Origin of the sequence: Pseudomonas sp. CH235, from assembly GCF_004368175.1 — a bacterium.
Lineage (GTDB): Bacteria > Pseudomonadota > Gammaproteobacteria > Pseudomonadales > Pseudomonadaceae > Aquipseudomonas > Aquipseudomonas paraglycinae.
The window spans coordinates 57,672-115,342 of sequence record NZ_RRZJ01000015.1 but is presented as its reverse complement, the minus strand read 5'-3'; the positions used below and the strand labels follow the sequence as shown (position 1 = coordinate 115,342).

Here is a 57,671-nt window from a genome sequence, read left to right as displayed (position 1 = left end):
CGACAGCAGCGGAGCCGAAGATGAATAGCCCATCGCTTGCGAAATACCGCGCCGGTTGGCAGCGCTTCAATACCCAGTTGCAGGCCCGTTGGCAGCCGTTGGCCTTGCGGGAAAAACGTATGGTCGGCGGGATGGCGGCGCTGTTGTTGGGGCTGTTTGTGTGGGTGGCGTTGGTTCAACCGCCGCTGAAGAAGATCGCCACCTCACAAGTCGAAACGCCGAAACTGCGCGCCCAGGCCGAAGCGCTGGAAGTGCTGTTGCGCGACGTCAGCGTGCGCCCCGACGGGCAAAACCTGGAGCAGTCGCTGCAACAGACCTTGCAGGCCAGCGGACTGGGCGGCCATTACCAATTGGCGGCCGCGTCCGCCGGCTGGCAGTTGACCTTCGACGCGGCACCCGCCGACTCCGTGCTCGACTGGCTGCTGAGCCAACCCCGGAATTTTTCACTGCAAGTGGTCGAGGCTCGTTTGCAACGCGCAGACGACGCCGCGACCAATGACACCGCCGGCACTCTGTCGGGCACCGTACGCATGGATCAGGCGCTGGGCGCTAAGGAAGCTTCATGAAGGGGTCAGGATCCAAACGCATGGCGTTGCCGATGCTGTTGATGGCATTGAGCGCGTGCAGCAACACCACACCACCGAATCAACCGCCGCTGCTGGTGGACAGCGAACTCGGTCGGCCGTTGGCCAACACTCAGCGCAGCGGCGACGCGGTGCTCGACCGCGAGCGTGCGCAGGCACAGGTAAAACCGGCGCCAAAGCAGTTGCACAACATCACCGAACGCGCCCGCAGTGGCGGTTCGGCACGGGGCACAACGTTGCCGGCTAATCCGTTGGGCGATCAACCGGTGACGCTGAATTTTGTCGATGCGGATATTCAAGCGGTGGTGCGGGCGTTGTCGCGCTCCACCGGCCAGCAGTTTCTGGTGGATCCACGGGTCAAGGGCAATCTGACGCTGGTCTCCGAAGGCCAGGTGCCGGCGCATCAGGCCTACGACATGCTGCTGGCGGCGCTGCGCATGCAGGGCTTCAGCGTGGTGGATGTCGGCGGTGTGGCGCAGGTGGTGCCGGAGGCCGACGCCAAGTTGCTCGGCGGGCCGATCTACAGCGCCGACAAACCGGCCGGCAACGGCATGCTCACCCGCACGTTCCGCCTGCAATACGAGAACGCGGTGAACCTGATTCCGGTGCTGCGCCCGATCGTGTCGCCGAACAACCCGATCAACGCCTATCCGGGTAACAACACCATCGTCGTCACCGATTACGCCGAGAACCTGACGCGGGTCGCGCAACTGATTCAGGGCATCGACACCCCGAGCGCCATCGACACTGACGTGGTGCAGATCCAGAACGGTATCGCCGCCGACATCGCGCCGATGGTTGCCGACCTGCTTGATGCACCGGGCAATGATCCGACGCAGAAAATCGCGGTGATCGGCGACCCGCGCTCCAACACCATCATCATCCGCGCCGGTAGCCCCGAGCGCACGGAGCTGGCGCGCAACCTGATCTACAAACTCGACAACGCGCAAAGCAATCCGAGCAACCTGCACGTGGTGTATCTGCGCAACGCCCAGGCCGGCAAACTGGCCCAGGCGCTGCGCGGATTGCTCACCGGCGAGAGCGACAGCGGCACCAGCGACAATGCGCGCTCGGTGCTCAGCAACATGGGCAGCTCCACCAACTCGGGCGGCGGGCAGAACGGCCAGAGCGGTACGCAAACCAACGGCAGCACCTCGACCACCACCAGCGGCAGCACCGGCGGCAGTTACGCTCAGGGCAGCAGCGGCACCAGCGGCAGCGGCAATGCGCAGAACAGCGAACAGAACGTTGCCTTCAGCGCCGGCGGCGTGACCATTCAGGCCGATGCGACCACTAACACCTTGCTGATTTCCGCGCCGGAGCCGCTGTACCGCAACCTGCGCGAAGTGATTGACCTGCTCGATCAGCGCCGCGCGCAAGTGGTGATCGAAAGCCTGATTGTCGAAGTCGGCGAGGACGACGCCAGTGAATTCGGCGTGCAATGGCAGACCGGCAACCTCGGCGGCAAAGGCGTGATTGGCGGCGCCAACCTCGGCGGCTCGGGGATCAACGTCAACGGCAAGACCAGCCTCGATGTGCTGCCACAAGGCCTGAACCTCGGCTACGTCAACGGCACCGTCGACATCCCCGGCATCGGCAAGATCCTCGACCTGAAAGTGCTGGCCCGGGCGTTGAAGAGCAAGGGCGGCACCAACGTGCTGTCGACGCCGAACCTGCTGACCCTGGACAACGAAGCGGCGAGCATTTTCGTCGGCCAGACCATCCCGTTTGTCAGCGGCAGTTACGTCACCGGCGGCGGGGGCACCAGCAACAACCCGTTCCAGACCGTGACCCGCGAAGAGGTCGGTTTGAAGCTCAACGTGCGGCCGCAGATTTCCGAGGGCGGCACGGTGAAGCTCGACATCTATCAGGAAGTCAGCAGCATCGACGAACGCGCCTCGGCGGCGGCCAATTCGGCGGGGATCGTCACCAGCAAACGCGCGCTCGACACCAGCATCCTGCTCGATGACGGGCAGATCATGGTGCTCGGCGGTCTGCTGCAGGACGGCTACAGCCAGAGCAATGACGCGGTGCCATGGCTGTCGAGCATTCCGGGGCTGGGCGCGCTGTTTCGCAACGAACGCCGCTCGATCACCAAGACCAACCTGATGGTGTTCCTGCGCCCGTACATCATCCGCGACAGCGCGGCGGGGCGCAGCATCACGCTGAACCGTTACGACTTCATGCGCCGCGCCCAGGGCGGTCTGCAACCGGAGCGTAGCTGGGCGATGCCGGACATGCAGGCGCCGCAGTTGCCGGCCACTGCCCAAGGCGTGCCGGCACCGGTGTCCGGCCCCCGCGCGACGATCAAAGCGGTGCCGCTGCAATGAGCGCATTGCCTTACGCCTGGGCCAAGGCGCAGCGGATTCTGCTGCGCGACGGCGTGCTGACGGTGTGCCCGTCGACGCCGGGCTGGTCGATCAGCGAGGTGCGTCGACAGTTCGGCGCGGCCAGGCTTGAGCGGGTGCGCGATGACGAACTCGACGGTTTGCTCGCCACGGCCTACGCCGACACCGGCAGCGCGGCGGCGGTGGTCGGCGCGGCGGAAAACGAAGTCGACCTCGACCGCCTGATGCAGGACATGCCGGAAATCACCGACCTGCTCGACACCCAGGACGGCGCGCCGGTGATCCGCATGATCAACGCCTTGCTCACGCAAGCGGCGCGGGACGAGGCCAGCGACATTCACATCGAACCGTTCGAAACCCATTCGGTGGTGCGCTACCGGGTCGACGGCACCCTGCGCGACGTGGTCTCGCCGCGCAAGGCATTGCACGGTGCGCTGGTGTCGCGGATCAAAATCATGGCCCAGCTCGACATCGCGGAAAAACGCCTGCCACAGGACGGCCGCATTGCGTTGCGCGTAGCAGGGCGGCCGATCGACATTCGTGTTTCCACCGTGCCCACCGGTCATGGCGAGCGGGTGGTGATGCGTCTGTTGGACAAGCAGGCCGGGCGTTTGCATCTGGAAACCCTGGGCATGGATGCGCAGGTGCTGGCCAAGCTCGATCACCTGATCCGCCAGCCCCACGGCATCGTGCTGGTCACCGGCCCGACCGGTAGCGGCAAGACCACCAGCCTCTACGCGGCACTGGCGCGGCTGGATGCGAGCACCAGCAACATCCTCACCGTAGAAGACCCGGTGGAATACGACTTGCCGGGCATCAGCCAGATTCAGGTCAACGCCAAGATCGACATGACGTTTGCCCTGGCATTGCGGGCGATTCTGCGGCAAGACCCGGACATCATCATGATCGGCGAAATCCGTGACCTCGAAACCGCGCAGATCGCGGTGCAGGCTTCGCTGACCGGTCACCTGGTGCTCGCGACTCTGCACACCAACGATGCGGTGTCGGCGGTCAACCGCTTGGTCGACATGGGCGTCGAGCCGTTTCTGTTGGCCTCGTCGATGCTCGGCGTGTTGGCTCAGCGCCTGGTGCGGCGGCTGTGCAATCAGTGCAAACAGGAAGACCCGGCCACGCCCGGCACCTGGCGCCCGGTCGGTTGTGCGGCGTGCAATCACACCGGTTACAGCGGCCGGACCGGCATTCATGAGTTGTTCTGCATCGACGACGACATCCGCACCCTGATTCACCAAGGCGCAGGGGAGCAGGCGTTGCGCGCGGCGGCGAGCAAGGCCGGGATGTTCAGCCTGCGCGAGGACGGCGAGCGCTGGATTCGCAGCGGTGCCACGGCCCCTGAAGAAATCCTTCGTGTGACACGGGACGCCTGATGAATCGCTATCGTTTTGAAGCCGCCGATGCCAGCGGCAAGATCGAGTCCGGGCATCTGGAGGCGGACAGTCAGGGCGCTGCGTTTGGCGTGCTGCGCGGGCGTGGTTTGACGGCGTTGTCGGTGGAGAAGGAAAGCAATGTCTCCCAACATGGCGGCGGTGGAATGTTCAGCGCCAGAATGTCGGACAACGATCTGGCGTGGGCCACGCGGCAACTGTCGAGCCTGCTTGGCGCCAGTCTGCCGCTGGAGGCGGCGCTGAGCGCCACGGTCGAACAGGCCGAGAAAAAACACATCGCTCACACACTCAGCGCCGTACGTGCCGACGTGCGCAGCGGCATGCGCCTGGCCGAAGCGCTGGCGGCGCGACCACGGGATTTTCCGGAGATTTACCGGGCGCTGATCGCGGCGGGCGAGGAGTCCGGTGATCTGGCGCAGGTGATGGAGCGGCTGGCGGATTACATCGAGGAGCGCAACAACCTGCGCGGCAAGATTCTCACCGCGTTCATCTATCCGGGCGTGGTCGGGCTGGTGTCGATCGGCATCGTGATTTTCCTGCTCAGCTACGTGGTGCCGCAGGTGGTCAGCGCGTTTTCCCAGGCGCGGCAGGATCTGCCGGGGCTGACTTTGGCGATGCTCAATGCCAGTGATTTCATCCGGGCGTGGGGCTGGTTGTGCGCAGGCGTCATGGCCGGTGCGTTCTGGAGCTGGCGCCTGTATTTACGCAATCCGGCGGCGCGTTTGAGTTGGCATCATCGGGTGCTGAAATTGCCGCTGATCGGGCGTTTCGTACTGGGGCTGAACACTGCACGGTTTGCCTCGACGCTGGCGATTCTCGGCGGTGCGGGGGTGCCGTTGTTGCGAGCGCTGGAAGCGGCGCGGCAGACCTTGTCCAATGATCGTCTGAGCCTGAGCGTCAATGAGGCCACCGCCAAAGTGCGCGAGGGCGTCAACCTGGCGGCTGCGCTGAAAGTGGAGAACGTGTTTCCCCCAGTGCTGATTCACCTGATCGCCAGCGGCGAGAAAACCGGTGCGCTGCCGCCGATGCTCGAACGTGCTGCGCAAACCCTGTCCCGCGATATCGAGCGCCGGGCGATGGGCATGACCGCTCTGCTTGAGCCACTAATGATCGTGGTGATGGGCGGGGTAGTGCTGGTGATTGTGATGGCGGTGCTGTTGCCGATCATTGAGATCAACCAGTTGGTGCAGTAGTAGTGTGTCTGTTGGTTGGATGTTGTCTGTGCGGGCGCTATCGCTGGCAAGCCAGCTCCCACAGATTTTTTGTGTTGGGAAGAAAATTACATTAACAACACCGACCACTGTGGGAGCTGGCTTGCCAGCGATAGGGCCAGTCAGAGCAATAAATAATTCAGCATTTTTGCAAAGGATTCTCCATCACCCGAGCCTCGATCCAGCCATCCTCGGGTTCTCCTTTCTGTCATCTGCAACGGCCCTACAAGGGCTGTGGCCGATTCCCCCGAAAAGCTTGCCGTAGACACTCCGCATAACCCTGAAAACACCCGAGAAAATCCCTCGAAAATCAGCCTGCACCTCCCGAGGTTTTTTCCTTTATCTGTCACCGGAAACTGCGAATTTCTCAGTGCGACTTAACCACGGACCCCGCTTGCGAAGGTCGGCGGTGAGTCTTCCCAGTGTCATGCAAGACCCCTGAAAACCTGTGTTCACAACCAACGTTGAAAAGGAGATTCTTCATGTTCAAGCGCACTCTGATCGCAGCTTCCCTGACCGTCGCTGCCCTGGCTTCCGCCCAGGCCATGGCTGCCAACGTAACCGGTGGTGGCGCGACTCTGCCTGCCGCTCTGTACAAAGGTTCTGCCAACAGCATCTTGCCAGCCAACTTCAGCTACCTGGGTACCGGTAGCGGCACCGGCAAGACCGCTTTCCTGACCAACAACTCGGCACTGTTCAACACCACCGGTTCGGTTCACTTCGCCGGTAGCGACTCGATCCTCAGCGCTTCGGAAATCAGCACCTACAACACCAACTTCGGCGCTTCGTACGGCCCGCTGATTCAACTGCCTTCGGTGGCTACTTCGGTTGCCATTCCGTACAAAAAATCCGGTCAGACCGCTCTGAACCTGACCAGCGCTCAGCTGTGCGACGCCTTCTCCGGCGCCAAAACCACTTGGGGTGATCTGCTGGGCACTTCCGACACCACGCCGATCCGCGTTGTTTATCGCAACGTTTCCAGCGGCACCACGGAAATCCTGACCCGTCACCTGAACTCGATCTGCCCGACCAAGTTCGCCACCAACTCCACCTTCGCCAGCGCTCGTCTGCCAGCCGGTTCGACCCTGCCTTCGACCTGGGTAGGCGTTGCCGGTACTGCTGACGTGGCCACTCAAGTCAACGCCGTTGACGGCTCTATCGGTTACGTTGGTCCGGACGGTGTGAACGCCGCCAGCAACGCCGTGGTTGCTCGCGTCAACGGCGTACAGCCAACCACCGCCAACGTTTCGCTGGCTCTGGGTTCGGCGACTCTGCCAACCGCGCCTTCGAACCCTGCCCAGTGGGTACCGGTCGTTCCTAACCCAGCCAGCGGTTACCCGATCGTGGCTTACACCAACTTCATCTTCGGCCAGTGCTACAAGGACGCCACCGTGGCCGCTGATGTCAAAGCTTTCCTGACCACCCACTACAGCAACCCGGGCAACAACGCTGCCACCATCGCTCACAGCTTCACTCCGGTTCCAACCAACTGGAAAGCGGCTGTGACTGCCAACTTCGTCACCAACACCTCGGGCAACAACCTGGACATCAACAACGCCAGCGTCTGCAACGCTGTCGGCCGTCCTTTGTAAGCCTCGCTTCACGGCAATGAAATGGCAGCAGCCTTCGGGCTGCTGCCATTTTTTTTGGCCGATCTACACCTCGTTCATGAAGTTTGTGTGACATCCGTTCGGTCGCGGCCCCCGCCAACCGCCTATGTCGTAACAGCAGGGGCAAGCCGACCTGCGGCCTCATGTGGCAAACAAAAAGGATCTCGTAGTGATGCTCGCTCGCCCATCCCGTCGCAGTACCCGTGTTCAGCCTCAGCAGCGCATGGCCGCCGATCCGGCGCTGTGGTTGCTCAAGCCCCTGGCGCAGGCGATTGCCTTGTGTCTGGTGGCAGGCAGTGCCGAGGCGGCGACTGCGTTCAGTTCGGGATGGTTCGCCGCCAAGGGCGCGGCGCAACAGGCCGCCGCAGCGCGCCCGAGCGTGGGCGGATTGCCGGGGATGACGCCACCGCTGGCGCAGCAGCAAAAGGCCAACCAGCAGTTGCAGCGCTCGATTCAGACCTTGAACAACACGGTGGCCGCGATTGCGGCGCAACAGGCGGCGCAGGCGGCCGGTCGTGCGGCGGCGCTGGGCACGGTGCAGTTTGTGCCTGATGGTCTGGGCGAGGGCGGTCTGAAGGTCGATAACAGCCTCACGCAAGGTTGGCAGAACGCCAAGGGCCCGCAGCAGACTCAGGTTGATGGCAAGACCACGGTGAAGATCGAGCAGACCGCCGACAAGGCGATCCTCAATTGGGAGACCTTCAACGTCGGGCGCAACACCACCGTCGATTTCGTCCAGCAGTCGAACTGGGCGGTGCTCAACCGCGTCAACGATCCGAATGCGCGGGCCAGCCAGATTCAGGGCCAGATCAAGGGTGACGGCACGGTGATGCTGATCAACCGCAACGGCATCGTGTTCAGCGGCACCAGTCAGGTCAACGTGCGCAACCTGGTGGCGGCGGCGGCCAACATCACTGACATTCAGTTCCGCGACCGCGGCCTGTATTTCGACAGCACCGGCAGCCAACCGACGTTCACCGAGGCGGCCGGCAAAGTGCTGGTGGAGCGCGGCGCGTCCATCGAGACCGCGCGGCCGGCCAAATCGACCGATGCCGGCGGCTATGCCTTGCTGCTCGGCAGCGAAGTGCACAACGACGGCAGCATCAACACCGCCAAGGGCCAGACCGTGCTCGGCGCGGGCGATCGCTTTTACATCCGCAAAGGCTCGGGCACTGAGGGCAATGGCTTCTCGACGACGTTCGGCAACGAAGTCACGCCGGGCTTCAAGACCGGCAGCGCTGCCGGCAAGGTCAGCAACAACGGCCTGATTCAGGCCGCGACCGGCGACATCACCCTGACCGGCCATGAGGTCGTGCAAAATGGTGTGTTGCTGGCCAGCACCTCGGTCGCCACTCGCGGCACGATTCATTTGCTCAATCCGGCCACCGACACCCAGGGCAGCGTGACGCTGGGGCAGGGCAGCGCGACGGCGATCCTGCTCGACAGCAGCGATCTGACCGCCCTCGACAGTCAGCATCAGGCGGCGCTGACCGGCGTTACACCGAACAACCGGATTCGCAGCGATCAGTCGCGCATTGATATCCAGAGCGGCGGCAGCGTCGAGTTCCAGAACGGTTCGATCACCCTGGCCACGGGCGGCCAGGTTGCAGTGGCGGCGCAGCGTCGCAGTCTGGTGCGTGACGGCGCATTGATCGATGTCTCCGGTGCCATCGGCGTGAAAGTCGCGATGGAATCCAACAGCATCAAGATCAACGTCCAGGGCAACGAGCAGCGCGATGCTTCGGTCAATCGCGACAAGGGTGCGCTCAACAGCAATGACATTTGGGTCGATGTGCGCGAACTGGTTTACGTCCCGGCCGGCACTAACGGCTACGCCACGGATCGCTGGTACACCGCTGGTGGTCTGCTGGAGGTCGGCGGTTACCTCGGCACCCAGGGCCACAGCATCGGCGAGTGGATGGCTCAGGGCGGCATGGTCAGTTTTGCCGGCAATGACGTGGTGACCGAGAAGGGCTCGCTGATCAACCTGTCCGGCGGCACGCTGGATGTACAAAGCGGCGAGATTCGCCAGAGCTGGCTGCGCGGGGCCGACGGGCGCCTGTATGAGGTCTCAAAGGCACCGGGCGATCTGCTCTACACCGGGCTGTACAAAGGCTTTGAAGACAGCAGTGAACGCTGGGGTCAGACGAGTTATTACTACAACCCGTTGATTGCGCCGTCCAGTCGTCGGGAGTCGGGCTACACCGTGGGACGCGATGCCGGGCAACTGGTGATCGGCACCCGCAACGCTGTGCTCAAAGGGCAAATGCTTGGCGAGGTTTATCAGGGCGAGCGCCAGATCCAGGCACCGCGTGCCGTACTCGATGGCTATGCGCAGAGTCAGACGGCGCTGGCGCGGCGCGGGCAGTTGATTGTCGGCAGTTATGACCCGGCGTACGTGGCGGCTTCCGGTGGTTTGCTCTACGGCCTCAACCCATTGTTCGATCAGGTGCAGGTCGGCGGCGAACGGCCGCTGGCCGGCGATGATCGGGAGCTGACCGGCGCCGTATCCGATGCGCGCAGCGGCAAGCTGTTTCTTGATGCCGGGCAACTCAGCGACTGGCAATTGGGCGCACTGAAAGTGGCGGCCAAGGAACGGATCGACGTGCAAGGTGCCGTCACCGTCGACAATGGCGGCGACATCACCCTTTACGGGCCGGACGTGCAGGTCAACGCAAACCTGACCGCGCGTGGCGGCAGCCTGCGTCTGGGCAATGTGCTCAATCAGCTCAACACCGATCGCCTCACCGACACCCGACTCGTCGCGCCGACCGGCAAGGCCACCCGCGTGAGCGTGGCTGAAGGGGCACAACTGGACACTCGCGGTCTGTGGAGCAACCTGCGCACCAACCCTGACGATACCGCCAGCCTGGCGTATCTGGATGGTGGCGTGGTGTCGATTCGCAGCAGCGGTGACATCGAGATCGGTGCCGGCAGCCTGCTGGACGTGTCTTCCGGCGGGGCGATTCTGGCCAATGGCAAGACCCTCGGAGGCAAGGGCGGTGACGTGACGCTGGAGGCCGGCGCCTTGACCGCGTCGGGTGACAGTCATCTGACTCTGGACGGCCAGCTGCGGGGTTACGGTGTGTCTGGCGGCGGCCGTTTGTTTCTGCAGACCGGCGATGTGCTGATCGGCCAGACCGATAAGCGTCAGGCCGACTCTGTGTTGCAGCTGACGCCGACGCTGTTTGAAAAAGGCTTCTCGACCTACAACCTGATTGGCCTGAACCGGATGGAAGTGACGGATAACACCGTCATTGATGTGTCGATGCCGGTCTATCGCTTCAGCGAGGCGGCCGCCAATCAGGTCAGCGGTGCCGCGCCGCAGCGGGCACTGGAGCTGTGGACGCCGCCGCTCTATCAGGAAAATCCGACCAAGGCCCAACTGACGCAGCGTGCCGGTGCCAGCCTGACGCTGCAGGCCGGTAGCAGCGAAGTCAGGTTGCTCGATCCTGCGCACACGACCCTGAGCCTCGGCCAGGGCTCGCGCATCAGCGTCGACCCCGGGCAGAGCATCAACTTGCGCGGCGCGGGACAGATCACCCTCAATGGCGAACTGAATGCCTGGGGTGGCACCCTCGACATTCGCCAGCAACAGTTCGGTTTGAACGACGTCGCCGACAACTCACAACTGGCTGACAACGCAGCGCACAACCGCTCGATCTGGATCGGCGAACACGCGGTGCTGGATGTGGCTGGCCGCGCGGCCACGGCGGTGGATGCGCTGGGTCGTACTTACGGGCTGGTGGGCAAGGGCGGCACGATCATCGTCGGCGGTGAAATCGATGCGAAAAAAACCACGGCGACATCGGCCGATGCCTATGTGATCGTGCGTGAGGGTGCACGACTCGACGCGTCCGGTGCTCAAGCCACGCTGGATATCGCCGGGCAGGGCCCAACGCCGATAGCCACCGATGGTGGACGAATAAGCCTGAGCTCCTATAACGGACTGTTCATCGATGGCAGCCTGCGTGCAGTCGCCGGTGGTGCGCGCGCAGCCGGCGGGCGTCTGGACATTGCACTGGAAACGCCGCTCTACGACCTCAACCTCGCCGCCAATAAAGTGCGTGCCGCCAGGGAAATCATCCTTGGACAGGACACAGGCAAGTCCCAGCTGCCGCAGGATCTGCAACCCGGTGCCGCTGCTTCAGCCTTGCAATACGGTCGTGCCCGCCTGGGCGCCAATCAGTTGATGGCCGGCGGTTTCGACAACCTGAGCCTGCTGAGCAATGGTTTGCTGTCGTTCGACGGCGATGTCGATCTGCACAGCCGCCAGAGCCTGAGTCTGTATGCCGGCGCGTTGGCGTTGGCCGACGGCGCCAGAGAGACTGCGCGGATCAATCTGTCAGCGCCGTATCTGCGGTTGTCGGGGACCGGCAAATACTTCGACGCGCCGGGTTATCTGCGCCCGCGAGTCATGAACACTCCGACGACCCATGTGGCACCCGCCACGTTCAACGCCACGGCGGACCTGCTGGATCTGGGCAACAGCCTGTCGTTCGGCACGGCGGGGAAGATTGCGTTACTCAACGGTGCGGCAATCGAGGTCAGTCGGCGCGGCTTTGATCAGGTGACCTTGCACAGCCGGGGGGATCTGCGCTTTCTGGCTCCGACCGGGTACACCACTAAAACGGAGTTGTGGACGCCTGGGGACCTGAACCTGCAGGCCGCGCAAATCTATCCGGCCAGTGATGTCACTGCCGAGGTGCGGGTCGGTTATCAGAGCGTGCACCCGGGCGCCGACCCGGCGCGCACCTTGCGCATCACCCGCGCCGGGAGCGCCCCGGCCGCCGTGCCTTACTCGGTGTTTGGCGACTTGACGCTGGCTGCCGGGCACATTGAGCAGGGCGGCGTTATTCGTGCGCCGCTGGGCATGATCCGCCTGGGCGACGAGACCGTGGTCAACACCCATGACCTGCATTTGTTGCCGGGCAGTGTGACGTCGGTCAGCGCGGACGGACTGGTCATGCCCTATGGCGGCACCACCGACGGCATCGACTATCGATACGCTGGCAAATCGGTTGTGCTCAAGGGGATTACCGCAGAAACCGCCGGTGTAACGCTGACCTCGCGGTACGTCGATGTGCAGCAGGGAGCATTGATCGATTTGTCTGGCGGCGGCGACCTGCGAGGGGCCGGGTTTGTGTCCGGGCGGGGCGGCTCTACCGATGCACGCTTCAATCCGCTGGTGCGCAATGCCACCGACGGTTCGTTCAGCTTGCCAGGCCTGGCCAGCAATCCGGTGTACGCCATCGTGCCCGGCAATCAGAGCACCTACGCGCCGATGCTCGCCGAAGCGGGAGCGGTTGATCCGCGCATCGGCCAGCAAATCACCCTCGGCGCCGGCGTGCCGGGGCTGGCGGCAGGCACCTATACGCTGCTGCCCTCGACGTTCGCCTTGTTACCGGGGGCGTTCCGGGTCGAGGTCAACGGCCAGGCCGCAGCGGGTGTCACGCCTGGCGCGTTGCCTTTGCGCAATGGTTCATGGACCAGCTCGGGGTTGATGTCGATCGCCAACACCGGGCTGCGTGACAACCTGGCCAGCCAGGTCATCCTGACCTCGGCCGATGTCGTGCGCCGTTATTCGCAGTACAACGAAACCGGTTTTACTCAATTCGTCCGCAGTGACGCTGCACGGCGTGGCGTGCCACGGGCGTTGGCGCCGATGGATGGCAAGTCGCTGAATCTGTACTTGATGTCGGGCGCCGAGCAGGGTATTGCGCTGGATTTCGCCGGACAGGTGTTGTTCAAACCGGCCACTGGCGGCGTGGTTGGGACGGCGGTGGTGAGGGGCGCGCGGGATGTGGAACTGCTCGGCGACGGGCATCGGCGTACCGAGGGTTTCAGCGGCGTGTCGCTGTATGCCGACAGCCTCAACAGATTGGGTGCAGGCCGTCTGACCATCGGCGCGCAACCGGCGATCGATTACAACACGGCGGGCAATATCGTTTCGTTCATCGGTGATACATCGAATATCACCCTGCGTGAGGGCGCCATGCTGTCTGCGCCTGAAGTGCTGCTGCGTACCACCAGTACCCGTGGCAGCATCACGCTCGAAGCCGGCTCGGGGATCAACACTCTGGGGCGCGGCGACGCACCGTACGATTCATCCGCAGGCTTTATCTATGCTCCGGGCACGGCAGGTCTGCTGGTGGTCTCGAACGGTTGGACCAACGTGCTCGCGCCGTCGTTGTCGACCCCTACCTCCGGCGCGGGGGATATTCGCATCGGCAACTGCCCGACGAACGCCTGCACCAACCCGACGCTGCTTTACTCCAATGGCAGCATCACGGCCGCCACAGACAAACAGTTCGAGCTCGACGAAACGGTACGCTTCGGTACTCGCCATCTGACGCTGGCAGTGGGGACGATCAATGCCGGCAGTGCCGAGGCCTTGAGTGCCGCCGGCAGTCGTGTGCCGACCGGCCTGACCCTGAACCAGAACGTGCTCGACCGGCTGTTGCGCGGTGATACGCAGTTTGGCGCTCCGGCCCTGGAGACCTTGAGCCTGACCAGTCGCGATGCCTTCAATTTCTATGGCAGTGTCAGCCTCGACACGCTGGATCGGCAGACCGGCGTCAGCAAACTGCAGAATCTGATACTCAGCACACCGGCCATTTATGGCTTGGGCCAAGCCGCAGACGTTGCGAGCATCCGCACTGCGAATCTGGTCTGGAACGGCGCCACGCAAGCGCCCGCTGCTGTCATCTCTGGCGGCGCCGGCACCGGTCAGGGCACACTCGACATTCAGGCCCAGCGCATCGAATTCGGCTACGGCCCCAACCCGCAGGCCAGTGGACTGGAGCAGAACGATCGCCTGGTGCTGGGCTTTGCCAACGTCAATCTGACCGCCAGCGACCGCATCACCGCCAACCACAAAGGCAGCCTTGCGGTGTATCAGGCGCAAGGCGCATTCGACCCGGTCGGGGGTTATGCCTACAGCGGCGGCAACCTCAACCTGCGCACCCCGTTGCTGACGGGGGAGGCGGCCTCGGTGAACCTGCTCAAGGCCGGTAACAACCTGACTCTCACGGGCGCCGGTACCCTAGCGGCGGCCAATGTCCTGGGCGCGGAACTGACGCTCGATGCGCGTAATGTCACGCTCGACAGTCGCATTGCTCTGGCCAGCGGCAAACTGGTGATCAGATCGGCAGAAGACCTGACCCTGAACAGTGGCGCTTACCTGGATATGGCCGGGCGTACCCTGGCATTCAACGATGTGAACAAGTACAGCTGGGGCGGTGATGTGGCGCTGTACAGCAGCCACGGCAATATCCGTCAGCTCGCGGGCTCAAGCATCGACCTGTCGGCGCAGAACAATCAGGCCGGCAATCTCAGCGCCATCGCCTTGGCCAGCGATGCCGGGATGGTCGATTTGCAGGGCCAGATCCTCGGCGCCAGCAGCGGCAGTTATGACGCGGGTGGCACATGGGTGCCGTACAAGGCCGGTGGCGTGGACATCCGCGCGCAACACTTGAATGGCGATCCGAGCCAGCAATTTGCGGCCCTTAACCAACGCTTGAACGCAGGGCAGGTTTTTGGCAGCCGCAGCCTGCAACTCAAGCAGGGCGATCTGTTGATCGGCGACGGGCTCAAGGCCGGTGAGGTCAATGTCTCGGTGGACAACGGTAGCCTGACCGTCGCGGGGCTTGTCGACGCGAGTGGTTCAAGGGTTGGTTCGATTCGTCTGTCGGCGAAGAACGGCCTGACGGTGACTGGCAGCGCCGTGCTCGACGCCCATGGCCGTGTGCTGCGGGTCGACAGCTACGGAAAAATCATCGATGCACCGAACCGGGCGATGGTCGAGCTCAACTCCGGCGCCGGAACGCTGACGCTGGGCTCCGGCGCACGGATCGATCTGCGCCACGGCACCGACGCTGCACCGGGGCCATTGCCCGGGCAGTCCGATGGATTGCCGCGCGGTACGCTGGAGTTGAACGCACCACGTCTGGCCGGCGGCGACATCGCCATCGATGCCAGCGGCGCACTGAACATTCAGGGCGCCCGTTCGATCGGGCTCAATGCCACGCGCCGTTACAGCGATGCCAGCGACGGTGCAGACCCGGCGGCCAGCGGACGTCCGTATCAGGTGATCGATCAGGCCTACCTTGACCGCATCCATGGCGACAACACGGCGTTCATCGATGCCGCGTTGCTCAACAGCAACCTGCTGCAGAACAAACTGGCCGGCCTGAACAATGCGTCCTATGCCGATGCCTTCCATCTGCGACCGGGTGTCGAGATCGTCAGCAAAACCGCCGACGGCGATCTGGTGGTGCAGGGCGATGTGGATCTGTCCGGTTACCGCTATGCCAGTCTCAATCCGCATACGCAGAAAACCGCAGCCTATGGCTCTGGCGAGTCTGGCAGCCTGGTGATTCGCGCCGGCGGCAATCTCGATATCCACGGCAGCCTCAACGACGGTTTTGCACCGCCACCCGAGACGGTCGACGATGCGGGCTGGAAACTGTTGCCGGGGATTCAGCCGTTCGGCGGTGATCTGGTGGTGCCGGGTGCAGGCGTCACACTGGCGGAGGGCACGCTGTTCCCGGCGGGCGTCACGCTGAACTACGACGTGCCGCTGCAAGCGACGACCCTGGCCGCTGGCACGTTGTTGCCAACCGAAGCGACCTTGGCCGCGCCGTACACGCTGGGCGCCGGTACGGTACTGGCAGGCGCGGTTCACGATGCCTCGGGCCAGTTGATTTTTGCCGCTGGAACGCTGCTGACCGACAACGTCACATTGCCGGCCGGCAGCCGCCTTGGCGCGGGTATTCGCTTGAATGACGTCACGTCTGTCAAAGCGATTCGCTGGCCTAAAGGCGTGCCGTTGCCGGGGAGCGTCGAAGCCGGTACCAACGCGATCAAAGGCGTGCGCTTGAGTGGATCGCTGGCATTGCTGCGCGGTTCTTTGATTCCGTCGATGACCGACGTGGTGCTGACCGATGGGACGGCCTTTATCGAGTTGCGGCCATTGAACGGCAACCAGCAGGGGCGCAACTGGGCCGTTGCCAGCCTGTTACCGGCCGGCAGCGCGTCCTGGTCGATGCGGGTGGTGGCGGGGGCCGATTTGGGTGCCGCTGATACGCGTGCGATCAAGCCGGTTTCCAGCGACGGCAATCTGCGTCTGGCCGACACTCATTACGGGCTCAAAGTCACTGAAAAGGCACCAACCCTGGTCTGGGGTGAAGGCAACCTGGGTGGCTTCACCCCGGGCGAACCAGTGCCTGACGAGCTCAAGGAATGGTGCGACTGGGCACCGAACTCCTGCGTTTCTGCACCGCGATGGACGTGGGCACCGGACAACTGGATGGGCATGCCCCCGGGGTCACCGATAAGCGATGACGACGTGCTTGCCTGGTGTGGGTCTTTCCCTGAGCTGTGCGTGGAAAACAAACCGGGCATCACCGTCAGGACCCGCACACAGATGTTCAGCGTACTGCGTACCGGTACCGGGGATCTGGACGTGCTCGCCGCCGGTGATCTGAGCATGGACTCACCGTTCGGCGTCTATACCGCCGGCACCCAATCCGAAGAGATCGATCCGCGCTTCAACCAGCCGCGCGGACGTCTGTCGGACAACGGTTCGGTGCTGGGCAGTGCCGGCAGCGATTACGAGCGGTGGGTCACAGGCAACGACAGTCTGTATCAGGCCTGGTACCCGCAAATGGGCGGCAACCTGACCATCAACGCCGGTGGTTCGATTTCGGGGGATGTGCTGGGTCGGCGTGGCCCTTCGGCAACCCTGGAAACACCTGAGCAAGTGCCCAGTGTGGCGGTGGGCAACTGGCTCTGGCGTCAGGGGACCGGCAACAGCGATGTGCCGACGGCGTGGTGGATCAACTTCGGCAGTTATGCGACTCAGCCGTTGCCGGATCAAGGCGTGGATACCGGGCCGTTCCTGGTTGGCTTCACCGGTTTCGGCACGTTGGGTGGCGGCAACATCAGCCTGCGCGCAGGTGCCGATGGGGGCATGGTCAAGGCGTTGGGCGAAAACGCCAACACCAATCTTTACCCCCGTGGCCAAGGCTTGATCGTGGCGGTCGGGAGTACCGGGCGCGTCGGCGACGATGGACGGCTGCAATTGACCGGTGGCGGTGACATGGACATCCGCATCGGCGGTTCGCTCAATCCGTCGTTGCAGGCCCGGGCCGGCAACATTGGCGTGGGAGTCCCCCGACACGACCTGCAAGGCGCTCTGATCAACCTGCGCGGCGCGGCCCGACTGACTGGCGGGGCGCTGGGTGGAATCAATCTGCAGTACGGCGCAGCCTCCTATGTGCAGGACCCACGCGAAGTCCGACCGTTTGACCCGTTCACATCCACCGCTGGCAGTGCCTCCGGCGGCCTGGTCTTGATCCCTGGCGACTCTGGCATGAGCCTCAATACCCGCGGCGACCTGGTGCTGGGTGGTGCGGCGGACCCGGGCCGGGTTCGGTTGCAGAACTCGACGCCGTTCACCACCGCTGACGGTGTCGTGCATGACGGGGGCGGATTGAGTGGTTTCTCGCTATGGACCGATCACACGGCTATCGATCTGTTTTCGGCTGGAGGCAACCTGACGCCAAGCACACAGCTGGGCGAGGTTGACGGGCAGGGCCCCATGATCGGGCGAAACACATCTCCCACCGATGGGCGCTTCGTATATCCGTCGATCCTGCGTGCGGTGGCGGCCCAGGGCTCGATTTATGCCGGGCCGTCGGCGACCTACATGCAAGGCAGCGGATTTTTGCCGGCCACAGCGTACTCCTTGTTGCTGGCGCCCTCGAAGGCCGGGCAACTGGAGCTCCTGGCGCAGGATTCGATCTATGCCGGTGGCTACGCAATCAATCAGTCGGGCGCCAGTCCGTCGGCCATCGCTACGCCATTCACGCCGGCCTTCAATGGCTACGGTAACAACACATCGAAAACGCCGATCATGACCAACCGTGGCAGTGATGGGGTTTCACCCGATAAAAACTTGCGATATCCGCTGTTCGCTTTTGGTGCCAACAGTTACTCGGGTTTGAGTGAGGTGCAGGCGCCCGCACGGTTCTATGCTTTGACCGGTGATCTGGTGGGGGTGCGCAGTGGTGAAACACTGACGTTCAGCCTCTCCAAACGTACCTGGTACGAGGCGGCCAGCCCTGTCTGGATGCTGGCAGGGCGCGACGTCGTGGCTTCCGGTACCTTTCTCGGGCAACCGACCACGGCGCCCAACGGCGAGATGGGGTTACCGAATACAGAGGGTGTCGCCTCGACCGGCAATCTGTTCGTGCACAACAATTCACGGGATATTTCCCGGGTCTCGGCAGGGCGCGACATCCTCTACAGCAGCTTCGACATCGCCGGCCCGGGTGTGCTGGACATCAAGGCAGGGCGCAACATCCTGATGGAGGACCGTGCCAGCATTACCAGCATCGGACCGATTCTGGCGGGGGACAACCGCCCCGGCGCCAGCCTGGTGATGCAGGCCGGTACGGGCGCACAGGGGGCGGACTATTCTCGGTTCATCGCCCGTTACCTGAACCCGCAGAACCTCGCGGACCCGAACGCATCCCTCAACGGGCAACCGGGCAAAGTGGTCAAGACTTACCTCGATGAACTGCAGAGCTGGCTGACCCTCGGCTACGGCTTCAGCGGCAACGCCGAACAGGCGCAAGCCTTCTTCGCTGCACTGCCAAGCGCCGAGCAGGCGATCTTCGCCCGTCAGGTGTACTTCGCCGAACTGCGTGCCGGCGGCCTGGAATACAACGACGCCGATGGCCCACGCAAAGGCAGTTATCTGCGCGGTCGCAATGCCATTGCCTCGTTGTTCCCGACCACCGATGTGGCCGGCAACCCGATCCGTTATGACGGCGACATCACTCTATATGGCGGTGCCGGGGTCAAGACGCTGTTCGGTGGTGATATTCAGATGCTTACGCCGGGCGGTGGTCAGGTGTTCGGCATCGAGGGCGCGGCGCCGCCATCCACGGCGGGCATCATCACCCAGGGCTCGGGCAACATTCAGCTCTATTCCCAGGGCAGCATTCTGCTGGGGCAGAGCCGGATCATGACCACGTTTGGCGGCTCGATCCTTGGCTGGTCAGCCGAGGGCGACATCAACGCCGGTCGCGGTTCGAAAACCACCGTGGTCTACACCCCGCCGAAACGCGTGTACGACACCTGGGGCAACGTGACCCTGTCGCCATCGGTGCCAAGCACCGGTGCCGGTATCGCCACGCTCAACCCGATTGCCGAAGTGGCCCCGGGGGACATCGACCTGATCGCGCCGCTGGGCACCATCGATGCGGGCGAGGCGGGGATTCGCGTCTCGGGCAACGTCAACATCGCCGCGCTGACGGTGGTCAACGCTGCCAACATCTCGGTGCAGGGCAAAGCGACCGGCGTGCCGGTGGTGTCGGCGGTCAACACCGGGGCGATCACCTCCGCCAGTTCCGCCGCGTCGTCGGCGACCCAGGCGGCGGAAGACGTTGCCCGTCAGCAACAGGCCGCGTCGCGCCAGAACCAGGCTTCGGTGTTCACCGTGCAGGTACTGAGCTTCGGCAACGAACAACTGGCCCCGACCCGCGACGGCGCCAGCCGCGCACCGACGCCGGGCTACAACCCCAACAGCCCGGTGCAGGTGCTGGGCGCCGGAGCGCTGGATGAACAGGCGAAACTGCAGCTGACCGAAGAGGAGCGGGGACAGCTGACGTTGTAAAGAACTCTCGTGCAGTACGCTTCGGGCGGCCAATTGGCCGCCCTTTTTTTATGGTGATGAGGTTGGAGGGTATTTTTGTCGGGCGTGAAGTACCGTCAGTATTTTGATGTGGCCATTCACTCGATAGACCAGCAGATAGTTCGGATGAATCACCATTTCGCGAGTGCCAGGCACTCGGCCAGGTCGGAAACCATAAGGTATTGATGAAAGTCGCTGTGCTGCTGCACCCACCTTGTTTCTTAGCGAAATTGAAGCGTTGGTATTGTGTTGCTCGATGTATTTGAAGATGTCAGCCAGTTGACGCGAGGACTTGCTGCTCCATTCAAGCTGCAGCGCGGCGCTTCCTGCGTATCTCTTCCAGCATCTGGTCGAGCATTGCCATAACTTCATCATGGGGAATGCCAGGACTTGGATCATCCAGTGCATCCTGTATCTCTGCACGAAACCAGCGATCGTAGCTCTCTGCCTCTTCTTCGGATTCGAAGTCAGAGTAATACGGGGAAAGTAATAAGCTCATAGTGATCTCCGTGATCAATCTCGGCAGTTTAAGGGGGAATGGCCCATTGTCGTCACTGGCAGACGATGTACCCCATGAACCCTGAGGAACCATGGGATAACGAAGCCCAGTATCTGCAAGCGTCCCTTTGAAATCTGCCGGACGTTTCCCTCCGTTGTCCGGCAATCTCGACCGCCGCTGTAGGCCTATTCCTCCCCTCTGTTTTTCAGGTTTCCAGCCTACAAATCCGCGCGCACCTTCCTACAAATGCACTCAGAACGCATACGGAATACTCACCTTCGCCCACAACATTTCCCCCTCTGGCCGGTTCTCCACGTCGAATTCCTTGGCCCAGCGGATCTCGGCGCTGGCGTACTTGAGGAAGGTGAAGTGCAGCGCCGGGCCGATGGCGAAGACCTTGCCGCGTACGCCGTCGTTCACGTCTTCGCCGGCGAACTGCACGGTGTGGCCGAACTGTTTGTCGTCGGTGGTCTGCTTGAGGTAGTAGCCGTTGATGCCGAGCATCAGGTCGTCGGTGATCTTGTAGCTGGCCGAGTAATCGAAGTGGAAGATCTGCCCGGATTTGTAGTCGGTGTCCTTGTTCTTCTCGTTGAAGCTGTAGGTGGTTTTCATCGACACCTCGGTGCGCTCGGTTGGCAGCCAGGTGAAGGAAAACAGCGGCTTGTAGGTGTAGAAATTGTTGCTGGTGTTGGCCAGCCGATCGACGCTGTATTCGCCGGTGGGCACGGTGATTTCCACGGCGGCGCCGAGGGTCAGGTCCTTGCCCATGTCCCACAGGATGATCGGCGCGATGGTGGTATCGCCCATGCCTTCACGGGTGTCGCTCAGGCCGAACACCGAGACTTCCTGTTTGAGCCACGGCTGGGCGATGTAACCGGCCAGTCGTCCGCCGAAAATCCGCACCGGGCTCAGGTAATCGAGACGCGGGATGACGGCGGTGGATTCGATCTCGACATTCGGCACCTTGCCGCCGAGCGAACTGATGTTGAGCTTTCGTGACTTGTAGTGGTTGTAGTAGAGGTTGAAGGCGACCATGTTCTCCGGAAGGCTGTCGACTTCCAGCGGCAGCATGAAGAAGCCGTCGGTGCCAGGGCCGATGTTGTCGACGCCAGCTTCGGTGGCCAGCGCCGGCAGGGTCGCGGCGCAGCCGAGCAGGCTCAGCGCCAGTCGCACAGGGAATGTCGCGCGGTTCGGGGTCATGTCCGTCCTCATTATTATTGTGTTTGGGCGCAACGCCGGCACGCAGGGCGCCCGGCCACTATAGAAATAAGCCCTTGGCGCACGACAGGGCAGGGTATTGGCGGACACGTAAGGGGACTTCTGCGGACAGCCCGCCAACCCTGTGCTAACTTCCTTCGACATAACCGGTTACAAAAATAACAATTCAGCGTGATCCGGAATGTCAGCCTCCATGAACGTAAAAGTCCAAGACCCGACCTTCGAACTGGCGCTGGTGTCGCCATTTCTCCTGCAAACCCTGGCCGAAGTCGCCGCCAACAAGGGCATCGAGCCGCAGAGTCTGTGCCGTGGCCTGGGTTTTGATTTCGAGGATTTGCAGGATCCGGCGCAGAGGATTTCCTATCGCCAGGCCGTGGCCATGATCCAGCGTGCGCTTAAAGCGTTGCCCAATCAGGGGCTGGGCCTGTGGGTCGGTGCGCAGAATGTGCTCGGTACGCTGGGGCTGCTGGGGCACGTGCTGTCGCTGTGCAAGACCTTGCGCGATGCGTTCGAAATCGGGGTCCGGCATCAGCACACCTCCGGTGGGATCGTGGTTTCCAGCGTCGATGTGGTGGGCGATCAGGTGTACGTCGACGTCGAATGCCGCCTGCCGTTTGCCGAGGTGCAGGTGTTTGCGGTGGAAGAGTTTTTCGCCAGCCTGCTGGTCTATGGCCGGGCGCTGGTGGGCGAGACGTTCAAGCCGATTGCCGTGGAGTTCATGCACGCCGCGCCGGACTACGTCGATGAATACCGGCGGCTGCTGGGGCCGGAGGTGCGCTTCGGGTGCCTGCACAATCGCATGCTGATCGACGTGCAGTGGCTGGATGTGAACCTGCCCAACCACCATTCGCTGGCGCTGCGTCAGGCGGTCAAGTTGCTGGAGCTGGAGGCGGCGCAGGTTCATCAGAAACTCGATCTGATCCAGGCTGTGGAGCGGGCGATTGCGCGGGATCTGAGTCGGGGCAGTCACATTGAAAAGATTGCTGGTGACTTGAACATGAGCAGCCGTACTTTGCGTCGGCGGCTGACTGAGCATTCGTTGACGTTCGAGGCGTTGCTGGAGCAAGTGCGCCAGGCGCGAACCATGAGTTTGCTGGCCAATCCTGAGATGCCGATTGAGCGGATTACCGAGGAAGTCGGCTACAGCGACGTGCGTAGTTTTCGCCGGGCGTTCAAGCGCTGGACGGGGAAGAGTCCGAGTGCGTGGCGCATGGAAAGTTCTGTGATTTGACTTGAGACCGATCTCCCTCACCCCAGCCCTCTCCCGGAGGGAGAGGGAGCCGACCGAGTTGTCTTGCGCGATACATCGACCTGAAAATTCTTTGTCGATTATGGATTCACCATCGTTCGTTCAGGTCGGCGTACCTCCTCAATTTTCCCCAATCAGTTCCCTCTCCCTCCGGGAGAGGGCTAGGGTGAGGGGCTTTTGAAGCTATCCAACCCATTTCAACCCCCCACAAACCCTCCGGCTACAGTTAAACTCCGCGCTCTTTCCAAGGAGTCGACATGAGTTACTACCAGCCGGGCATTCTCGCCACCCCTGTTCCGCCGCAAGCACGTCACCTGTTTTTCGCCCTCGAGTCGGTTGAAGCGCTGCCGCAGGCGATCGACAACCTGCTGAACCTGGTGGACGGCAAGTCGGCGGTGGTCGGTTTCGGTGAATCCCTGGCCAAGGCCCTGAATGTGAACATCGACGGCCTGCGCAGCTTCCCGGCGCTGACCGGCGTTGGCGTGGAAAACCCGTCGACCCAGCACGCCCTGTGGGTCTGGCTGCACGGCATCGACCGTGGTGATCTGCTCAACCGCAGCACTGCACTTGAGGCCGCACTGGCCCCGGCGCTGCGTCTGGTGCAGATGCAGGAAGCCTTCCGCCACAAGGACGGTCATGACCTCACCGGTTATGAAGACGGCACCGAAAACCCGCATGACGAAGCCGCCATCGCCGCCGCACTGCAAAGTGAAGGCGCTGACGGACTGGTCGGCGGTAGCTTCGCCGCGATCCAGCAATGGCAGCACGACCTCAAGGGTTTCCATGCGCTGTCCGCCGAGGACAAGGACAACATCATGGGCCGTCGCCTGAGCGACAACGAAGAGATCGACGACGCCCCGGTGTCCGCCCACGTCAAACGCACCGCCCAGGAAAGCTTCGCCCCGGAAGCGTTCGTGGTGCGCCGTTCGATGCCGTGGATCGAAGGCGACCGCGCCGGCCTGATGTTCCTGGCGTTCGGCTTCTCCCTCGATGCCTTCGAAGCACAACTGCGCCGCATGAGCGGTCTGGAAGACGGCATCACCGACGGTCTGTACCGCATCAGCCGGCCGATTACCGGCGGCTACTACTGGTGCCCGCCGCTGCAAAACGGCCACCTCGATCTGCGCGCACTGCGCATCGGCTGAGGCACAAGAATGAACGTGGTGCGTTGGGGCATGATCGGTTGCGGCAGCGTCGCTGAACGCAAGAGCGGACCGGCCTTCTACAAGGCGCCCGGTTCGGCGTTGGTCGCAGTGATGGGGCGCCGCCTCGAAGCCGTGACCGATTACGCCGCGCGCCACGGCATTGATCGGACTTACACCGACGTCGATGCCTTGATCAACGACCCCGAGGTGGACGCGGTGTACATCGCCACGCCACCCGACAGTCACCACGCCTACAGCCTGAAGGTCGCCGCCGCCGGCAAGCATTGCTGCGTGGAAAAACCCATGGCCCTCAATGCCGGGCAAAGCCGCGAGATGCAGCAGGTATTTGCCGACGCCGGCCTGCACCTGTTCGTGTCCTATTACCGCCGTTCACTGCCGCGTTTCCAGCAGGTTCGGCAATGGCTGGAGCAGGGACGTATCGGTGAGGTGCGGCATCTGAGCTGGACGCTGACCAAGGCACCATCGACCAAGGATCTGGACGGCAGCGCAAACTGGCGCACTGATCCGGCGGTGGCGGGTGGCGGGTATTTCGCGGATCTGGCCAGCCATGGCTTTGACCTGTTCCAGTACCTGCTCGGCGACATCGTCGAAGTCGCCGGCTTCACCGCACGCCAGGCCGGGTTGTATGCGGCGGAAGATGCGGTCAGCGCCAGTTGGCGATTCGCCTCGGGCGCGTTGGGCATGGGCTGCTGGAGTTTCGTTGCGGACCGGCGCGAGGATCGGGTCGAGATCATCGGCAGCCAAGGGCGGATCGGGTTTTCGGTGTTCGACGAGCATCCGGTCGAGCTGCATGCCGATGAACACATCAGCCTGGAAATCCCCCATCACGAACACATCCAGTGGCACCACGTGCTGGGCATGAACGCGCAGATTCGGGGTGAGTCGCAGCACCCGGCAATCGCCGCCGAAGCCCTCAAGACCGATTGGGTCATGGATCAGATCCTCAAGCGCCACTGAAGGCGCATCTAAGGTTATGCCCAAACAATATTTCTCAAGCTTGTCATAACGTCTCTAAGATCACGTCATAACTCGTTATAACAAGTGATCCCGTGATGACCGATAACGTTCTCTCTCTTGGCAGCGTACCGCTGCACACCCAACTGCGCGACGTGCTGCGCGCCCGGATTCTCGACGGCGAATACCCGCAAGACAGCCAGATGCCGTCCGAAAGCGAGCTTGGCACGCTGTTCAAGGTCAGCCGCATCACCGTGCGCCAGGCCCTGGGTGATCTGCAAAAAGAAGGGCTGATCTTCAAGATCCACGGCAAAGGCACCTTCGTTGCCAAACCCAAGACCTTTCAAAACGTCAGCACCCTGCAAGGCCTAGCCGAGTCCATGACCGGCCGTGGCTACGAGGTGATCAACCGCCTGCGCAGCTTCAAATTCATCGCCGCCGACAAACTGGTCGCCGAGCGTTTGCAGGTCGCCGAAGGCGAAATCGTCGCGCAGATAAAGCGTGTACGGCTGATCAACCGCGAGCCGATTTCGCTGGAAATCACCTACCTGCCTAAAGCCGTCGGCGAGCGGCTGGAGAAGGCCGATCTGGTCACCCGCGACATCTTCCTGATCCTCGAAAACGACTGCGGTATCGCCCTCGGCCACGCCGATCTGGCCATCGACGCGGTGCTGGCCGACAGCGACCTGACCCAGGCGCTGAACGTCGAGGCCGGCTCGCCGATCATGCGCATCGAACGGCTGACCCATGACGCCAACGGCCAGCCGCTGGACTTCGAACACCTTTACTACCGTGGCGATGCGTTCCAGTACCGCCTGCGGATCGACCGGCAAAAAGGGGCCTGAACATGACCCGCAATACTCTCGAACAGGAATACGACATCGTCGTGATCGGCGGCGGCACTGCCGGCCCGATGGCCGCGATCAAGGCCAAGGAAAAGAACAAGGAACTGCGCGTGCTGCTGGTCGACAAGGCCAACGTCAAGCGCAGCGGCGCGATCAGCATGGGCATGGACGGCCTGAACAACGCGATCATTCCCGGCCATTCGACGCCCGAGCAGTACACCAAGGAAATCACCATCGCCAACGACGGCATCGTCAATCAGGCGGCGGTATACGCCTACGCCACCCACAGCTTTGAAACCATCGAGCAGCTCGACCGCTGGGGCGTGAAGTTCGAGAAGGACGAGACCGGCGATTACGCGGTGAAGAAAGTCCACCACATGGGCGCCTACGTGCTGCCGATGCCCGAAGGGCACGACATCAAGAAAGTCCTGTATCGCCAGTTGAAGCGGGCGCGGGTGAGCATCACCAATCGACTGGTCTGCACCCGTTTGCTGACCGACGAGGAGGGCGCCGTCAACGGTGTGATGGGCTTCGATTGCCGCACCGCCGACTTCCATGTGATCAAAGCCAAGGCAGTGATTCTTGCCTGCGGCGCTGCCGGACGACTCGGTCTGCCGTCCTCGGGTTATCTGATGGGCACCTACGAAAACCCGACCAATGCCGGCGACGGTTACGCCATGGCGTATCACGCCGGGGCCGAACTGGCGAACCTCGAGTGCTTCCAGATCAACCCGCTGATCAAGGACTACAACGGGCCGGCCTGCGCCTACGTCACCGGCCCGCTGGGTGGCTACACCGCCAACAACAAGGGCGAACGCTTCATCGAGTGCGACTACTGGAGCGGGCAGATGATGTGGGAGTTCCACCAGGAACTGGAGAGCGGCAACGGCCCGGTGTTCCTCAAACTCGATCACCTGGCCGAGGAAACCATCCAGAACATCGAGGAAATCCTCCACAGCAACGAACGTCCAAGCCGCGGCCAGTTCCACGCCAATCGCGGCACCGACTACCGCACGCAGATGGTCGAGATGCACATCTCGGAAATCGGTTTTTGCAGCGGCCACTCGGCGTCCGGCGTGTGGGTCAACGAGCGGGCCGAAACGTCGGTGAAAGGTTTGTACTCGGCCGGTGACATGGCCGCCGTGCCGCACAACTACATGCTTGGCGCGTTCACTTACGGCTGGTTCGCGGGCAACAACGCGGCGGAGTTTGTCGCCGGGCGCGAGTTCTCTGCGCTGGATGCCGAGCAGATCGAGAAGGAAAAGACCCGGGTCTACGCACCGCTGGATCGCGAGCATGGTCTGCCGCCGGCGCAGGTCGAGTACAAGCTGCGGCGCTTCGTCAACGACTACCTGCAACCGCCGAAAGTGACCAAGAAGATGGAAATCGGCCTGCAACGCTTCAGCGACATCGAACGCGATCTCGACGAGATGAAGGCCAACAACGCCCACGAACTGATGCGCGCCATGGAAACCAGCGTGATTCGCGACTGCGCCGAAATGGCCGCCCGCGCTTCGCTGTTCCGCGCCGAAAGCCGCTGGGGCCTGTACCACTACCGCGTCGATCACCCGCAACGGGACGACCGCGAATGGTTCTGCCACTGCCACCTGAAGAAGGGCGAGGACGGGCGCATGACCAGTTTCAAGAAAGCCGTCGAGCCTTACATCATCCCGCTCGACGCCGAGGAAATGCAGGCTTACGACCGCCTTCGGGTCGGCGCTTTCGCCGCTTGATGCACCACTAGAGAGAGTCCGAACCATGGCCTATCAAGCCCAGGAAATCTTCTTCCGCTCCAACGCCCCCGTCACCGTGGACGAGGACAAATGCATAGCCGAAAAGGGCTGCACCGTGTGCGTCGACGTCTGCCCGATGGACCTGCTGGCGATCAACCCGGCCACGCAAAAGGCCTACATGGCCTTCGATGAATGCTGGTACTGCATGCCGTGCGAAAAGGACTGCCCGACCGGTGCGGTGAAAGTCGAAATCCCGTATCTGCTTCGCTAAAACGCTATCCGGCAACACCGGACGCCTGATTCAACACACCCCTCGTTTCCCACCGCGCCCTGATCGCGGCGGAGACGAACATCCTAAAAATGATTCGAGGGGATTCAACCATGTTGCGTGCAGCAATCGCCGGTCTGGTACTGGCTTCGTTCACCCTGTCGGCCTCGGCCGAAACCATCCGCATTGCCATCGGCACCCAGGACACCACCATCAACTGCGCCGCCGGCGGCCTGTTGATTCGCGAGCTGGGCCTGCTCGACAAATACCTGCCTCACGACGGCGCCTACAAAGACGCCAAGTACGACGTGCAGTGGAAGAACTTCACCAGCGGCGCACCGCTGACCAATGAGATGGTCGCCGGCAAACTCGACTTCGGCGCCATGGCCGATTTTCCCGGTGCGTTCAACGGCGTGGCGTTCGAAACCGCCGGCAAACACAGCCTGTTCATCAGCGTGTTGTCGGGCAGTATCAAGGGCAGCGGCAACGGCATCGTGGTGCCGAGCGCGTCCGGCGTGCAGTCGCTGAGTGAGCTCAAGGGCAAGACCATTTCCGTACCGTTTGCGTCCACTGCCCACGGCATGTTGCTGCGCGCCGTGGCGGAGCAGGGCTGGGATCCGCTCAAGGACGTGAACATCATTGCCCAGCCGCCAGAGGTTGCGGGCTCCGCGTTGCAGGCCGGCAAGATCGACGCCCACGCCGACTTCGTGCCGTTCGCCGAACTGTTCCCGAGCCGTGGCTTCGCCCGCAAGATCTACGACGGCGCCCAGGCCAATGCGCCGACCTTCCACGGTGCGCTGGTCGATCAGGCCTACGCGAAAAAGTACCCGGAAATCGTCGTCGCCTACCTGCGTGCGAGCATCGAGGCCAATCAACTGCTGGCCGCCGAACCCGAGAAATACAGCGAACTGATCGCCAAGGTGACTGGCGTCGATGCTGAGGTCAATTACCTGTTCCACGGCCCGCTGGGCGTACAGACCCGCGACCTGAGCTGGAAGCCGGAATATCGCCAGGCCGTGGGCACCGCCATCGACACGTTGAAGTTGCTGAAGAAGGCGGATCGCGGGCTCGATCTGAATACCTTTATTGACGATCAGTACATTCGTGCGGCGTTCAAGGCTTCGAATCTGGATTACACGGCGCAACTGGCCAGCTACGCGCAGACGCCATTGAAGTCTGTCGATGCGGTGACTGGAAAAGCTATCAGCGATTTCAGTCATGTCGCGGAAATCTGGGTGCGCGGCGAGGACAGGGTTCGGCGGTATGCCTCGGCTGAAGAGGCGTTCACCGCACTGGCGGGCCTGAAGTCGGAAGGCAAGAACATCCGGGCGGTGTATGCCCAGGCGAGTGACAGCGGGATCAAGTTGCTGGCGGAGCAGGCGTGGTTTGCCAGTGATGCGAAGGGGCGGCTCAGCGCGTTTTTGCTCAAGGGGCAGGCGCAGCAATTTGCTTCGGCGCAGGGCGGGAAGGTGTTTGACTTCACCGATGCCACGACCCAGGCCGTGGCTGCACGTTAACAGCAGATCAAAAGCTCCCCCTCACCCTAACCCTCTCCCGGAGGGAGAGGGGACTGACGGTGTTGTTCTGAAGAGTTACGCCGACCTGAGATATCGAGCCGAACTCAGGTTTGAAAATCATGAACATCTGCTCGTTCTCGAGTCGGGTACAGGTTTTGAAAGGCTTGAAGATCTGCCCCCTTTCCCCCTCGCCCCCTTGGGGGCGGTCCGACGTTTCGGGAGGGCTGGGGTGAGGGGGTTCGATCTCAGTCATCACACGGAATTCCGATCCATGAAAATCCCGAAAGCCCGCTGGACCACCAGAGCAACCTCCATAGCGTTCTGCCTGCTCTTCTGGCAACTAGCCGCCAGCCACCACTGGAACCTCGGCCTCGTCACCTTCGCCAACGTCCCGACCCCGCTGGCCGTGATCGAAGCCGCGCTCGGCCTCGGTGACTCCGGCAAGCTCATCCAGCACCTGAGCGCGAGCCTCGGCCGGGTCTTTGCCGGTTACCTCGCGGCGCTGGTGATCGGCATCGCCCTGGGCCTGGCCATCGGCCGTTCGAAGTGGGCCGAAGACCTGCTGCTGCCACCGCTGGAAGTGCTGCGCCCAATCCCCGCCGTGGCATGGATTCCACTGGCCATCCTGATGTTCCCATCCTCCGAACTGTCGATGGTCTTCATCACCTTCACCGGCGCGCTGTTCCCGATCCTGCTCAACACCGTGCACGGCGTCGAAGGCGTCGACCCGCGTCTGATCGCCTCGGCCAAAAGCCTCGGGGCAGGGCGTCGGGCGATCCTGCTGGAAGTGATCCTGCCAGGCGCCGCGCCGAGCATCATCACCGGCCTCGCGATCGGCATGGGCACGTCGTGGTTCTGTCTGGTGACCGCCGAAATGATCTCCGGCCAGTTCGGCATCGGTTACTACACCTGGGAGTCCTACACCATCCAGAACTACGCCGACATCGTGGTCGGCATGTTGCTGATCGGCGTGTTGGGCATGGGCAGCAGCCTGCTGATCAAACGCTTGGGCGGGCTGTTCACGCCCTGGCATCGACCACGAGGAAAAGCCTGATGAGCGTGATGCAAACCCCGGAAGGGCGGATCGATATCCGCCAGTTGTCCATCGTCCTCGGCGAAGGTCGGCAAGCGTTCGAAGCGGTGCAGGGGCTGGATTGCCAGATCGAGCCGGGCCAGTTCGTGTGCATTCTCGGCCCGTCCGGTTGCGGCAAGTCGACCTTGCTCGGTGCGCTGGCCGGGCATCTGCAACCCCATGGCGGACAGTTGAAAGTCGATGGCGCCGAAGTGTCCGGCCCGTCACCGCAGCGCGGCATGGTGTTTCAGCATCACACCCTGTTCCCGTGGCGCACGGTGCGCGACAACGTTGCCTTCGGCCTGAAGATGCGCGGCATCGGCAAGGTCGAGCGCCATCGCGCCGCCGATGAAATCCTCAAATTGGTCGGCCTCGAAGGTTTCGCCGAGCGCTGGCCCGATCAGCTTTCCGGCGGCATGCAGCAACGGGTGGAGATCGCCCGGGTGCTGGTCAATCGCCCTCGGCTGTTGCTGATGGACGAACCCTTCGGCGCACTGGACGCGCTGACCCGCCTGAACATGCAGGAACTGCTGCTGGATATCTGGACGCGGATTCGCACCACCGTGGTGTTCGTCACCCATGACATCGACGAAGCGCTGTTCCTCGCCGATCGCTTGCTGGTGATGAGCGCGCGGCCCGGGCGGATCATCGAAGACCTGCGCCTGGATTTCCCCCGGCCACGCACCACCGAACTGGTGACCAGCCACGAGTTTTCGCGCCTCAAGCGCCACTGCCTCGACCTGCTGCGCCACGACAACGACCGACCGCTGCCGCGCCTCAACCCGCTCGGCCTGCCTCCCGAAAACGCCTTGCCGAGATTTGCCCTGTGACTTCATTTTTTGCTGTGACCGATAACGACGACATTCTCGCCCTGCAACCACGCCTCACCGCTGATGACGCCGGTGTACGGCGGATTGCCCTGATCGATCTGGCCGACCTCGAAGAGCCGGACGGTCTGCTCTGGCTGGTCGAGCGCCTGGCCGAAGACCCCGCCGAAGAAGTGCGTGCCGAAGCGGCGCGTCTGTTGGAAGCCTGGGAAGACGAGCCGGTGGTTGAAGCGCTGTGCCAGGCGCTGACGGATCCGTCGCCGGCGGTGCAAGCCGCAGCGGCGCAGAGCCTGAGCCTGCTCAAGACCGAAGCGGCGGGCAGGGTGATTCTGCCGTGGACCAGCCATGCCGAAACCGGCGTGCGGATTGCCGCGTTCCGGGCCTTGCGCGAATTGCGTTTCCCCGGCGCTGCGCCGGCCGCCATTCAGGCGCTGAACGATGCCGACGCCAGTGTCCGTCGCGAAGCCGTCGGTGTGCTCGGCTGGCTCAAGCAACTCGACGCGTTGCCAGCCCTGGCCCGCCTGGCGAGTGATGACCCGGACACCGAAGTGCGCCGCGCCGCTACCGGCGCCCTGGGTCTGGCAAGTGACGCCGAAGTACTGCCCGCATTGCGTCAGGCCTTGCAGGACCAGGCCTGGCAAGTGCGCGAAGAAGCCGCGACCACCCTTGGCAAGGTCGGCCATACAGACGCGGGCCCGGCGCTGATCGAAGCCTTGGCCGACGACTACTGGCAGGTGCGCCTGCGCGCCACCCGCAGCCTCGGGCGCCTCAAGTACGTCGCTGCCCTCGACGCCCTGATCGACACCCTCGGTCATCGCATCAGCAACCTGCGCAAGGAAGCCGCGCTGGCCCTCGGCGAATTGAACGATCGTGGGGCGGTGGCGGCATTGCAGGCCGCGCAGGACGACGGCGACCCGGAAGTGCGCAAAGCCGTGCGGATTGCCTTGAGTCAGCTGCAATGAATCCGCTGTCGGTCGGCAATTCCCAAAGTGAACACCGGTTACGGCTGAGCTGGCCGGATGGCCGCGAGCAGTTGCTCGACCATGCCGAACTGCGCCGCCAGTGCCCGTGCTCGCAATGCCGGGCATTTCGCCTGCGGGGCTCGCCGCCCATGGTTGACCCGCGTGTGCGGGTCATCGAATTGAACGCTCAGGGTTACGGCCTGCAACTGGTGTTCAGCGATGGCCATCAGCGCGGGATTTACCCGTGGGCCTATCTGGCGCAGCTGGAGGGGATCACTGTCCCGCCGTCATCGCCGGCCGGCAGCCATGGAAAATATCCAGCCCCGGCTGATACAGCGACGTCCTGACTTCGAACAACCCCAGCACCGAATGGAACAGGTTGTCGTGGCTCAGATCCGGCTGGCTGCTTTTGCCTTGCAGGCAGCCACGGTCGATGCCCAGTTGCGCCAGGGTGTTGTTGCCGAACCACATCACCATCGGCACATGGGTCTGGGCTTCCGGCGCCAGCGCATAGGGCGCGGCGTGCAGGTAGAGGCCGTTCTCGCCCAGGGATTCGCCATGGTCGGACACGTACAGCATCGATGTATCGAGGTGGTCCTGATTGCGCTTGAGCAGCTCGATCACCTTGGCCAGGAAATGGTCGGTGTAGAGGATCGTGTTGTCGTAGACGTTGACCAGTTCGTCACGGCTGCAACTGCCCAACTGATTGGTGTGGCAGATCGGTTTGAAGCGCTCCATGTCCTTCGGATAGCGCTCGTAGTATTCCGGGCCGTGGCTGCCGTCGGCGTGCAGAACGATGATCGCGTTGCCCTTGAGGCTGTCGATGTAGCCTTGCAGGTCGGCCAGCAGCGCCTCGTCGAGGCAGTTGTTGCCGTCGCAGAACGGTCCCGGCTGATTCTTCGCGATGTCGCGGTTCGGCACGCGCAGGCAGGTGCCCTTGCAGTCGCTGTTGTTGTCCAGCCACAGCACCTGCACGCCGGCCCGTTGCAGGATGTCCAGCAGGCCTTCGTAGGTTTTGCCTTTCTTGTCGCTGTAGTCCTCGCGGGGGAACATCGAGAACATGCACGGCACCGACACCGCCGTCGAAGTGCCGCAGGAATGCACCTGGGTGAAATTGAGAATGTCGAGTTTGCTCAGCTCGGGGTTGGTCTCACGCTCATAGCCGTTGAGCGAGAAATGGTCGGCCCGGGCGGTTTCGCCGACCACGAACACCATCAGCGATTTCTTCTCGCGACCGGCTGCCTTGGCGCTCATTACCGCGTCTTCGCCGATGGCCTGCACCACGAAATGCTTTTTGATCCCCAGCCGCTGCTTGGTGTATTTGCTGATCGCGTAGATGTAGTTGGTCGGGTTGATGAAGTGGGTGAGCTTGTCTTCCTCGCGAAAGATCGGCGCGTAGGTCGAATAGAACGCGCCCACCGAAGCGCCGATCACCAGCACGCAGGCCGCGATCACCAGCACCTTGTTCAGCAAGCCCCGAAAGAACGGCCGATAAACCACCGGCCAGCGCCAGATCAGCACGGCCGGCAACACACCGAGCAACAACACGTAAGCCAGCAGTTTGCCGCTGAACAGCGCCGTGGCTTCCCCGGGATTGGTTTCGAACACGTTCTGGATCATCACCGTGTCGATGGTGATTCCGTATTCGTTCATGAAATACGCGGCGCAGGCGGAGAGCAGGGCCACCAGCGTGAGCGCCGGTTTCAGCGTGCAGCGAAACGACACCAGCGTCAGCAGCAGCGTGATCGCCGCCCAGAGAAACAGCCCGAAGGACGCGAAGAACGCCAGTTTGTGCGCGCCTTGCAGGGTGATCAGCGTTCCCAGCGCCTTCCAGGTCGCCAGGTTGTACAGCGCCACCAGTGCCAGCGAAAACAGCAGCACCAGGCGGGTCGGAGTGATGGACGGTAAACGCAGTCCTTTGCCCAAAGCCATTTCGATACTTTCCTCTACGTCAGTCGAAAACCCGTACGGTTACGCGCGTAACTGTAGAAGAACATTGGTAAAAATTCCGTAAACATCCGGTAACAAAATCACGGTAATTGCAAAAAAATGTGGGCGCCAGCAGGCCGGCTCCCACGGGGGAATTGCGGTGGGTCAGAAGGATTTGCTGACGCTGGCGACGACCGTCGCCGTGCACACGTCCTTGAAGCCCCAACTGCTCAGGCACTGGCTCTGCGAGAGATCGGTGTCGATGTAGCTCAGGCCCAGTACCACGCCGGCCAGGTTGTGGGTCAGTTTGACTTCCCACTCCCGGTAGGACTCTTCGCTGTGGCCGGATCCCGAGTACATGTGCGGGTCCTTGAAGTCCATGTTGCCGTAGCGCAGCTTCAGCCCGGAATCCAACGGCAATTCGGTTTCATAGCCGATGTAGCTGTAGAGCGAACTCTGTTTGCTGTCGATACCCGGCGCGTCACTGGAGTAATAGGCCGCGAGTTTCACGCCGTAGGCGCTGAGAATCGAATACACCTCGCTCTGGTTGAACTGGCTCTCCTTGGGATACGCGTATTTGATGTAGCCCAGATCCAGACTCACAGCCTCGGTCGCCTGCCACAGCCAGCCGGCGTAGTAATCGACTTCCTGACGGGTTTTCAGGCCGCCGCCGAAATCGACGTTCGAGCTCCACGCGCCGAGATACAAGCCGTTGCTGTGGGCCAGGGTCAGACCGGCCTGTACGGCCGGATCGTTCTGGGTCTGGGAGATGCCGCGGGTGCGGTAGTCGCTGGCCAGGGTCAGGTCGACCAGCACCGCGAAATCATCGCTCAATGGGATCGCGTGGCTGCTCAAGGGCAGCAGGCTCAAGGAAGTGAGGGCGAACAGGGGCAATGCTTTCATGTGAAGTCCCGTTGTTGTGGTTGTTATGGGCAGGAAGCGGGCAAGGCTGCGCCGGACCCCGGCGACGGGCGCGGGGTCGGGCAGCGGATACGGCGATTGTTATTAGAGGGTAGGGGCGTAGACCTGACGGCCGGCGAACCAGGTTTGCAGGACCTGAGTGTCATGCAGGGCCTTGTCGTCGACGCTGAACACGTCGCGATCGAGCACGATGAAATCGGCCTGTTTGCCGGGGCTCAGCGAGCCGATCTGCTTTTCCAGGCCGATGGTTCGCGCGGCGTTGGCGGTGTAGGCGTAGAACATGGTTTCGCGGTCCAGGCGTTCGTCGGCGTTGAGCACGCCCAGCGGCCCGGTGCGGGTGATGGCCTGGGCCATGGCGTTCCACGGGTTCGGCGAGGACACCGGCCAGTCGCTGGCGCCGGCAATCGTCGCGCCTTGCTTGAGCAGCGAATGCGCCGGGTATTGATAGCGGAAAGCGAGGGCGCTGACGTAAGGCTTGATCATGTCGGTGGTGTAGTCGTCGGCGCTGGCCCACAGCAGTTGCATCGAGGCAATCACGTTCAACGGCTTGAAGCGGGCGAACTCCTTCGGGTTGACCATTTGCAGGTGCGTGATCGAGTGCGTTACGCCGCTCTGCCGGTCCTTGCGCGCCTGGGCGATGCCGTTCAGGGATTCGCGCACCGCGCGGTCGCCGATGGCGTGGATGTGCACCAGCCAGCCGCGCTGGTCGATGGCGCTGACCAGTTCGCCGAAGTGCTGCGGATCGATCAGCAGTTCGCCCTGTTTGTGCGAGTTGCTGTAGGGATCGATCATCGCCGCGCTCTGGGCCGGGTATTCGATCACGCCGTCAGCGAAGATCTTGATCCCCGGCAGCGTCAGGTTGGGGATGCCCTGAAACTGCCGGCGCACTTTGTCGAGGGTGTCGAGGTCGGCCGGGACGCTTTTCGGGTTGGCCACCAGCAGCGCGGCAACGTGGGCGGTCATGCCGCCGCTGTCCGACAGGGCTTTATAGGCCGGCAGCACGCCGACGGTTTTCTCGGTGGGCTTGAGGGCGAACACCGGCTCGCCCGGCGCGGCGTTGGCGGCGGGGTCCATCCACGCGGTGATGCCGAGGCTGTTGTTGAAGCGCACCGCCGATTGCGCGGCCTTGAGCATGTCGGCCGGGCTCGGCACTGGCATTTTCGAGGCGACCCGATCCCAGCCGGCGTCGACCACAAAGCCGTTCGGTTCACCGTTGGGCAGTTTGCCGATGGTGTCTTTTTCTGCGTCCGGCAGGGTTTTCAGCAGCGCGGCGTCGATGCCCGCACGCTTGAGCATGACGTTGTTGGCCCATGCGGTGTGGTGATCGCTGCCGGTGAACACCACTGGCACGTCGGCCCATTCGCCGTTATTGAAGATTTTGCCCAATGCCTCAGCCGTGGCCCAATACGCCGAGCTCATGCCGGCCACGCTCAACACATCGCCATGCCGGGCCTTGCCGTCGTCACGCCAGCCGCGCAGGCGTTTTTCCAGTTCATCCAGACCGACCACGTCGTCTTCCATGTTCGCCGAGACCATTTCCAGTCCGCCGAAAATCGCGTGGGAATGGCTGTCGATCAGGCCGGGCATCAGCGCCTGGCCTTTCAGGTCGATGACCTGGGTGCCGGGCTCGATCAAGGCCTTGATCTGCGCATCTGTGCCGACTTTCAGCACCTTGCCGTTCTCCACGGCCAGCGCCTGAACCTTCGGTTGGGCGCGGTCGGCGGTGAAAATCTTGCCGTTGAGCAGCACCAGATCGGTGGCGGCCATGGCTTCCATCGAGGCAAAACTCACAGCGGCGATCAGCAGATTTTTTGTGAAATGCGGGATGAATCTTTTCATTGAACATTTCCTTGTTATTGCGTCTGATGGCCAGATTAGTGGCTGCCAACGCCCGACAGAACGCCTCCCTCACGAAAAACGTTTTTGCCTGAATGGAAAAAGCATGGACAAGTTGGGTGCATTGAAAATGTTCGTGGTCACCGCGCAGCTCGGCAGTTTCAGCCGCGCTGCCGAGCAACTGGGCAAGACCCCGTCGGCCCTGACCAAAGCGGTCAATCATCTGGAATCTGAACTTGGGGCGCGGCTGTTCGAGCGCAGCACGCGGCGGATTCTGCTGACCGAAATCGGCCGGCTCTATCTGGAAACCGCACGCCAGGTGCTGCAACGGCTGGACGAGGCCAGCGAAGAAATCGAGCAGTTGCAGCACGGTCTGCGCGGCAGCCTGAAAATCACCGCACCGCTGGCTTACGGCCGGGCGTTTCTCGATCAGGTGTGTGACGGCTTTTTGCAGCAATACCCGCAGATCAGCCTGCAAGTGGATTTGTGCGACGAATTCGTCAATCTGCTGGAAAGCGGCTACGACCTGGCGTTGCGCGAGGGGCATGACGACTTGCCGGGGCTGATCGCCCGGGTGGTCGGCAGCAATCGCCTGGCGCTGTGCGGCAGCCCCGAATACCTGGCGCGCAAGGGCTTGCCGGTGACGCCGCAAACCCTCGATCAGCATGAATGGCTGCTGTATCGGCATCCGTTGCTCAGCCGCGAATTCTGGTGGGCCGAACGCGACGGCCAGCGCCTGAGCCTGGCGCAACCGGCGGCGCCGCTGTTGCGCAGTGACAATTACGATTTGCTGCTGGCCAGCGCCCTGGCCGGGCGCGGCTTGCTGCACACGCCATTGTGGAGCGCTGCGCCGTACATCGCCGCCGGGCGACTGGTGCGGGTCATGGCTGATTACGAGATCGACCCGGACAGCTTCGGCCCGCACATTCTGGCGGTGTACCCGAGCCATCGGCGGGCTACGGCCAAGGTTGTGGCGTTTATCGACTACATCGCGGGGTTTCTGGCGGAGCGCGGTTTGAGCTGACTGGCGGTGCTTGTCAGGAAATTCCCACAAGAGTACAAATGTACTCCATGACGACTCTGACTCCCCGCCGTACCGCCATCCTGACCTTTATCCGCGAACGCATCGCCGAACACGGTCAGCCTCCAAGCCTCGCTGAAATCAGCGAGGCTTTTGGTTTTGCCTCCCGCAGCGTGGCGCGCAAGCATGTGCTGGCGCTCACCGAAGCCGGGTTCATCGAGGTCAATCCACATCAGGCCCGGGGCATTCGTTTGCTCGGGCAACCTGCGCGGCCGGAATTGCTCGAAGTCCCGGTACTCGGCCGGGTGGCCGCCGGTGCGCCCATCGGTGCCGATGCCGACCTGCACAATCGGCTGATTCTTGATCCCGCGCTGTTCTCCCGCACGCCCGACTACATGCTGCGAGTGCAGGGCGATTCGATGATCGAGGACGGGATTCTCGACGGCGATCTGGTCGGCGTGCGGCGCAACCCCGAAGCGCTTAACGGTCAGATCGTGGTGGCGCGACTCGACGGCGAGGTCACCATCAAACGCTTCGAACGGATCGGCGATGAGGTTCGCCTGTTGCCGCGCAACCCGGCGTATCAGCCGATTGTGGTGCGGGCCGATCAGGACCTGGCCATCGAAGGGGTGTTCTGCGGTCTGGTGAGGCAAGGCTGATGGGTGCCGTCGTTGCGCTGGATACGCTGTTCAACGGCGGCCAGGTCTGGAAGGGCCGGCCTGCGCCACCCGCCGCCAGCCCGCAACCCACCGGGCACGCCGCGCTGGACGCCGCCTTGCCCAGTGGCGGCTGGCCGGAAGCGGCGCTGAGCGAAATCCTGCTGGCCGGGCCCGGTGTCGGTGAGTTGCAACTGGTGTGGCCGACGTTGGCGCGGCTGTCGGCGGCGGGCGAGCGCATCGTGCTGGTGGCGCCGCCGTTCGTGCCATACCCGCAGGCCTGGGCCAATGCCGGGGTCGATCTGCGCCAGTTGTCGGTGATTCAGGCCAGCGAACGCGATGCCTTGTGGGCGGCGGAGCAATGCCTGCGCTCGGGCAGTTGCGGCGCGGTGCTGTGCTGGCCGCACAAGGCAGATGACCGCGCCTTGCGCCGTTTGCAGGTGGCGGCGGAAACCGGCCAGACCCTGGCGTTCGCGTGGCGACCCTTGAGCGAGGCGGTCAACCCGTCGCCGGCCGCGTTGCGGATTGCCATCGATGCGCGCCCGGCGCAGTTGCGCGTGCTCAAGTGCCGGGGCGGACTGGCGCGCAGCGCACCGATTGCCTTCACCGTGGGGCATTGAGGTCGCCATGCGCTGGGTTTGCATTCTGTTCCCGCAATTGGCCCTCGACGCCGTGCTGCGTCAGCGCCCCGATCCCGAGCAACCGCTGGCGCTGCTCAGCGGCCCGGCCCAGCGGCGCGTGCTGCAAGCGGTCAACCCGGCGGCGCGGGCACTGGGTTTGCGTCCGGGGCAGTCGATGACCGCCGCGCAGGCCATGAGCAAAGGGTTCGCCACCGTCGATTACGATTCGGCCGAGGTCGAGCACTGGCAGCAGTTTCTCGCCGCCTGGGCCTATCGTTTCAGCGCCCAGGTCAGCGTGCACTACCCGCGCACCGTGGTGTTCGAGATCGAATCGAGCCTTGGGCTGTTCGGTTCCTGGGCGCAGTTCGAGGCGCGGTTGCGTACCGAGCTGACAGAGCTGGGCTTTCGTCACCGCATCGTCGCCGCGCCCAATCCGGTGGCGGCGCGGGTGTTGGCCAACGCCTACGACGGATTGGTGGTGCCCGACGGTGAAGCCCTGCGCCACCACCTCGGGCAATTGCCGGTCGACCGCATCGGCCTTGAACCGAGCGTGGCCACGGCGCTGTCGCGCATGGGCCTGCGTAACCTCCATCAGGTGCAGAACCTGCCGCGTCAGGCCCTGGCCCGGCGTTTCGAGGCGCCGATGCTCAAGCACCTGGACACGCTGTTCGGCGCACGGCCGCTGGCGCTGGCGTTCTACCTGCCGCCGGATCGTTTCGACGTGCGCATCGAACTCAATTTCGACGTGCAGTCCCATCAGGCGCTGCTGTTTCCCTTGCGCCGCCTGACGTCCGATCTGGCGGCGTTTTTGTGCGGACGCGACAGCGGCGTGCAGCGCTTCGATCTGCACCTTGAACACGCGGGGTTGCCGGACACGCTGATCAAGGTCGGCCTGCTCAGCGCCGAGCGCGATCCGGCGATGCTCTTTGAACTGGCCCGTGGCCGACTGGAGCAGGTGCAGGTCGAGGCCCCGGTGCGCGGCTTTCGTCTGCGCGCCGAAGACTTGCCGAGTTTCGTGCCGCAGTTTCAGGAGCTGTTCGACGACCGCCCGCAGCAGACCTTGCCTTGGGAGCAATTGCGCGAACGCCTGCGCGCGCGACTGGGGGATGAGGCGGTGCAAGGCCTGCGTTTTCAGGCCGATCATCGACCGGAGTGCGCATGGCAGAACGCCGACGACAAACAGCGCTGCCCTGCATTGCCGGGCGTGCAGCGTCCGGGCTGGTTGTTGGGCGAACCGCAGTCCGTGCCCGAAAGTTCGGCGCGCATCCTCATGGGCCCGGAGCGTATCGAGTCCGGCTGGTGGGACGGTGACGACGTGCGCCGCGACTATTACCTGATCCAGAACCGCGCCGGCCAGCAAGGCTGGGCGTACCGGGCTGTGGGTGAGGGCGGTCCGTTGTGGCTGCAGGGCTGGTTCGCGTGAATCAGGGTTACGCCGAACTGCACTGCCTGTCGAATTTCAGTTTCCAGCGCGGCGCGTCCAGTGCGCTGGAGCTGTTTCAGCGGGCGAAAAAACACGGCTATCAGGCGCTGGCGATCACCGATGAATGCACCCTCGCCGGGATCGTTCGTGCCTGGCAAGCGGCCAAATCCGTGGAGCTGCCGCTGATTATCGGCAGCGAAGTTCGCATCGAGAACGGCCCGAAACTGGTGTTGCTGGTGGAGAACATCGAGGGTTATCAGGCCCTGTGCGGTTTGATTACCCAAGCCCGACGGCGTACCCAAAAAGGCCAGTATCAAGTGCTGCGCGAGGATTTCAGCGAACCGTTGCCGGGATTGCTGGTGCTGTGGGTGCCGGATGCGGTCGATGAGGTGGAAGAGGGCCGCTGGCTGAAGCAGACCTTCGGTGAACGGCTGTGGCTGGCGGTGCAGTTGCATCGCGGGCAGAACGATCAGCAACGGCTGGCCGCACTGCTGAGTCTGGCGGATGAACTGCAGATTCCAGCCGTGGCCAGCGGCGATGTGCACATGCATGCCCGAGGCCGGCGGGCCTTGCAGGACACCATGACCGCGATCCGCCATCACGTTCCAGTGGCCGAAGCCGGGTTACGCCTGCACCCCAACGGCGAGCGGCATGTGCGCAGCCTTGATGTGTTGAGCGAGTTGTATCCGCAGGCCTTGCTGGACGAGTCGGTGAAACTGGCTCGCCGCTGCACCTTCGACCTGAGCGAGTTGCGCTATCAATACCCCAAAGAGCTGGTGCCCGAGGAACACAGCGCCAGTTCCTGGCTGCGCCACCTGACCGAAGAGGGCATCGCCTGGCGCTGGCCGCAAGGCGCACAGCCCAAGGTGCTCAAGCAGATCGACGATGAGCTGGAGCTGATCGCCGAGCTCTGCTACGAAAGCTACTTCCTCACCGTGCACGATGTGGTGCGCTTCGCCCGGGAGCAGAAGATCCTCTGCCAGGGCCGGGGTTCGGCGGCCAACTCGGCGGTGTGTTTCGCCTTGGGCATCACCGAAATCGACCCGGATCGCACCACGCTGCTGTTCGAGCGTTTCATGTCGAGGGAGCGCAACGAGCCGCCGGACATCGACGTGGATTTCGAGCACGAACGCCGCGAAGAAGTCCTGCAATACGTGTTCCATCGTTATGGCCGCCGTCGTGCGGCGCTGACGGCGGTGGTCAGCACTTACCACGCTTCCGGCGCGATCCGCGATGTGGCCAAGGCGCTGGGGCTGCCGCCGGACCAGATCAATGCGCTGGCCGACTGCTGCGGTCACTGGAGCGATGAAACCCCGCCCGTGGAGCGCCTGCGCGAAGGCGGTTTCGACCCCGAAAGTCCGCTGCTGCACCGGGTGTTGAGCCTGACCGGGCAACTGATCGGCTTCCCCCGGCACCTGTCGCAGCACCCCGGTGGTTTCGTGATATCCGAGCAACCGCTGGACACGCTGGTGCCGGTGGAAAACGCCGCCATGGCCGACCGCACCATCATCCAGTGGGACAAGGACGATCTCGATGCCGTCGGGTTGCTCAAGGTGGATATCCTCGCCCTTGGCATGCTCAGCGCGATCCGCCGCTGTTTCGACCTGCTGCGCCGTCATCGCCATCAGGACCTGAGCCTGGCGACCATCCCGCCTGAGGATCGGCCGACCTACGACATGATCAGCCGCGCCGACACCATCGGCGTGTTCCAGATCGAATCCCGGGCGCAGATGTCGATGCTGCCGCGCCTGCGCCCGCAAACCTTCTACGACCTGGTGATCGAGGTGGCCATCGTCCGGCCGGGGCCGATCCAGGGTGGGATGGTCCATCCGTACCTGCGCCGCCGGAACCAGGAAGAAGAGGAAACCTATCCGTCCCCGGAGCTGGAAGTGGTGCTCAAGCGCACTCTCGGCGTGCCGCTGTTTCAGGAACAGGTGATGCAGATCGCGATTGTCGCCGCCGATTACAGTCCCGGCGAGGCCGACCAGTTGCGCCGTTCCATGGCCGCGTGGAAACGCCACGGCGGGCTGGAGCCGCACAAGGAACGGCTGGCTGCGGGCATGAAGAAAAACGGCTACAGCCCGGAATTCGCCGCGCAGATTTTCGAGCAGATCAAGGGCTTCGGCAGCTACGGTTTCCCTGAATCCCACGCCGCCAGTTTTGCCTTGCTGACCTATGCCAGTTGCTGGCTCAAGTGCCACGAACCGGCGGCGTTCGCCTGTGCGCTGATCAACAGCTGGCCGATGGGTTTCTACAGCCCGGATCAGATTCTTCAGGATGCGCGTCGGCATCATTTGCAGATCCGCCCGGTGGACGTGCGCGCCAGTGACTGGGATTGCAGCCTGGAGCCGATTGCCGGCGAGCAACCGGCCATCCGCATGGGCCTGCGGATGATCAAGGGCTTTCGCGAGGAGGATGCCCGGAGCATTGAAAAGGCTCGAGCGAGGGGCGCGTTTGCCGACGTCGCCGATCTGGGCGAACGGGCCGGGCTCGACAGTCGTGCCCAGGCATTGCTGGCGGACGCCGGCGCGCTGCGTGGCCTGGCCGGTCACCGCCATCGGGCACGCTGGGAAGTGGCCGGGGTGCAGAAACAGCTTGGGTTGTTTGCCGGGTTGCCGAGTCAGGAAGAGCCGGATGTGCTGCTGCCGACACCGAGCGTCAGCGAAGACCTGTTCACCGATTACGCCACCCTCGGCACCACGCTGGGGCCGCACCCGTTGACGTTATTGCGCGACGAGTTGCGGGCACGGCGCTGCCGTAGCTCCCGGGAGTTGCTGGACGTCGAGCATGGCCGGCCGGTCAGCGTCGCGGGTCTGGTGACCGGGCGCCAGCGACCGGGTACCGCCAGTGGTGTGACCTTCGTGACCCTGGAAGACGAGTTCGGCAACGTCAACGTGGTGGTCTGGCGCGATCTGGCCGAGCGTCAGCGTCAGGTGCTGGTGGGCTCGCAATTGCTCAAGGTCGATGGCCGCTGGGAGCGTGAAGGCGAGGTGCGGCATCTGATCGCCGGACGCTTGAGTGACCTTAGCTCGCTGCTCAACGGAATTCGGGTGCAAAGCCGCGATTTCCACTGACACGCCGTAGTGATCGTTCCCACGTCGAGGCGTCGAACCGTCCGCGTGGGAACGATCGGCAGAGGACGGCTGCTAACCGATTTGCAAGCCAATTCACTGACGTCAAAAAAACCTGTCCTCACTGATGGCACTTTGGCATAATGCCGCCCCTTTCCCGATCCCCCACAACATCACCGTGCGGGGACACATCGAATTTCAGAAGGAATGCACAGTGAGAATGATCTCCCGGATGTTGGTCTCGGGCGTTGCGATTGCCGTTCTCGGCACCCTGGCCGGCTCGCTTTCCGGTTGCGCCACCGAAAGCTCCCGCGCATTGCCGGTGGCCAAGGTGGAAAGCGCCTCCCGGGCCTGGTCCGGTGTGCGTATCCCGATGGCCGTGGGCAAGTTCGACAACCGTTCGAGCTACATGCGCGGGATCTTCTCCGATGGCGTCGACCGTCTCGGCGGCCAGGCCAAGACCATCCTGATCACTCACTTGCAGCAGACCAACCGTTTCTCCGTGCTCGATCGCGACAACATGGGCGAAATCCAGCAGGAAGCGGCGATCAAGGGCCAGGCCCAGCGTCTGAAAGGCGCCGATTACGTGGTCACCGGTGACGTCACCGAGTTCGGCCGCAAAGAGACCGGCGATCATCAACTGTTCGGCATTCTTGGCCGTGGCAAGACCCAGGTCGCCTACGCTAAGGTCAACCTGAACATCGTCAACATCAGTACCTCCGAAGTGGTGTATTCGACCCAGGGCGCCGGCGAGTACGCCTTGTCCAACCGCGAAATCATCGGCTTCGGCGGCACCGCTGCCTACGACTCCACCCTCAACGGCAAAGTCCTCGATCTGGCCATGCGCGAGGCGATCAATCGTCTGGTCGATGGCATGAACGCCGGTGCCTGGAAACCGGGCAACTGATAGACGCCCATTGCAAGGAGCAACACACCATGAATCTGTCCCTGTCCCGGTCGCTGATGGCCCTGACTGCTGGCGCCTTGCTGGCCGGTTGCAGCAGCCCGCAAACCCTGTACCAGTGGGAAGGCTACCAGCCACAAGTCTACGAATACTTCAAAAGCGAAACGCCGAAAGAAGCCCAGGCCGAAGCGCTGGAAGCCGATCTGCAAAAGATCCGCGCCAGCGGCAAGCCGGTACCGCCGGGTTACCACGCTCATCTCGGTCTGCTGTACCTGAGCATGGGCAAGGACGATCAGATGGTGCAGCAGCTGCGCACCGAGAAGACCCTGTTCCCCGAGTCCGGCACCTACATGGATTTTCTGCTTAAAAACGCCAAGACCGGAGATGCCCAATGATCTCCCGTGCCTTGAAACTGCTGGCCGCAGGCCTGGCGCTGACCGTTCTCGGTGGCTGCGTTGCACCGAAGACCGTGGACTATTCGGCGTACAAGCAAGCGCGGCCGAAATCCATTCTGGTGCTGCCGCCGCTGAACACCTCGCCGGACGTCAAGGCGTCTTACAGCCTGTTGTCGCAAGTGACGTTCCCGCTGGCTGAAGCCGGTTACTACGTGCTGCCGATCACGTTGGTCGACGAAACGTTCCGCCAGAACGGCCTGACCACGCCGGATGACATCCATGCGGCGCCGGCCAACAAGCTGCAGGAAATCTTCGGTGCCGACGCGGCGCTGTACATCACCGTCAGCGAATACGGCACGCGCTACATGGTGATTAGCAGCGAAACTGCCGTCACCGCCAGCGCCAAGCTGGTCGACCTGAAAACCGGCGTCACCCTGTGGACCGGTGCGGCCCGGGCGTCGAGCGAGGAAGGCAACAACAGCAATGCCGGCGGGCTGATCGGCATGCTGATCACCGCGGCGGTGAAGCAGATCATCAACAGCTCCACCGATGCCGGCTACCCGATTGCCGGTGTGGCCAGCAATCGACTGCTGTCGGCCGGTCATCCGGCGGGCCTGCTGTACGGGCCACGGTCGCCGAAGTACGGCACTGACTGAAACCCAGGCTGCTGATCGTTTCCACGCTCTGCGTGGGAATGCCGCCATGGACGCTCCGCGTCCACTGTGACGCAGAGCGTCACGGTATGCATTCCCACGCGGAGCGTGGGAACGATCAGCACGGCGGCCCACCTCGGTGGGCCGTTTTTTTATTTGGCGGGCCAGAACCGCTCGCCGCCCCCCGGTGCCTCTGTCCACGCTTGCAACGAGCGGGTCGGCAAATCGAAGTAATCCCGGGTCCGCGCATAACCATGGCCGCCCATGCGCCCGATCGCATCCAGCCCCAATTGATCGATGTACAGGGTTTTCGGGTCGATCAACTCGTCGCGCACATGCGCCATCAACACCTCGCCAAAAATGATCTCCCGTGACTGACCGATGTTCAGCGCCATCATCCGCCGACATTCCAGCGCCACGGGTGCTTCGCCGATTCGTGGGCATTTGACCGAGGTGCCGGGAATCGCTGTCAGACCCGCTGCGGTCAACTCATCGAAGCCCGGCGCGAACGGCACGGCGCAGACGTTCATGGCTTCCACCAATGCATCGCTGACGATGTTGACGGTGAATTCCTGATTCATCTGGATATTGCGCGTGGTGTCTTTGGGGCTCTGGTCGCCGTAGTTCTCGACGCCGAGCGCGAGAATGGGCGGGTCCGCCGACAGCGCATTGAAGAAGCTGAACGGCGCGGCGTTGACCCGGCCTTCGGCGTCGATGGTGGTGACCAGTGCAATCGGGCGCGGGACCACGCTGCCGATCAGAATCTTGTATTTTTCCCGTGGACTCAGTTGGCTGAAGTCGAAGCTGTGCATGGCAGTGTTCTCTAAAGAAGTGGATCGATGGCGCTCAACGGCGCTTCGGCGCTGTAGTCGTCGGCGAACGGAATGGCCGGCTGGAACAGGGTTTTCCAGTCCGGTCGGCCAAAGGCCCGGTCGCTGTGGCTGCGCATCAGTTTTTCGTATTGGCGCTGGGCCTGGCGTTGCAGAGTGGGGTAGTCGACGCCGTTGACCTGACCGTCGTGCATCACGCAGCGACCGTCGATGTAACTGGCGATGCAGTCGTCGCCGCGCCCGGCCAGCAGCAGGTTTTTCAGTGGATCGAACAGTGGGCCCAGGTGCAGACCGCGCAGGTTGAAAACGGTGATATCCGCTTTGGCGCCGGGGGCCAGGCGACCGAGGTCGTCGCGGCCCAACGCCTTGGCGCCGCCGAGGGTCGCGGCGTTGTACAGATCGAGGCTGCTGGTCAGTGCCGAGCCGCCCTCCATCAACCGGGCAATGTTCAGACCGTGGCGCATGTTGGCCAGCAAATCCGCCGGCCAGGTGTCGGTGCCGAGGGCGAAATTGATGCCCTTGGCGCCATAGCGGCCGAACGAATTCAGTGCTTCGCCATCGCGGGCGAACACCAGTGGGCAGTGCACCAGACTGGCGCCGCCGTCGATGACCCGTTGCAGATCGTCATCGCCCGAGGTGTAGATGCCGTGGGGCAACAGGCTGCGCGGGTTGAGCAAGTCCAGCTGCTGCAACCAGCCCAGCGGCGTGGTGCCGCGCAACTGTTCGACCATCGCCACCTCACCCAGCGCCTGACAGCAATGCAGACGCATCGGCGCGTTCAGCTCGCGGCTCAAGGCGGACGTGCGCTGAAGCAGCGCCGGGGTGCAGGTCTGAATGCGATCCGGCAGCAGCGCACCGCGAATCAACCCGGCGTGGGCACCATCAAAATCCTTGAAAAACCGTTCGGCCGCGTCCAGCCCGGCCAAGCCTCGAGCCTCATCCCAGTGGTGGGCGAGGGTGCCGTCGGCGCGCCAGTAACTCATGCCGCTCATGTAGCAGGGGCCGAGGTACGTGCGCAGGCCCAGCTCGCCCGCCACATCGGCCACAGCGGCGAACTCGTCGTAGGTCTCCGCCCATTCGCGGTAGTACATCGAGGTAATCGGCATCGCCGTGGTGATGCCGTTGCGGATCAGCTGGGTGAAGGCGTAGCGGTATTTGAAGACTTCTTCTTCGGGGCTGAACGACTCACGCGGGCCGGCCGCCAGATACTCCGCCGACCACATCCGGCCCATCGCGCGCTCGTCGCCGTTGTCCAGGGTCAGTACCGTGGAGTCGAGATCGCCGAGGGCATCCAGGTCGATGAAACCGGGGCCGATCAGCGCATTGCCGTAGTCGATCCACTGATCCACCGGCCCTTGGTATCCGCGCCCGACAAATTCGATACGCGATCCGCTGAATACCACTTCACCGTCACGCCACAGCACATGCTGCGTGCCGTCGAAGCCGACCACGCAACCGGCCTTCAGGCCGATCCGTTTCACAGACGGCTGCCCAGCAGACGACCGCCGCTGGCGATCAGTTCGCCGCCGCGATAGACCTGGCGCACAGGGCGCGAAACCACGGCTTCACCGAGGGTTTCGACCGGCATCAGCAGAAAATCCGCAGGCTTGCCGATGGCGAAGCCGTAATCCTCGATCCCCAATGCGCGCGCACCGTTCACAGTCGCGGCGTCGAACGCCGCCGCCAGTTCATCGTCCTTGCCCAGGTCGAAACGGAACGCCAGCAGCATCGCCCGTTCCAGCATGTCGCCGTTGCCCATCGGCGACCACGCATCACGAATGCCGTCGGAGCCCAGACAAACGTTGACCTCGGCCTCACGCAACGCCATAAACGGCGGAACCGCGCAATCGGCCGGTGCCGAACTCATCAGCGAAATCCCCAGCGCCGCGAGGCGTTCGGCAACAGGTTTGACCTGGCTCCACGGCAGCATGCCGAGGCAATAGGCGTGGCTGATCATCACCCGGTTCTGCAGGTTGAAACGCTCGGTGTAATCGGCGATCCGGGCGATCTGCCACAGGCCCAGTTCTCCTTTGTCGTGCAGGTGAATGTCGACGCCACGCTGGAATTCGCTTGCCAGTTTGAACACGAAATCCAGCTGCGCGATCGGGTCGTTGTCGATGCCGCACGGGTCGAGCCCGCCGACGTTTTCCACGCCCAGGGCCATGGCTTCGCGCATCAGTTCGGCGGTGCCGGGGCGGCTGATCAGGCCGGTTTGCGGGAACACCACCAGTTGCAGGTCGATCAGGTCGTTGTAGGTTTCGCGCAGTTGTTGCATGGCCTCGACGTGGCGCAGGCCGAATTCCGGGTCGATGTCGACGTGGCAACGCATGGTCAGCGAACCCCGGGCGATGCAGTTTTCCAGCAGCGCGCCGGCGCGTTCGGCGATCGGCGCTTTGACTTCACGCAGGACGCGGCGCTCGTTGCTGATGTAGTCCTTGAGCGTCGGGCCGGCGCTGTTCGGGCGCCAGGGTTGGCCGTACAGGGTCTTGTCGAGGTGGACGTGGCTTTCCACCAGCGGCGCGGTCAGGAGCTGGTTCTGGCCGTCGATGTCGGTGGCGGCCAGCGGGGTGCTGGAGGCCGGGCGGCGTCGGGTGAACTTGCCGTTTTCGATCAGCAGGTCTTCGGCGGGGGCGCCGTAGGGGCGGATGTTTCTGAGCCAGCGGGGGTGGGACATGGGAACCTCGGTGTTCTTTGAAATTTTTTCCCTCACCCTAGCCCTCTCCCTGAGGGAGAGGGGACCGAATGAAGGATATTGAAGAGCTACGCCGACCTGAATGAACGGCTCTGAATCCATAATCGACCAGGTCTTTCAGGTCGGCGGACAGCGCAAGACAACTCGGTCAGTCCCCTCTCCCTCCGGGAGAGGGCTAGGGTGAGGGGGCTTTCAAGTCGATCTGGGAGTCGCGCGCTCAGATAAAACCAGCGATCCACGATCAACCCTTAAGCTTCGACCAGATCCGATCCTGCAGCTCCCGCGCCTTGTTGCTGCATTCCTTCTCCGGCCGCAGCCGCGAGGCGTATTCCTCGGGCATGTTGATCGCGTCCATGACCTTCCATTTCGCATCCATCAACTGATCGCTCTGAATCCCGTTGGCATAGGCGATCGCGTTGGACACGGCCGCTGCGTTCTCGGGTTTCATCATCCAGTCGATAAAGATCTTCGCGTTGCCCGGATGCGGCGCGCTTTTCGGTACGGCGAAGTTGTCCTGGAACATTGCCAGGCCTTCTTTCGGGTACACGTATTTGATCGTGCTCTTCTGCAACGTGGCGCGGGCTGTCGAGCCGTTCCAGTTCTGCATCATGATCACTTCGCCCGAGGCCATGCGGTCGACGGTGTTGTCGGAGCTGTACATCTTCAAAAACGGTTTCTGCTTTTGCAGCAGTTCGAGGATGCGTTTGGCGTCCTGCGGGTTTTCCGTGCATTCGTCGACGTTCAGGTAATGGCTGGCGGCGTTGATCACGCTGCTGGAAGTGTCGAGGGCGGCGAGCTGGCCTTGCAGTTCCTTGCGCGGTTCGAAGAATTCTTTCCACGAATCATCGAGCTTGCCGCCCGGCACCCGGGCGCTGTCATAGGAAAACCCGGTGGTGCCCCACAGATACGGCGCCGAAAACTTGCGGCCCGGGTCGAAGCTCGGATCGCGGAACGGGCCTTTGACGTACTGGAAGTTGTTCAGGCTCGGGGCGTCGATTTCCAGCAGCAGATCCTGCTTGATCAGCGTCTGCATGATCGACTGCGACGGCACGATCACGTCATACGCCGCGCCGCCGGCCTGCAACTTGGCGAGCAGGGTTTCGTTGCTGTCATAGCCGTCCATGGTGACCTTGATCCCTGTCTCCTTTTCGAACTTGGCCAGCAGGTCCACCGGGTAGTAATCGGTCCAGTTGTAGAAGAACAATTGCTTGGGCTCGGCCGCGTGGGCGCTGAACGCGGTGAAACAACTCAGGGCCAGACCGGAAATAGCCAAACGCATGCTTTTGGTTTTCATGAACAGAGCGCTCCAGGTTTATTGTTGTTTGCCGCGTTGGCCAAGCCAGAAGGCCAGCACCACGAGCACGATGGAAATCACCAGCATCAGCGTCGAGATCGCGTTGATCTCGGGCGTCACGCCGGCCTTGATCGCCGAGAAGATGTACACCGGCAACGTGGTCGAACCGGGCCCGGCGACGAAGAAGGTCATGATGAAATCGTCGAGGCTGACCACGAACGCCAGCACCGAACCGGACAACACCGCCGGCCACAGCAGCGGCAAGGTCACGCGGCGGAACACCTGCCACGGGTTGGCGTACAGATCGTTGGCGGCCTCCAGCAGGCTCTTGTCCAGATCGTTGAGCCGTGCGCGGATCGGCAGGTAGGCGAACGGAATGCAGAAGCCGATGTGCGCGACGATCACCGTCATCAGCCCGAGCTTGATCCCCAGCGCCATGAACAGCAGCAGGGTGGCCACGGCGGTGACGATCTCCGGCAGGATCAACGGCAGGTTGATCCCGCCTTCGACCATTTTCTGTCCGTAGAACGGCCGGTAAGTCGCCAGCGCCGCCAGCAGTGCAATCGCCGTGGCGCACACGGTGGCGATGGTGGCAACGATGATTGAGTTCAGCGCCGCGGTCTGAATCGACGGGTTGGCCAGGATCCGCCCGTACCAGGCGAACGAGAACTCGGTCCACACCGTCGCCGAGCGGTTGGCGTTGAAGCTGTAGGCGATCAACACCAGGATCGGCACGTACAGGTAGGCGAGAATCAGCAGGCTGATTTCCCGGGTCGCCGGGAGTTTTTTCAGGTGCAGAGAGATCATGCTTTCGCTCCCCGGTTCAGGGTTTTCGCCGCGCTGCGGCTGTAGAGGGCGTAGAGCACCAGCGACAACAGCAGAATCCCCAGCAACAGGAACGACAGCGAACTGCCCAGCGGCCAGTTGCGCGCGGTGCCGAATTGCTGCTGGATCAGGTTGCCGATCATCAGGGTCTTGCCGCCGCCAAGGATCGCCGGGGTGATGAAGGCGCCGAGGCTCGGCACGAACACCAGCAACGCGCCGGCAATCACCCCGGGCATTGACAGCGGCAGGATGATCCGGCGCAGCGCATGCCAGCGGTTGGCGCCCAGGTCATAGGCGGCTTCCACCAGACGCCAGTCGAGTTTTTCCAGGGTCGAGTAGATCGGCAGGATCATGAACGGCAGAAAGCTGTAGACCAGACCGACGCTGACCGCGAAGTCGTTGTAGAGCAGGGTGATGCCACCGGCGCTCGGAAACAGCGCGTTGAGGCTCTGGGCGACCCAGCCCTGTTCGCGCAGGATGATCAGCCACGCGTAGTTGCGGATCAGCAGGTTGGTCCAGAACGGAATGGTGATGAGCAACACCATCAGATTGCGTCGGCGCGGAGTCAGGCTCGACATCCACAGCGCCACCGGAAATCCGAACAGAAAGCACAGCACCGTGGTGCCGCCGGCCTGGAACACCGAGCGCAACAGCGCCTGGGCGTAGACCCAGTTCAGCTCCAGTTCGCCGTCGAAACCTTCCTGGAAAAACAGCTGCACGTAACTCTGCAGTTGCCATTGGGCCTGCCAGTCAACGCCGCCGTAGGTGTTGCGCGGCAGCAGGCTGATGTAACCCATGATCCCCAGCGGAATGGCGATCAGGGCGAGCAGGGTCAACACCACCGGGCTGAGCAACAGCGCGCGGTTGAGGGAGGGGGAAGTGCTGCTGACGCTCATCTCAGGCCTCCATCAACAGGCAGGCCTGGGGCGGTAAATGCACCGCCACGCGCTCGCCGACTGCACGACCACGGTTCAGCCCTTCGTTGTTTTCCCGCAGCATGACTTTGATGTCGTTGTTCAAGCGGCACTGGTACAGCGTCGCGGTGCCGACATACAGCACCGCCTCGATCACGCCGCGCAGATGATGCGGCTGATCCGCCGCGACCAGTTGCGAGCGCTCGGGCCGAAACGCCAGTTGCACGCTGCTGCCGCTGACGCCTTGGGGCGGACAAGGGATTTCCACCGGCATGCCGTTCGGCACGAAAATGTTTTCGTTGTGTTCACCGCGCTTGAGCTGGCCGGGGAGGAAATTGATGTCGCCGATGAACTGGGCGACGAAGCGGTGCTGCGGTCGTTCATAGATGTCGGTCGGGGTGCCGATCTGCAGGATCTTGCCGGCGGACATCACCGCGATCCGGTCGGACAGGGTCAGGGCTTCTTCCTGATCATGGGTGACGAAGATGAAGGTGATTCCGGCTTCCTGCTGCACGCGCTTGAGTTCGACCTGCATTTCCTTGCGCAGCTTCAGGTCCAGCGCCGACAGCGGCTCGTCGAGCAACAGCACTTTCGGCTTCGGCGCCAGGGCCCGGGCCAGAGCCACGCGTTGCTGCTGGCCGCCGGATAATTCCGCCGGTTTGCGCCCGGCCAGGTGCTCCATCTGCACCAGCGCGAGCATTTCGTCGACCCGTCCCGGAATCGTCTTGCGATCAAGACCCTGCATCTCGAGGCCGAAGGCGATATTCTGCGCGACACTCATGTGCGGAAACAGCGCGTAACTCTGGAACACCGTGTTGACCCGACGCTTGAACGGCGGCAGGTGATTGACCGTTTCGCCCGCCAGACGGATCTCGCCGTCGCTGACGTGTTCGAAACCGGCAATGGTGCGCAGCAGGGTGGTCTTGCCGCAGCCCGAGGGGCCGAGGAGGGTGAAGAACTCGTTGTCGGCGATGTTCACCGACACGTTATCGAGGGCTGGCGCCAGGCCAGGATCATCAGAATACCGCTTGGATACATTACGCACTTCAATGGCTATTGGCTGACCCATAATGGTGCAATCCTCTAATTATTGTATGCAATATCTGAATGCAATTTAGAAATACCCGGATTAATCTGCTTGCGCAACCCCCCATTTCCCTGACTGAGTCGTTCGTCGGGCAGCGTTGCCAGCATTGAAGGAGTTTTTGAATGACCGAGAAAAAAACGGAAACCACGGTCGACCGCGTCTACCAAGGGGTTTACGAGGCGATCAGCAAGCGTTCGCTGCGTCCGGGTATGAAGCTGGGCGAGGCGTCGCTGGCGGAGTTGTTCAATGTCAGCCGCACGTCGGTTCGTGCCGCGCTCAAGCAACTGGAGGCCGACGGACTGGTCACCACCGAGCCCAATAAAGGTGCGTCGGTGTCGTTGCCCAGCGATGAAGAGATCCGTTCGCTGTTCGAAACCCGGCGCCTGATCGAGATCGGCATCGTCACTGAGTTGTGCCGGCGAAAGGACTCTGCGGTGATGCTGGACCTGCGCGATCACTTGCTGCTGGAAGACGAGGCCCACGAAGCCGGCGATCACGGGCGGCTGATTCACCTGCTCGGCGAGTTCCACATCAAACTGGCCCGCAGTCTGAACAACCCGGTGTTGCTCGACTGGTTCCAGAAGCTGATTTCCCGCGCCTCGCTGTACGCCGCCGCGCTGGATGACGACAGCCACGAGGCCTGTCGCGACGACGAACACTTGCGGCTGATCGAGTACATCGAGGCCGGCAATCAGAACGCCGCGATCGAGCTGACCTGCATGCACCTGGACGGCATCCAGAAGGCGATCCTCGACGTCGCTGCGAAGATGAAGAGCGGCTACCATCCGCTCAAGCACCTGATCGAGGTCTGAGCATCGAGCCCAGGTGAAATCGGCTATACCTCTAATGAAACCATCGCTGCCCGGCGCGCTCGAAACAGACGGGCGTGGCGTTTGAACGCGCGGCGATAGAACCGGACCCACTACAAGGCGTTGAAGCAGCTGATGCAGTTTTTATCCGATAGCCATGGGTGTGACGGCTGGCAAGGCGAGATGGCCGGGCGCATTCGTGCGTTTGACTGGAGCAGGACTGATCTGGGCCCGCTCGAAACCTGGCCGGCCAGCCTGTGCAGCACGGTCCAGCTGATGCTGGCTTCGCCGCTGCCGATGGTCATGCTCTGGGGCCATGCCGGTTACATGATCTACAACGACGCCTATTCCCGATTCGCCGGCGGACGACATCCCTACCTGCTCGGATCGCCGGTGGAACTGGGCTGGCCGGAGGTGGCCGATTTCAACCGGCATGTGGTCGACACCTGTCTGGCCGGCGGCACCCTGGAATATCGCAACAAGGTCCTGGTGTTGCTGCGCGATGGCGTACCCGAGGATGTCTGGCTCGATTTGTATTACAGCCCGGTGGCCAACGATGCCGGTGTGCCTTCGGGCGTCATGGCGATGGTGGTGGAAACCACTGAACTGGTGCTGTCCGAACGCTTGCGTCAGGCCGCCGAAGACGCTTATCGCGCCGATAACGAACGGGTGCGCCTGGCGCTGAATGCCGGGGCACTGCTTGGCTCGTTTGTCTGGGACGTCAGAAACAATGTGCTGTCGGCCGATGAGCGATTTGCCCGCACATTTTCCTTTCCGCCGGATCAGGACCTGACCAACCTGCCGCAGCACATTACCGAGGCGCACATTCATCCCGACGACCGCAGTTGGGTGCAGGAATGCGTCGAGAATGCGGTGCGCACCGGCGAGCCGTACAACGCCGAATACCGCGTGATACGCGCTGATGGCAGTTTCCTCTGGGTGCTGGCCAGCGGTTGCTGCGAGTTCGACGAGCAGGGCCAGCCGTTCCGTTTTCCCGGCGTGCTGATCGACATCCACGAGCGCAAGATCGCCGAAGAGTCCCTGCTCAAATTCACCCGCAATCTCGAACAACGGGTGGCTGATGAAGTCGGCGCGCGTCTCTCCGCCGAAGAGCAACTGCGCCAGTCGCAGAAACTCGAATCCATCGGCGGCCTCACCGGCGGCGTGGCTCACGACTTCAACAACCTGCTGCAAGTGATCGCCGGCAACCTGCACCTGCTGGCGCGACATGAACCGAACAACGCCAACGTCCAGCGCCGGGTCAGCGCCTCGCTGGCAGCGGTGGAACGTGGCGCCAAGCTGTCCTCGCAACTGCTCGCGTTTGCCCGGCGTCAGCCGCTGTCGCCGGCGGTGTGCAATCCCCGGCAGATCTTCGAAGGCGTCGGCGAGTTGCTGCAACGAGCCCTGGGCGAAACCATTCAGATCGACGTGCAGCTGCCGGAAGATCCGTGGCACATCAACGTCGACCGCAATCAACTGGAAAACGCGATTCTCAATCTGGCGATCAATGCCCGGGATGCCATGAAGGGCGAGGGCACGATTGTGCTCGGTGCCTCGAATCTCTCACTGGATCGGGCGTTCTGCTCGGGCAAGGGCATCGTGCCGGGGGATTTCGTCCGGGTTTCGGTCAGTGACAGCGGCGTCGGCATTGCCCCGCACATACTGGAGCAGGTGTTCGAACCGTTCTTCACCACCAAGGCCGACGGCCAGGGCACGGGCCTCGGCTTGAGCATGGTGTTCGGCTTCGTCAAACAGAGCGGCGGGCATGTCGAGATCGACAGCCAGGTGGGCCAGGGCACGCGAGTGCAGTTGTATTTCCCGCGCAGCCTGCGCCCCGTGCTCGATGACTCGCCGAGCGTCAATCATCAGCAAACGGGTGGTCACGAGACGATCCTGGTGGTCGAGGACAACGAAGCGGTGCGCACCTCGGCCGTCGAGTTGCTGCGCGAAGAGGGCTACCGTGTGCTGATTGCCGGCAACGGCGATGCGGCCATGCAAATGTTGATGGAAGGCGCCCGGGTCGACCTGATCTTCACCGACGTGGTCATGCCCGGTCTTATCAAGAGCTCCGATCTGGCGGCGTGGGCCAAGGTGCAAGTGCCGCCGGTGGCCGTGCTGTTCACCTCGGGGCACACCCGCGACATCATCTCGCGCAACCACCAGCTCAGCCCCGACACCCATTTGCTCGGCAAACCCTATGGCCCCGAAGCACTGCTGCAGATGATCCGTTCCGTGCTCAGCACCTGAGCTCCAATCCCCTGACCAAGGCTGGCCGATGACTTCCAGACGCAATTCCAGTTCTGCCGCCGGCATGGTTCGCGTGCGCGGTGCTCGTGAACACAATCTGAAGAACGTGGACGTCGACATTCCTCGCGATGCACTGGTGGTGTTCACCGGGGTGTCGGGCTCGGGCAAGTCGTCGCTGGCGTTTTCAACGCTGTATGCCGAAGCGCAGCGGCGCTATTTCGAATCGGTGGCGCCCTATGCGCGGCGGCTGATCGATCAGGTCGGCGTGCCGGACGTCGATTCCATCGAAGGCCTGCCGCCAGCCGTGGCCCTGCAGCAACAGCGCGGCACGCCGAGCACGCGCTCGTCGGTGGGCAGCGTGACCACGCTGTCGAGCCTGATCCGCATGCTGTACTCGCGCGCCGGCAGCTATCCGCCGGGGCAGCCGATGCTCTACGCCGAGGATTTCTCGCCGAACACACCACAAGGCGCCTGCCCGGAGTGCCATGGATTGGGGCGGGTGTACGAAGTCACCGAAGCGCTGATGGTGCCCGATCCAAATCTGACCATCCGCCAGCGTGCTGTGGCGTCCTGGCCGCTGGCCTGGCAGGGACAGAACCTGCGCGACATCCTGGTGACCATGGGCATCGACGTCGATATTCCCTGGCGCAAGCTGCCGAAAAAACAGCGTGACTGGATCCTCTTCACCGAGGAAACACCGACCGTTCCGGTGTACGCCGGGCTGACGCCGGAAGAGACCCGCGTCGCCCTCAAGCGCAACATGGAGCCGAGTTATCAAGGCACCTTCACCGGCGCCCGGCGCTACATCCTGCACACCTTCACCCATTCGCAAAGTGCGCTGATGAAGAAGCGCGTGTCGCAATTCATGCTCGGCAGCCTGTGCCCGTTGTGCGATGGCAAGCGCCTCAAGCGCGAGGCGCTGTCGGTGACGTTTGCCGGGCATGACATCGGCGAGTTGTCGCGCATGCCGCTGCTGCAAGTCGCCGAAGTCTTGAAACCGGTGGCGGACCCGAGCTGGCTGGAACACGCCGATGAAACCGGCGAAACCCTGTCCCACAGCCAGACCCGCGAAGCCCGGCAGCAGCGCGTGGCCCATGGCGCCAGCGGCCACGCCAACGCGCCGGACGTGCGCCATACGCCGAACCTCTCACTGGAAAAACGCCTGGCCGCGCAGCGCATTGCCGAGGACTTGCTGGAGCGGGTCAGCACCCTGACCGATCTCGGGCTCGGATATCTGGCGCTGGAGCGCAGCACGCCGACCCTGTCGTCTGGCGAGTTGCAGCGACTGCGGCTGGCCACCCAACTGGGCTCGCAATTGTTCGGTGTGATCTACGTGCTCGACGAACCTTCCGCCGGCCTGCACCCGGCCGACGGC

Annotated in this window: 42 protein-coding genes and 1 pseudogene (2 of these 43 cut by a window edge); 29 read left to right on the top strand and 14 right to left on the bottom strand. The window is 62.9% G+C overall.

From position 1 onward, the window contains the following. The 7 genes from gspL to EIY71_RS17165 all read left to right on the top strand — a co-directional run. A protein-coding gene (gene gspL, locus EIY71_RS17195; RefSeq protein WP_134022435.1) for a type II secretion system protein GspL crosses the window boundary here: on the top strand, positions 1–28 show its 3' end. It extends 1,118 nt beyond the left edge of the window; only the last 28 of its 1,146 coding nucleotides appear in the window; its start codon lies off the left edge, out of view; it ends in the stop codon at positions 26–28. Next, positions 21–566: a type II secretion system protein GspM gene (gene gspM, locus EIY71_RS17190; protein ID WP_134022433.1), complete on the top strand. Its 546-nt coding sequence runs from the start codon at positions 21–23 to the stop codon at positions 564–566. Before gspL ends, gspM begins: the two co-directional genes overlap by 8 nt. After that, positions 563–2,914 (top strand): type II secretion system secretin GspD, encoded by a 2,352-nt coding sequence (gene gspD / locus EIY71_RS17185; protein ID WP_134022431.1) that lies wholly within the window; start codon positions 563–565, stop codon positions 2,912–2,914. Before gspM ends, gspD begins: the two co-directional genes overlap by 4 nt. After that, positions 2,911–4,317 (top strand): type II secretion system ATPase GspE, encoded by a 1,407-nt coding sequence (gene gspE, locus EIY71_RS17180; RefSeq protein WP_085646839.1) that lies wholly within the window; start codon positions 2,911–2,913, stop codon positions 4,315–4,317. Before gspD ends, gspE begins: the two co-directional genes overlap by 4 nt. Beyond that, a complete protein-coding gene (gene gspF, locus EIY71_RS17175) occupies positions 4,317–5,528 on the top strand; it encodes a type II secretion system inner membrane protein GspF (protein ID WP_102718838.1) in 1,212 nt (403 codons plus the stop codon). The genes gspE and gspF overlap by 1 nt, the downstream gene beginning before the upstream one ends. Before the next feature lie 500 nt (positions 5,529–6,028). Then, complete coding sequence (locus EIY71_RS17170; protein WP_085745440.1) at positions 6,029–7,138, top strand: substrate-binding domain-containing protein; 1,110 nt, start codon at positions 6,029–6,031, stop codon at positions 7,136–7,138. A 190-nt stretch (positions 7,139–7,328) separates the two neighbouring features. Further along, a complete protein-coding gene (locus tag EIY71_RS17165; RefSeq protein ID WP_134022430.1) occupies positions 7,329–19,841 on the top strand; it encodes a filamentous haemagglutinin family protein in 12,513 nt (4,170 codons plus the stop codon). 48 nt (positions 19,842–19,889) lie between these two features. Here EIY71_RS17165 and EIY71_RS17160 read toward each other — a convergent pair whose 3' ends face one another. From EIY71_RS17160 to EIY71_RS17150, 3 genes are all read right to left on the bottom strand, one after another. Continuing rightward, positions 19,890–20,231 (bottom strand): type II toxin-antitoxin system RelE/ParE family toxin, encoded by a 342-nt coding sequence (locus EIY71_RS17160; RefSeq protein ID WP_134022449.1) that lies wholly within the window; start codon positions 20,229–20,231, stop codon positions 19,890–19,892. Further along, positions 20,164–20,358, bottom strand: coding sequence for a stability determinant (locus EIY71_RS17155; RefSeq protein WP_085745848.1), 195 nt, complete (start codon positions 20,356–20,358; stop codon positions 20,164–20,166). Before EIY71_RS17155 ends, EIY71_RS17160 begins: the two co-directional genes overlap by 68 nt. A gap of 252 nt (positions 20,359–20,610) precedes the next feature. Continuing rightward, complete coding sequence (locus tag EIY71_RS17150; RefSeq protein ID WP_134022428.1) at positions 20,611–21,558, bottom strand: transporter; 948 nt, start codon at positions 21,556–21,558, stop codon at positions 20,611–20,613. 211 nt (positions 21,559–21,769) lie between these two features. Between EIY71_RS17150 and EIY71_RS17145 the strand changes: the two genes are divergently transcribed. From EIY71_RS17145 to EIY71_RS17115, 7 genes are all read left to right on the top strand, one after another. After that, positions 21,770–22,807 carry an AraC family transcriptional regulator gene (locus EIY71_RS17145; RefSeq protein WP_134022426.1) on the top strand — a complete coding sequence of 346 codons (1,038 nt, stop codon included), beginning with the start codon at positions 21,770–21,772 and terminating at the stop codon, positions 22,805–22,807. A 275-nt stretch (positions 22,808–23,082) separates the two neighbouring features. Then, positions 23,083–23,970 (top strand): Dyp-type peroxidase, encoded by an 888-nt coding sequence (locus EIY71_RS17140; protein ID WP_134022424.1) that lies wholly within the window; start codon positions 23,083–23,085, stop codon positions 23,968–23,970. 9 nt (positions 23,971–23,979) lie between these two features. Beyond that, positions 23,980–24,948, top strand: a complete 969-nt coding sequence (locus EIY71_RS17135; protein ID WP_134022422.1) for a Gfo/Idh/MocA family protein — start codon at positions 23,980–23,982, stop codon at positions 24,946–24,948. A 95-nt stretch (positions 24,949–25,043) separates the two neighbouring features. Continuing rightward, positions 25,044–25,790 carry a GntR family transcriptional regulator gene (locus EIY71_RS17130; protein ID WP_085603142.1) on the top strand — a complete coding sequence of 249 codons (747 nt, stop codon included), beginning with the start codon at positions 25,044–25,046 and terminating at the stop codon, positions 25,788–25,790. Between the two features lie 2 nt (positions 25,791–25,792). Continuing rightward, complete coding sequence (locus tag EIY71_RS17125; RefSeq protein WP_102718864.1) at positions 25,793–27,523, top strand: fumarate reductase/succinate dehydrogenase flavoprotein subunit; 1,731 nt, start codon at positions 25,793–25,795, stop codon at positions 27,521–27,523. 25 nt (positions 27,524–27,548) lie between these two features. After that, positions 27,549–27,794, top strand: a complete 246-nt coding sequence (locus tag EIY71_RS17120) for a ferredoxin family protein (RefSeq protein ID WP_007959413.1) — start codon at positions 27,549–27,551, stop codon at positions 27,792–27,794. A gap of 110 nt (positions 27,795–27,904) precedes the next feature. Then, positions 27,905–29,308, top strand: coding sequence for an ABC transporter substrate-binding protein (locus EIY71_RS17115; protein WP_102718865.1), 1,404 nt, complete (start codon positions 27,905–27,907; stop codon positions 29,306–29,308). Between the two features lie 7 nt (positions 29,309–29,315). Here the strand turns inward: EIY71_RS17115 and EIY71_RS17110 are convergent, their stop codons facing one another. Further along, complete coding sequence (locus EIY71_RS17110; protein WP_134022420.1) at positions 29,316–29,561, bottom strand: hypothetical protein; 246 nt, start codon at positions 29,559–29,561, stop codon at positions 29,316–29,318. 18 nt (positions 29,562–29,579) lie between these two features. Between EIY71_RS17110 and EIY71_RS17105 the strand changes: the two genes are divergently transcribed. The 4 genes and pseudogenes from EIY71_RS17105 to EIY71_RS17090 form a co-directional block, all read left to right on the top strand. Then, a complete protein-coding gene (locus tag EIY71_RS17105) occupies positions 29,580–30,362 on the top strand; it encodes an ABC transporter permease (RefSeq protein ID WP_041475308.1) in 783 nt (260 codons plus the stop codon). After that, on the top strand, positions 30,362–31,210 hold the full coding sequence (locus EIY71_RS17100; RefSeq protein WP_134022418.1) for an ABC transporter ATP-binding protein: 849 nt from the start codon (positions 30,362–30,364) through the stop codon (positions 31,208–31,210). Before EIY71_RS17105 ends, EIY71_RS17100 begins: the two co-directional genes overlap by 1 nt. Next, positions 31,207–32,169, top strand: a complete 963-nt coding sequence (locus tag EIY71_RS17095; RefSeq protein WP_134022416.1) for a HEAT repeat domain-containing protein — start codon at positions 31,207–31,209, stop codon at positions 32,167–32,169. Before EIY71_RS17100 ends, EIY71_RS17095 begins: the two co-directional genes overlap by 4 nt. Beyond that, a pseudogene (locus EIY71_RS17090) lies at positions 32,166–32,435 on the top strand (DUF971 domain-containing protein); the annotation flags it as partial. The gene EIY71_RS17095 and the pseudogene EIY71_RS17090, both read left to right, overlap by 4 nt. Positions 32,436–32,442: 7 nt before the next feature. Here EIY71_RS17090 and EIY71_RS17085 read toward each other — a convergent pair. The 3 genes from EIY71_RS17085 to EIY71_RS17075 all read right to left on the bottom strand — a co-directional run bounded on the left by EIY71_RS17085 (position 32,443) and on the right by EIY71_RS17075 (position 36,858). Beyond that, positions 32,443–34,101 carry a phosphoethanolamine transferase gene (locus EIY71_RS17085; protein ID WP_134022414.1) on the bottom strand — a complete coding sequence of 553 codons (1,659 nt, stop codon included), beginning with the start codon at positions 34,099–34,101 and terminating at the stop codon, positions 32,443–32,445. Between the two features lie 162 nt (positions 34,102–34,263). After that, complete coding sequence (locus tag EIY71_RS17080; RefSeq protein WP_134022412.1) at positions 34,264–35,001, bottom strand: TorF family putative porin; 738 nt, start codon at positions 34,999–35,001, stop codon at positions 34,264–34,266. Between the two features lie 102 nt (positions 35,002–35,103). Further along, positions 35,104–36,858, bottom strand: coding sequence for an amidohydrolase (locus EIY71_RS17075; RefSeq protein ID WP_134022410.1), 1,755 nt, complete (start codon positions 36,856–36,858; stop codon positions 35,104–35,106). Positions 36,859–36,961: 103 nt separating this feature from the next. On the opposite strand from EIY71_RS17075, the gene EIY71_RS17070 reads away from it, so the two are divergent. The 8 genes from EIY71_RS17070 to EIY71_RS17035 all read left to right on the top strand — a co-directional run bounded on the left by EIY71_RS17070 (position 36,962) and on the right by EIY71_RS17035 (position 45,601). Further along, entirely contained in the window at positions 36,962–37,879 is a 918-nt protein-coding gene (locus EIY71_RS17070; RefSeq protein ID WP_134022408.1) for a LysR family transcriptional regulator, read from the top strand. 38 nt (positions 37,880–37,917) lie between these two features. Then, positions 37,918–38,535 (top strand): transcriptional repressor LexA, encoded by a 618-nt coding sequence (gene lexA / locus EIY71_RS17065; RefSeq protein WP_134022406.1) that lies wholly within the window; start codon positions 37,918–37,920, stop codon positions 38,533–38,535. Next, positions 38,535–39,152: a translesion DNA synthesis-associated protein ImuA gene (imuA, locus tag EIY71_RS17060; RefSeq protein ID WP_011334534.1), complete on the top strand. Its 618-nt coding sequence runs from the start codon at positions 38,535–38,537 to the stop codon at positions 39,150–39,152. The genes lexA and imuA overlap by 1 nt, the downstream gene beginning before the upstream one ends. A 7-nt stretch (positions 39,153–39,159) precedes the next feature. Next, on the top strand, positions 39,160–40,575 hold the full coding sequence (locus EIY71_RS17055) for a DNA polymerase Y family protein (RefSeq protein ID WP_134022404.1): 1,416 nt from the start codon (positions 39,160–39,162) through the stop codon (positions 40,573–40,575). Next, complete coding sequence (locus EIY71_RS17050) at positions 40,551–43,649, top strand: error-prone DNA polymerase (RefSeq protein WP_218568797.1); 3,099 nt, start codon at positions 40,551–40,553, stop codon at positions 43,647–43,649. The genes EIY71_RS17055 and EIY71_RS17050 overlap by 25 nt, the downstream gene beginning before the upstream one ends. A 217-nt stretch (positions 43,650–43,866) precedes the next feature. Continuing rightward, complete coding sequence (locus EIY71_RS17045) at positions 43,867–44,553, top strand: CsgG/HfaB family protein (protein WP_166673433.1); 687 nt, start codon at positions 43,867–43,869, stop codon at positions 44,551–44,553. 29 nt (positions 44,554–44,582) lie between these two features. Further along, on the top strand, positions 44,583–44,945 hold the full coding sequence (locus tag EIY71_RS17040; RefSeq protein WP_007959442.1) for a DUF4810 domain-containing protein: 363 nt from the start codon (positions 44,583–44,585) through the stop codon (positions 44,943–44,945). Then, a complete protein-coding gene (locus EIY71_RS17035; protein WP_007959444.1) occupies positions 44,942–45,601 on the top strand; it encodes a DUF799 domain-containing protein in 660 nt (219 codons plus the stop codon). Before EIY71_RS17040 ends, EIY71_RS17035 begins: the two co-directional genes overlap by 4 nt. 149 nt (positions 45,602–45,750) lie before the next feature. Here EIY71_RS17035 and EIY71_RS17030 read toward each other — a convergent pair whose 3' ends face one another. The 7 genes from EIY71_RS17030 to EIY71_RS17000 form a co-directional block, all read right to left on the bottom strand. Further along, positions 45,751–46,410: a flavin reductase family protein gene (locus EIY71_RS17030; protein ID WP_085745460.1), complete on the bottom strand. Its 660-nt coding sequence runs from the start codon at positions 46,408–46,410 to the stop codon at positions 45,751–45,753. Between the two features lie 11 nt (positions 46,411–46,421). Beyond that, positions 46,422–47,909 (bottom strand): amidohydrolase family protein, encoded by a 1,488-nt coding sequence (locus EIY71_RS17025; RefSeq protein ID WP_134022400.1) that lies wholly within the window; start codon positions 47,907–47,909, stop codon positions 46,422–46,424. Next, complete coding sequence (locus EIY71_RS17020) at positions 47,906–49,102, bottom strand: amidohydrolase family protein (RefSeq protein ID WP_134022398.1); 1,197 nt, start codon at positions 49,100–49,102, stop codon at positions 47,906–47,908. Before EIY71_RS17020 ends, EIY71_RS17025 begins: the two co-directional genes overlap by 4 nt. A 259-nt stretch (positions 49,103–49,361) precedes the next feature. Beyond that, positions 49,362–50,414 carry an extracellular solute-binding protein gene (locus tag EIY71_RS17015; protein WP_134022396.1) on the bottom strand — a complete coding sequence of 351 codons (1,053 nt, stop codon included), beginning with the start codon at positions 50,412–50,414 and terminating at the stop codon, positions 49,362–49,364. An 18-nt stretch (positions 50,415–50,432) separates the two neighbouring features. Beyond that, entirely contained in the window at positions 50,433–51,221 is a 789-nt protein-coding gene (locus EIY71_RS17010; RefSeq protein WP_064597101.1) for an ABC transporter permease, read from the bottom strand. Then, the gene (locus EIY71_RS17005; protein WP_007959454.1) at positions 51,218–52,135 is read right to left on the bottom strand and encodes an ABC transporter permease; all 918 of its coding nucleotides are present in this window, start codon (positions 52,133–52,135) and stop codon (positions 51,218–51,220) included. The genes EIY71_RS17010 and EIY71_RS17005 overlap by 4 nt, the downstream gene beginning before the upstream one ends. 1 nt (position 52,136) lies before the next feature. Beyond that, entirely contained in the window at positions 52,137–53,222 is a 1,086-nt protein-coding gene (locus EIY71_RS17000) for an ABC transporter ATP-binding protein (RefSeq protein WP_085603189.1), read from the bottom strand. A 140-nt stretch (positions 53,223–53,362) separates the two neighbouring features. On the opposite strand from EIY71_RS17000, the gene EIY71_RS16995 reads away from it, so the two are divergent. The 3 genes from EIY71_RS16995 to EIY71_RS16985 all read left to right on the top strand — a co-directional run. Continuing rightward, on the top strand, positions 53,363–54,052 hold the full coding sequence (locus EIY71_RS16995) for a GntR family transcriptional regulator (RefSeq protein ID WP_085745466.1): 690 nt from the start codon (positions 53,363–53,365) through the stop codon (positions 54,050–54,052). Between the two features lie 132 nt (positions 54,053–54,184). Then, the gene (locus tag EIY71_RS16990) at positions 54,185–56,296 is read left to right on the top strand and encodes a PAS domain-containing sensor histidine kinase (protein ID WP_134022394.1); all 2,112 of its coding nucleotides are present in this window, start codon (positions 54,185–54,187) and stop codon (positions 56,294–56,296) included. 28 nt (positions 56,297–56,324) lie between these two features. Then, positions 56,325–57,671, top strand: the 5' portion of a protein-coding gene (locus tag EIY71_RS16985; RefSeq protein WP_134022392.1) for an excinuclease ABC subunit UvrA. Its footprint extends 1,287 nt past the window's final position; 1,347 of the gene's 2,634 nt are visible here — the first part of the coding sequence; the start codon lies at positions 56,325–56,327; its stop codon lies off the right edge, out of view.

Excerpts from the sequence above, each read along its gene's own strand:
- gspM (WP_134022433.1), top strand. The coding sequence starts at position 21 with ATGAATAGCCCATCGCTTGCGAAATACCGCGCCGGTTGGCAGCGCTTC.
- gspD (WP_134022431.1), top strand. The coding sequence starts at position 563 with ATGAAGGGGTCAGGATCCAAACGCATGGCGTTGCCGATGCTGTTGATG.
- gspE (WP_085646839.1), top strand. The coding sequence starts at position 2,911 with ATGAGCGCATTGCCTTACGCCTGGGCCAAGGCGCAGCGGATTCTGCTG.
- gspF (WP_102718838.1), top strand. The coding sequence starts at position 4,317 with ATGAATCGCTATCGTTTTGAAGCCGCCGATGCCAGCGGCAAGATCGAG.
- EIY71_RS17170 (WP_085745440.1), top strand. The coding sequence starts at position 6,029 with ATGTTCAAGCGCACTCTGATCGCAGCTTCCCTGACCGTCGCTGCCCTG.
- EIY71_RS17165 (WP_134022430.1), top strand. The coding sequence starts at position 7,329 with ATGCTCGCTCGCCCATCCCGTCGCAGTACCCGTGTTCAGCCTCAGCAG.
- EIY71_RS17160 (WP_134022449.1), bottom strand. The coding sequence starts at position 20,231 with ATGAAGTTATGGCAATGCTCGACCAGATGCTGGAAGAGATACGCAGGA.
- EIY71_RS17155 (WP_085745848.1), bottom strand. The coding sequence starts at position 20,358 with ATGAGCTTATTACTTTCCCCGTATTACTCTGACTTCGAATCCGAAGAA.
- EIY71_RS17150 (WP_134022428.1), bottom strand. The coding sequence starts at position 21,558 with ATGACCCCGAACCGCGCGACATTCCCTGTGCGACTGGCGCTGAGCCTG.
- EIY71_RS17145 (WP_134022426.1), top strand. The coding sequence starts at position 21,770 with ATGAACGTAAAAGTCCAAGACCCGACCTTCGAACTGGCGCTGGTGTCG.
- EIY71_RS17140 (WP_134022424.1), top strand. The coding sequence starts at position 23,083 with ATGAGTTACTACCAGCCGGGCATTCTCGCCACCCCTGTTCCGCCGCAA.
- EIY71_RS17135 (WP_134022422.1), top strand. The coding sequence starts at position 23,980 with ATGAACGTGGTGCGTTGGGGCATGATCGGTTGCGGCAGCGTCGCTGAA.
- EIY71_RS17130 (WP_085603142.1), top strand. The coding sequence starts at position 25,044 with ATGACCGATAACGTTCTCTCTCTTGGCAGCGTACCGCTGCACACCCAA.
- EIY71_RS17125 (WP_102718864.1), top strand. The coding sequence starts at position 25,793 with ATGACCCGCAATACTCTCGAACAGGAATACGACATCGTCGTGATCGGC.
- EIY71_RS17120 (WP_007959413.1), top strand. The coding sequence starts at position 27,549 with ATGGCCTATCAAGCCCAGGAAATCTTCTTCCGCTCCAACGCCCCCGTC.
- EIY71_RS17115 (WP_102718865.1), top strand. The coding sequence starts at position 27,905 with ATGTTGCGTGCAGCAATCGCCGGTCTGGTACTGGCTTCGTTCACCCTG.
- EIY71_RS17110 (WP_134022420.1), bottom strand. The coding sequence starts at position 29,561 with ATGACTGAGATCGAACCCCCTCACCCCAGCCCTCCCGAAACGTCGGAC.
- EIY71_RS17105 (WP_041475308.1), top strand. The coding sequence starts at position 29,580 with ATGAAAATCCCGAAAGCCCGCTGGACCACCAGAGCAACCTCCATAGCG.
- EIY71_RS17100 (WP_134022418.1), top strand. The coding sequence starts at position 30,362 with ATGAGCGTGATGCAAACCCCGGAAGGGCGGATCGATATCCGCCAGTTG.
- EIY71_RS17085 (WP_134022414.1), bottom strand. The coding sequence starts at position 34,101 with ATGGCTTTGGGCAAAGGACTGCGTTTACCGTCCATCACTCCGACCCGC.
- EIY71_RS17080 (WP_134022412.1), bottom strand. The coding sequence starts at position 35,001 with ATGAAAGCATTGCCCCTGTTCGCCCTCACTTCCTTGAGCCTGCTGCCC.
- EIY71_RS17075 (WP_134022410.1), bottom strand. The coding sequence starts at position 36,858 with ATGAAAAGATTCATCCCGCATTTCACAAAAAATCTGCTGATCGCCGCT.
- EIY71_RS17070 (WP_134022408.1), top strand. The coding sequence starts at position 36,962 with ATGGACAAGTTGGGTGCATTGAAAATGTTCGTGGTCACCGCGCAGCTC.
- lexA (WP_134022406.1), top strand. The coding sequence starts at position 37,918 with ATGTACTCCATGACGACTCTGACTCCCCGCCGTACCGCCATCCTGACC.
- imuA (WP_011334534.1), top strand. The coding sequence starts at position 38,535 with ATGGGTGCCGTCGTTGCGCTGGATACGCTGTTCAACGGCGGCCAGGTC.
- EIY71_RS17055 (WP_134022404.1), top strand. The coding sequence starts at position 39,160 with ATGCGCTGGGTTTGCATTCTGTTCCCGCAATTGGCCCTCGACGCCGTG.
- EIY71_RS17045 (WP_166673433.1), top strand. The coding sequence starts at position 43,867 with ATGATCTCCCGGATGTTGGTCTCGGGCGTTGCGATTGCCGTTCTCGGC.
- EIY71_RS17040 (WP_007959442.1), top strand. The coding sequence starts at position 44,583 with ATGAATCTGTCCCTGTCCCGGTCGCTGATGGCCCTGACTGCTGGCGCC.
- EIY71_RS17035 (WP_007959444.1), top strand. The coding sequence starts at position 44,942 with ATGATCTCCCGTGCCTTGAAACTGCTGGCCGCAGGCCTGGCGCTGACC.
- EIY71_RS17030 (WP_085745460.1), bottom strand. The coding sequence starts at position 46,410 with ATGCACAGCTTCGACTTCAGCCAACTGAGTCCACGGGAAAAATACAAG.
- EIY71_RS17020 (WP_134022398.1), bottom strand. The coding sequence starts at position 49,102 with ATGTCCCACCCCCGCTGGCTCAGAAACATCCGCCCCTACGGCGCCCCC.
- EIY71_RS17015 (WP_134022396.1), bottom strand. The coding sequence starts at position 50,414 with ATGAAAACCAAAAGCATGCGTTTGGCTATTTCCGGTCTGGCCCTGAGT.
- EIY71_RS17010 (WP_064597101.1), bottom strand. The coding sequence starts at position 51,221 with ATGATCTCTCTGCACCTGAAAAAACTCCCGGCGACCCGGGAAATCAGC.
- EIY71_RS17005 (WP_007959454.1), bottom strand. The coding sequence starts at position 52,135 with ATGAGCGTCAGCAGCACTTCCCCCTCCCTCAACCGCGCGCTGTTGCTC.
- EIY71_RS17000 (WP_085603189.1), bottom strand. The coding sequence starts at position 53,222 with ATGGGTCAGCCAATAGCCATTGAAGTGCGTAATGTATCCAAGCGGTAT.
- EIY71_RS16995 (WP_085745466.1), top strand. The coding sequence starts at position 53,363 with ATGACCGAGAAAAAAACGGAAACCACGGTCGACCGCGTCTACCAAGGG.
- EIY71_RS16990 (WP_134022394.1), top strand. The coding sequence starts at position 54,185 with ATGCAGTTTTTATCCGATAGCCATGGGTGTGACGGCTGGCAAGGCGAG.